At 62.3% G+C, this 57243-nt stretch carries 51 protein-coding genes and 1 pseudogene (1 of these 52 only partly in view); 27 read left to right on the top strand and 25 right to left on the bottom strand.

Annotation, left to right across the window (positions count from 1 at the left end):
- Window positions 1–1758: the 3' portion of an aminomethyl-transferring glycine dehydrogenase gene (gcvP, locus tag FGM15_01075; protein MBU3664458.1), read on the top strand. The gene continues 1086 nt to the left of window position 1, outside the view; 1758 of the gene's 2844 nt are visible here — the last part of the coding sequence; its start codon lies off the left edge, out of view; it ends in the stop codon at window positions 1756–1758.
- Window positions 1759–1806: 48 nt separating this feature from the next.
- Here gcvP and FGM15_01070 read toward each other — a convergent pair whose 3' ends face one another.
- Together FGM15_01070 and FGM15_01065 are read right to left on the bottom strand one after the other, a co-directional pair.
- The gene (locus FGM15_01070) at window positions 1807–2649 is read right to left on the bottom strand and encodes a TIGR03943 family protein (GenBank protein MBU3664457.1); all 843 of its coding nucleotides are present in this window, start codon (window positions 2647–2649) and stop codon (window positions 1807–1809) included.
- On the bottom strand, window positions 2646–3623 hold the full coding sequence (locus tag FGM15_01065; GenBank protein MBU3664456.1) for a permease: 978 nt from the start codon (window positions 3621–3623) through the stop codon (window positions 2646–2648). The genes FGM15_01070 and FGM15_01065 overlap by 4 nt, the downstream gene beginning before the upstream one ends.
- A gap of 74 nt (window positions 3624–3697) precedes the next feature.
- Between FGM15_01065 and FGM15_01060 the strand changes: the two genes are divergently transcribed.
- Complete coding sequence (locus FGM15_01060; GenBank protein ID MBU3664455.1) at window positions 3698–5977, top strand: glycosyltransferase; 2280 nt, start codon at window positions 3698–3700, stop codon at window positions 5975–5977.
- Window positions 5974–7449 (top strand): glycosidase, encoded by a 1476-nt coding sequence (locus FGM15_01055; protein MBU3664454.1) that lies wholly within the window; start codon window positions 5974–5976, stop codon window positions 7447–7449. Before FGM15_01060 ends, FGM15_01055 begins: the two co-directional genes overlap by 4 nt.
- A 281-nt stretch (window positions 7450–7730) precedes the next feature.
- Here the strand turns inward: FGM15_01055 and FGM15_01050 are convergent, their stop codons facing one another.
- Window positions 7731–8573, bottom strand: a complete 843-nt coding sequence (locus FGM15_01050) for a ribonuclease Z (GenBank protein MBU3664453.1) — start codon at window positions 8571–8573, stop codon at window positions 7731–7733.
- 23 nt (window positions 8574–8596) lie between these two features.
- Between FGM15_01050 and FGM15_01045 the strand changes: the two genes are divergently transcribed.
- On the top strand, window positions 8597–9343 hold the full coding sequence (locus FGM15_01045; GenBank protein MBU3664452.1) for a M23 family metallopeptidase: 747 nt from the start codon (window positions 8597–8599) through the stop codon (window positions 9341–9343).
- Here the strand turns inward: FGM15_01045 and FGM15_01040 are convergent.
- Complete coding sequence (locus FGM15_01040; protein MBU3664451.1) at window positions 9340–10923, bottom strand: citramalate synthase; 1584 nt, start codon at window positions 10921–10923, stop codon at window positions 9340–9342. The two genes, FGM15_01045 and FGM15_01040, sit on opposite strands and share 4 nt — an antisense overlap.
- Before the next feature lie 21 nt (window positions 10924–10944).
- Complete coding sequence (locus FGM15_01035; GenBank protein ID MBU3664450.1) at window positions 10945–11964, bottom strand: TIGR00730 family Rossman fold protein; 1020 nt, start codon at window positions 11962–11964, stop codon at window positions 10945–10947.
- An 84-nt stretch (window positions 11965–12048) separates the two neighbouring features.
- On the opposite strand from FGM15_01035, the gene aroF reads away from it, so the two are divergent.
- A complete protein-coding gene (gene aroF / locus FGM15_01030; GenBank protein MBU3664449.1) occupies window positions 12049–13065 on the top strand; it encodes a 3-deoxy-7-phosphoheptulonate synthase in 1017 nt (338 codons plus the stop codon).
- 4 nt (window positions 13066–13069) lie between these two features.
- On the opposite strand, the gene FGM15_01025 is transcribed toward aroF, so the two are convergent.
- On the bottom strand, window positions 13070–14203 hold the full coding sequence (locus tag FGM15_01025) for a YjgP/YjgQ family permease (protein ID MBU3664448.1): 1134 nt from the start codon (window positions 14201–14203) through the stop codon (window positions 13070–13072).
- 106 nt (window positions 14204–14309) lie between these two features.
- Between FGM15_01025 and zwf the strand changes: the two genes are divergently transcribed.
- Window positions 14310–15839 (top strand): glucose-6-phosphate dehydrogenase, encoded by a 1530-nt coding sequence (gene zwf, locus FGM15_01020; GenBank protein ID MBU3664447.1) that lies wholly within the window; start codon window positions 14310–14312, stop codon window positions 15837–15839.
- Between the two features lie 34 nt (window positions 15840–15873).
- Here zwf and FGM15_01015 read toward each other — a convergent pair whose 3' ends face one another.
- The 3 genes from FGM15_01015 to smc are packed head-to-tail and all read right to left on the bottom strand — an operon-like array spanning window position 15874 to window position 21749.
- Window positions 15874–16692, bottom strand: a complete 819-nt coding sequence (locus FGM15_01015) for a class D beta-lactamase (GenBank protein ID MBU3664446.1) — start codon at window positions 16690–16692, stop codon at window positions 15874–15876.
- Between the two features lie 58 nt (window positions 16693–16750).
- The gene (locus tag FGM15_01010; GenBank protein MBU3664445.1) at window positions 16751–17953 is read right to left on the bottom strand and encodes a hypothetical protein; all 1203 of its coding nucleotides are present in this window, start codon (window positions 17951–17953) and stop codon (window positions 16751–16753) included.
- 10 nt (window positions 17954–17963) lie between these two features.
- On the bottom strand, window positions 17964–21749 hold the full coding sequence (smc, locus tag FGM15_01005; GenBank protein MBU3664444.1) for a chromosome segregation protein SMC: 3786 nt from the start codon (window positions 21747–21749) through the stop codon (window positions 17964–17966).
- Between the two features lie 113 nt (window positions 21750–21862).
- Here smc and FGM15_01000 point away from each other — a divergent pair, with 113 nt between their 5' ends.
- Window positions 21863–23233, top strand: coding sequence for a dipeptidase (locus FGM15_01000; protein MBU3664443.1), 1371 nt, complete (start codon window positions 21863–21865; stop codon window positions 23231–23233).
- A 33-nt stretch (window positions 23234–23266) separates the two neighbouring features.
- Window positions 23267–24019: a sulfite exporter TauE/SafE family protein gene (locus FGM15_00995; GenBank protein MBU3664442.1), complete on the top strand. Its 753-nt coding sequence runs from the start codon at window positions 23267–23269 to the stop codon at window positions 24017–24019.
- Between the two features lie 48 nt (window positions 24020–24067).
- Here FGM15_00995 and FGM15_00990 read toward each other — a convergent pair whose 3' ends face one another.
- Window positions 24068–24496: a DUF302 domain-containing protein gene (locus tag FGM15_00990; protein ID MBU3664441.1), complete on the bottom strand. Its 429-nt coding sequence runs from the start codon at window positions 24494–24496 to the stop codon at window positions 24068–24070.
- A gap of 128 nt (window positions 24497–24624) precedes the next feature.
- Between FGM15_00990 and FGM15_00985 the strand changes: the two genes are divergently transcribed.
- Window positions 24625–25965, top strand: a complete 1341-nt coding sequence (locus FGM15_00985) for an aminotransferase class III-fold pyridoxal phosphate-dependent enzyme (GenBank protein MBU3664440.1) — start codon at window positions 24625–24627, stop codon at window positions 25963–25965.
- Between the two features lie 24 nt (window positions 25966–25989).
- Window positions 25990–26217, top strand: a complete 228-nt coding sequence (locus FGM15_00980) for a hypothetical protein (GenBank protein MBU3664439.1) — start codon at window positions 25990–25992, stop codon at window positions 26215–26217.
- Between the two features lie 6 nt (window positions 26218–26223).
- Here the strand turns inward: FGM15_00980 and FGM15_00975 are convergent, their stop codons facing one another.
- The gene (locus FGM15_00975; GenBank protein ID MBU3664438.1) at window positions 26224–26943 is read right to left on the bottom strand and encodes a rhomboid family intramembrane serine protease; all 720 of its coding nucleotides are present in this window, start codon (window positions 26941–26943) and stop codon (window positions 26224–26226) included.
- A gap of 113 nt (window positions 26944–27056) precedes the next feature.
- Here FGM15_00975 and FGM15_00970 point away from each other — a divergent pair, with 113 nt between their 5' ends.
- The 11 genes from FGM15_00970 to rsmA are packed head-to-tail and all read left to right on the top strand — an operon-like array spanning window position 27057 to window position 37295.
- A complete protein-coding gene (locus FGM15_00970; protein MBU3664437.1) occupies window positions 27057–28433 on the top strand; it encodes a hypothetical protein in 1377 nt (458 codons plus the stop codon).
- A gap of 2 nt (window positions 28434–28435) precedes the next feature.
- Window positions 28436–28987, top strand: a complete 552-nt coding sequence (gene rsmD, locus FGM15_00965; GenBank protein MBU3664436.1) for a 16S rRNA (guanine(966)-N(2))-methyltransferase RsmD — start codon at window positions 28436–28438, stop codon at window positions 28985–28987.
- Complete coding sequence (locus FGM15_00960) at window positions 28987–30276, top strand: 3-deoxy-D-manno-octulosonic acid transferase (protein ID MBU3664435.1); 1290 nt, start codon at window positions 28987–28989, stop codon at window positions 30274–30276. Before rsmD ends, FGM15_00960 begins: the two co-directional genes overlap by 1 nt.
- A 32-nt stretch (window positions 30277–30308) precedes the next feature.
- Window positions 30309–31124 carry a 3-deoxy-8-phosphooctulonate synthase gene (locus tag FGM15_00955; GenBank protein MBU3664434.1) on the top strand — a complete coding sequence of 272 codons (816 nt, stop codon included), beginning with the start codon at window positions 30309–30311 and terminating at the stop codon, window positions 31122–31124.
- Window positions 31114–31563 (top strand): hypothetical protein, encoded by a 450-nt coding sequence (locus tag FGM15_00950; protein ID MBU3664433.1) that lies wholly within the window; start codon window positions 31114–31116, stop codon window positions 31561–31563. Before FGM15_00955 ends, FGM15_00950 begins: the two co-directional genes overlap by 11 nt.
- Window positions 31560–32099: a hypothetical protein gene (locus FGM15_00945; protein ID MBU3664432.1), complete on the top strand. Its 540-nt coding sequence runs from the start codon at window positions 31560–31562 to the stop codon at window positions 32097–32099. The genes FGM15_00950 and FGM15_00945 overlap by 4 nt, the downstream gene beginning before the upstream one ends.
- Window positions 32096–32869, top strand: coding sequence for an LPS export ABC transporter ATP-binding protein (lptB, locus tag FGM15_00940; GenBank protein ID MBU3664431.1), 774 nt, complete (start codon window positions 32096–32098; stop codon window positions 32867–32869). Before FGM15_00945 ends, lptB begins: the two co-directional genes overlap by 4 nt.
- A gap of 12 nt (window positions 32870–32881) precedes the next feature.
- The gene (gene hprK, locus FGM15_00935; GenBank protein MBU3664430.1) at window positions 32882–33838 is read left to right on the top strand and encodes an HPr(Ser) kinase/phosphatase; all 957 of its coding nucleotides are present in this window, start codon (window positions 32882–32884) and stop codon (window positions 33836–33838) included.
- Window positions 33838–34143, top strand: a complete 306-nt coding sequence (locus FGM15_00930; GenBank protein ID MBU3664429.1) for an HPr family phosphocarrier protein — start codon at window positions 33838–33840, stop codon at window positions 34141–34143. Before hprK ends, FGM15_00930 begins: the two co-directional genes overlap by 1 nt.
- Before the next feature lie 40 nt (window positions 34144–34183).
- Window positions 34184–35944, top strand: a complete 1761-nt coding sequence (ptsP, locus tag FGM15_00925; protein ID MBU3664428.1) for a phosphoenolpyruvate--protein phosphotransferase — start codon at window positions 34184–34186, stop codon at window positions 35942–35944.
- Window positions 35907–37295 carry a ribosomal RNA small subunit methyltransferase A gene (gene rsmA / locus FGM15_00920; GenBank protein MBU3664427.1) on the top strand — a complete coding sequence of 463 codons (1389 nt, stop codon included), beginning with the start codon at window positions 35907–35909 and terminating at the stop codon, window positions 37293–37295. Before ptsP ends, rsmA begins: the two co-directional genes overlap by 38 nt.
- A gap of 19 nt (window positions 37296–37314) precedes the next feature.
- Here rsmA and FGM15_00915 read toward each other — a convergent pair whose 3' ends face one another.
- On the bottom strand, window positions 37315–38022 hold the full coding sequence (locus FGM15_00915) for an outer membrane lipoprotein-sorting protein (protein ID MBU3664426.1): 708 nt from the start codon (window positions 38020–38022) through the stop codon (window positions 37315–37317).
- 27 nt (window positions 38023–38049) lie between these two features.
- Between FGM15_00915 and FGM15_00910 the strand changes: the two genes are divergently transcribed.
- From FGM15_00910 to FGM15_00900, 3 genes are read left to right on the top strand one after another with little or no spacing between them, the layout of a single operon-like run.
- Window positions 38050–38724 carry a phosphatase PAP2 family protein gene (locus FGM15_00910; GenBank protein ID MBU3664425.1) on the top strand — a complete coding sequence of 225 codons (675 nt, stop codon included), beginning with the start codon at window positions 38050–38052 and terminating at the stop codon, window positions 38722–38724.
- Entirely contained in the window at window positions 38709–40211 is a 1503-nt protein-coding gene (locus FGM15_00905) for a glycosyltransferase family 39 protein (protein MBU3664424.1), read from the top strand. Before FGM15_00910 ends, FGM15_00905 begins: the two co-directional genes overlap by 16 nt.
- Before the next feature lie 42 nt (window positions 40212–40253).
- Window positions 40254–41846: a phosphoglycerate dehydrogenase gene (locus tag FGM15_00900; GenBank protein ID MBU3664423.1), complete on the top strand. Its 1593-nt coding sequence runs from the start codon at window positions 40254–40256 to the stop codon at window positions 41844–41846.
- 9 nt (window positions 41847–41855) lie between these two features.
- Here the strand turns inward: FGM15_00900 and FGM15_00895 are convergent, their stop codons facing one another.
- The 4 genes from FGM15_00895 to FGM15_00880 all read right to left on the bottom strand — a co-directional run bounded on the left by FGM15_00895 (window position 41856) and on the right by FGM15_00880 (window position 45779).
- Window positions 41856–42506, bottom strand: a complete 651-nt coding sequence (locus FGM15_00895; protein MBU3664422.1) for a hydrolase — start codon at window positions 42504–42506, stop codon at window positions 41856–41858.
- Window positions 42503–43171 (bottom strand): phosphoribosyltransferase, encoded by a 669-nt coding sequence (locus FGM15_00890; GenBank protein MBU3664421.1) that lies wholly within the window; start codon window positions 43169–43171, stop codon window positions 42503–42505. The genes FGM15_00895 and FGM15_00890 overlap by 4 nt, the downstream gene beginning before the upstream one ends.
- Before the next feature lie 200 nt (window positions 43172–43371).
- On the bottom strand, window positions 43372–43869 hold the full coding sequence (locus FGM15_00885) for a DUF1318 domain-containing protein (GenBank protein ID MBU3664420.1): 498 nt from the start codon (window positions 43867–43869) through the stop codon (window positions 43372–43374).
- On the bottom strand, window positions 43866–45779 hold the full coding sequence (locus tag FGM15_00880; protein ID MBU3664419.1) for a hypothetical protein: 1914 nt from the start codon (window positions 45777–45779) through the stop codon (window positions 43866–43868). The genes FGM15_00885 and FGM15_00880 overlap by 4 nt, the downstream gene beginning before the upstream one ends.
- A 226-nt stretch (window positions 45780–46005) precedes the next feature.
- Between FGM15_00880 and ileS the strand changes: the two genes are divergently transcribed.
- From ileS to FGM15_00865, 3 genes are all read left to right on the top strand, one after another.
- A complete protein-coding gene (gene ileS, locus FGM15_00875; GenBank protein ID MBU3664418.1) occupies window positions 46006–48714 on the top strand; it encodes an isoleucine--tRNA ligase in 2709 nt (902 codons plus the stop codon).
- Window positions 48715–48747: 33 nt separating this feature from the next.
- Window positions 48748–49209, top strand: a complete 462-nt coding sequence (gene lspA, locus FGM15_00870) for a signal peptidase II (protein MBU3664417.1) — start codon at window positions 48748–48750, stop codon at window positions 49207–49209.
- A gap of 81 nt (window positions 49210–49290) precedes the next feature.
- Window positions 49291–49899: a DUF4339 domain-containing protein gene (locus FGM15_00865; GenBank protein MBU3664416.1), complete on the top strand. Its 609-nt coding sequence runs from the start codon at window positions 49291–49293 to the stop codon at window positions 49897–49899.
- On the opposite strand, the gene FGM15_00860 is transcribed toward FGM15_00865, so the two are convergent.
- The 9 genes and pseudogenes from FGM15_00860 to FGM15_00820 all read right to left on the bottom strand — a co-directional run bounded on the left by FGM15_00860 (window position 49896) and on the right by FGM15_00820 (window position 56897).
- Window positions 49896–50789 carry a YihY/virulence factor BrkB family protein gene (locus FGM15_00860; protein ID MBU3664415.1) on the bottom strand — a complete coding sequence of 298 codons (894 nt, stop codon included), beginning with the start codon at window positions 50787–50789 and terminating at the stop codon, window positions 49896–49898. The genes FGM15_00865 and FGM15_00860 overlap by 4 nt on opposite strands.
- A 44-nt stretch (window positions 50790–50833) precedes the next feature.
- Complete coding sequence (locus tag FGM15_00855; protein ID MBU3664414.1) at window positions 50834–51832, bottom strand: quinone-dependent dihydroorotate dehydrogenase; 999 nt, start codon at window positions 51830–51832, stop codon at window positions 50834–50836.
- Window positions 51829–53157, bottom strand: coding sequence for a tRNA uridine-5-carboxymethylaminomethyl(34) synthesis GTPase MnmE (gene mnmE / locus FGM15_00850; GenBank protein MBU3664413.1), 1329 nt, complete (start codon window positions 53155–53157; stop codon window positions 51829–51831). The genes FGM15_00855 and mnmE overlap by 4 nt, the downstream gene beginning before the upstream one ends.
- Entirely contained in the window at window positions 53157–54281 is a 1125-nt protein-coding gene (locus tag FGM15_00845; GenBank protein MBU3664412.1) for a histidinol-phosphate transaminase, read from the bottom strand. Before FGM15_00845 ends, mnmE begins: the two co-directional genes overlap by 1 nt.
- A 49-nt stretch (window positions 54282–54330) precedes the next feature.
- Window positions 54331–55554 (bottom strand): DEAD/DEAH box helicase, encoded by a 1224-nt coding sequence (locus FGM15_00840; protein ID MBU3664411.1) that lies wholly within the window; start codon window positions 55552–55554, stop codon window positions 54331–54333.
- A gap of 106 nt (window positions 55555–55660) precedes the next feature.
- Window positions 55661–56137, bottom strand: a complete 477-nt coding sequence (locus FGM15_00835; protein ID MBU3664410.1) for a type II toxin-antitoxin system VapC family toxin — start codon at window positions 56135–56137, stop codon at window positions 55661–55663.
- The gene (locus FGM15_00830; protein ID MBU3664409.1) at window positions 56065–56328 is read right to left on the bottom strand and encodes a hypothetical protein; all 264 of its coding nucleotides are present in this window, start codon (window positions 56326–56328) and stop codon (window positions 56065–56067) included. Before FGM15_00830 ends, FGM15_00835 begins: the two co-directional genes overlap by 73 nt.
- Before the next feature lie 74 nt (window positions 56329–56402).
- Window positions 56403–56666, bottom strand: a complete 264-nt coding sequence (locus FGM15_00825; GenBank protein ID MBU3664408.1) for a hypothetical protein — start codon at window positions 56664–56666, stop codon at window positions 56403–56405.
- Window positions 56626–56897, bottom strand: a pseudogene (locus FGM15_00820) (BrnT family toxin). Before FGM15_00820 ends, FGM15_00825 begins: the two are co-directional and overlap by 41 nt.
- Window positions 56898–57243: the final 346 nt, after the last annotated feature.

Here is a 57243-nt window from a genome sequence, read left to right as displayed (position 1 = left end):
AACGCGGCCACGTTGGCCGCGCGTCTCCGCGAGTCCGGGCACCGCATCCACCACGATCTGTTTTTCGACACACTGCGCGTCACGCCACGGGGCATGGCAGTCGGCGATGCTTTGCACCGCGCCGCCGAGAAGGGCATTTTGTTCCGCGACTTCGGCGACGGTTCGCTCGGCATCGCCCTCGACGAAACAGTCGGCACTCGGGATCTGGACCACATACTCGGCATCTTCGGAGCCGGGCCTGCCGGCGTTCTCGTCGATGACGATTTTCCGGCGGGGGTTGCGAGAACCTCAACTTTCCTTGCCCATCCTGTTTTCAACTCGCACCGCACGGAGACCGAGATGATGCGCTACCTGCGGCGCTTGGAGGGAAGGGATCTGGCACTCAACCACAGCATGATCCCTCTCGGCTCGTGCACCATGAAACTCAATGCAGCGGCCGAAATGATTCCGGTCACCTGGCCGGGGTTCGGGAACCTTCACCCGTTCGCCCCGCTGCAACGTGCCCAGGGATATGCCCGCCTGTTTTCACAACTGGAAACATGGCTTGCGGAGATCACGGGCTTCGCCGCCGTCTCGCTGCAGCCCAACGCCGGGTCGCAAGGCGAGTATGCCGGTCTTCTTGTCATCCGGGCATTCCACCAATCCCGCGGCGATCACCACCGCAACGTCTGCCTCATCCCGACATCCGCTCACGGCACGAATCCGGCGAGCGCCGTGATGGCCGGGATGCACGTTGTGCCCGTTGCATGCGATGCCCAAGGCAACGTGGATCTCGAAGACCTGCGCGCCAAGATCGGCAAGCACGGCCATGAACTCGCCGCGCTCATGGTCACCTACCCCTCGACCCACGGCGTCTTCGAGGAAAATATCCGCGAGATTTGCGATCTCGTCCACGCAGCCGGCGGACAGGTTTACATGGACGGCGCGAACCTCAATGCCCAAGTCGGCCTGTGCAGTCCCGGAGACATCGGCGCCGATGTTTGCCACCTGAACCTTCACAAAACGTTTTGCATCCCGCACGGCGGCGGCGGCCCCGGCATGGGGCCCATCGGCGTGGCGAAACACCTCGCGCCTTTCCTTCCCGGCCATTGCCTGATCAAAACCGGCGGCACGCAGGCCATCGGCGAAGTTTCCCAAGCCCCGTGGGGCAGCGCGAGCATCCTCCCGATCTCGTGGATGTATATCCGGATGATGGGTGCGGACGGCCTGGCCCATGCCACCAAGGTCGCCATCCTCAATGCGAACTACATTGCGGCGCGGCTCGCCCCGTATTTCCCGGTTCTCTACAAGGGCTCCAACGGTTTCGTCGCCCACGAGTGCATTCTCGATCTGCGCGAATGGAAACAGCGGGCCGGAATCGAGGTCGAGGACGTGGCCAAGCGCCTCATGGATTACGGATTCCATGCGCCGACCATGAGCTGGCCGGTGCCCGGCACCCTTATGGTCGAGCCGACGGAAAGCGAGTCGCTCGAGGAACTCGACCGTTTCTGCGAGGCCATGATTTCCGTCCACGGGGAGCTTGTGGCCATCGAGGAAGGGCGCCTCGACAAATCGGACAATCCGCTGAAAAACGCCCCGCACACCGCCGAGTGCGTGACGGCCGACAACTGGAAGCATCCTTACTCGCGCGAGATGGCGGCGTTTCCGCTGACTTGGCTCAAGACCGGCAAATTCTGGCCGTCTGTCCGCCGCGTGGACAACGTTTACGGCGACCGTCATCTCTTCTGCACCTGCGCGCCGTTGACCGAAAACGCCTGACGAACGCCGGGGCTACGGCAATTTCTCCGCGCTCAGTGTAGAACGCGCTCAGTGTAGAAGCTTGTTGTCGGGTGCTTCGACCGGCTCGATTTTCTCCAGTTCGAGGCTAGTTTCGACGGCTCCCTCTTGTCCCGCGAAACGCGCGACGCCGGTGACACGAACCCAACCCATGCTTTCCAGCCCGTCTTGGGTAATTCCCGAGACTTTCACGCCGAGCGGACGCGCATCCGCCGCGCAGCAAACGACAAACATGCGCACCAGATCGAAGGCCCCGGCGTCCTTTCCCGGGCGCGGCGCGTATTGACCGACAACCGCGACCTTTTCGTTTTCGAAGGTTTCGCGCAAAGCCGGTTCCTCCGCGGCAAAAAGAAGATCGATGATCTCGAGCTGAATCGCGCCGTCGTCGCCTCGCGTGAAATACTCGACTCCTTCCTCTCCTCCGAAATCCGCAACATCGGGCAACTCTTCGCCGGCTCCGATCTCCGGAGCGGACTCCAGCGAATCCCCAAGAGCAGGCGCGGTCGGCAGCAGCGAGACATCACTGACGATCCCCCGGTTTCTCACGGCGGCTTCACCGAACTGTCCGGGCGAGACAAATGCCGATGCCGCAACGGGAACGATGAGAAGCGCGAACATCGCCAGCGACCAGAACCCCTCGCCGCGCTGCGCAGGTTCCTCGTGATCATGGTGGCAACCGCAAGCGTGGCCGTTGCTCTCCCCCGACGCCCACCACCAGAGCGGGACCAAAGCCATCAGGACAAACGCAGCTACGGCGACCGGAGTATGGAACTGCGGATGCAGGTAGTCGGCCAGCCGGCCAGCGAGCCAGAGCCACATCAAAGTTGCCGACCACACGGCGAGGGCAACAGTTGCAAGCACGCGTTTCATCATCCGCGAAAATTGGGGATCGGCAGCAAGCTGCAAGCCATCCAGACGAGCACGGCTATGGCGAGGACCATCACAAACACAAATCGACGCCGGAAAACAAAGCCGTAGATGAAAACCAGCTTGAGATCGACCACCGGTCCGAAGACGAGGAAGGCCAGCTTGGCCGCGGATGGAAAACCCGTGAACGTGGCTGCAACAAACGCGTCCGACGTGCTGCAGAGCGAAAGCAAAGCGGCCAGCACCATCATTCCACCCACGGCGAGGTTGCGGTCATCAGCGAGCGGGAGCACCACTTGCTGGTTGATGCTGGTGTTGAACAAAGTCGCCAAAGCGGCCCCGACGATGAAATAGATCGTGACATCGAAAAAGTCGCCCACGCTCGCACGTATGGCCGCAGCCGTTTTGCCGAGAAACGTGAGTCCTCCGTGGTCATGCTCGTGGCCCGGCGAAGAAATCATGTCGGGCCGCAGAACAAGCGTCCGGGGCAGCCAGTGCACAATCGTTGCAATCACGACGGCAACGCCGAACGCCAGAGCCATCCGGCACAGCACCATCTCGAGCGCTCCCTGCCCCCGGAAGGCGGCATAAGTGCTGAAGGCCACAACCGGGTTCACGACCGGTGCCGCGAGCATGTAGGCCATGGCTGTGGAAAGCGGCAACCCCTTCTTCAACAAACGACGGATCACCACGACGATCCCGCATTCACACATCGGCAGAAAGGCGCCCATCAATCCCCCGATCACAATTCCGGCGGCGGCATTGCCCGGGAGAGCGAGCGCAAGCACACGCGGCGGAAGAAAGGCATCGATCAGGCCGCTTAGGATGACTCCGGCAAGAATGAACGGCACACCCTCAAGCACGATGCTCAGGAACGCGTAGGCAAAATCCGGAAGACTGAACCAGAACCAGTGATCCATCCTGCAAGGGCCATTATGACGGACACGCGCCGGAAAAGCCAACTGCATGAATGAGGACATGAGGACATGCACCCATACCCGATTCCGGATTTTGCGGTTGGCGCGGGAGGCGCCCGGGGCGAAGATAACCGGGCATGGTGGCTTCACCGACCGTGAGCAAAGTCGCCTTTCTGGGCGACTACCCGCCGCGACAATGCGGGATCGCGACTTTCACGCGCGACCTGCGTGATGCGGTCGCGCAAGCAAAGCCGGACTGGAATTGCCCGGTCATCGCCGTGTCGGACAACGACAGTTACGATTACCCGCCGGACGTCCGCTTCGAAATCCCCCAGCCCGACGTGGCATCCTACCTGCGCGCGGCACACTTCCTGAATATTTCGCACACCGACGCGCTTTGTGTTCAGCACGAATTCGGAATTTTCGGCGGTCCGGCGGGCAGCCATCTCCTCGGATTGCTTCGGCGCGTGCGACTGCCGGTCATCACCACACTGCACACCGTGCTCGAACGGCCCGACGCCGACCAGCGCCGTGTCTTCGACGAACTGGTCTCCCTTTCGACACGCGTGGTCGTGATGGCCGAACGTGCCCGCGGCATGCTCAAAAGCATTTACGATGTGCCATCCGACAAGATCGCGCTGATACCGCACGGGATTCCGGACATTCCGTTCACTGATCCCAGTTTTTACAAAGACCAGTTCGACATTGCGGGCAGGCCCGTGATGCTGACCTTCGGGCTGCTTTCGCCGAACAAGGGTATCGAATACGTGATCCAAGCGCTTCCCGACATCGTGCGCAAGCACCCGAGCATCGTTTACATCGTGCTCGGGGCGACGCACCCGAATCTCCTGAGGGAGACCGGCGAGAGCTACCGGCTCCAGCTGGAGCGTCTCTCACGCAGCCTCGGGGTGGAGAAGAACGTCATGTTCGTCAACCGCTACGTGTCCAACGCCGAGCTTTGCGAATACATCGGGGCAGCGGACATCTACATCACCCCCTACCTGAACGAAGCGCAGATCACTTCCGGGACGCTTTCATATTGTTATGGCGCGGGGAAAGCGGTTGTTTCGACACCGTATTGGCATGCGTCGGAATTGCTTGCCGAAGGCCGCGGCATGGTTGTGCCATTCCGCGATGCGGCCGCCGTCGCGACGGAAGTCAATGCACTGCTCGGAGACGAAAAGCGGCTCAACTCCCTGCGCAAGCAAGCCTATCTCTCCGCCCGCCACATGGTCTGGCCCCAAGTCGCACGGAATTACTGTGAACTTTTCGAGGATGCGTGCATCCACTTCCAGAACACCCGCGTTGTATCCAACACCCACTTCGGAGAGCACGCGCATCTTCCGCCATGGCGATTCGACCATGTGCTGCGCATGTCGGACAGCACCGGAATTTTCCAACATGCACGCTTCGCCGTGCCTTGCTTCGAGCACGGCTACTGCACGGATGACAATGCGCGCGCCCTGCTGTTCACCGTGCTGGTGGATGAACTCGGCGAGTGCCCGATCCCGCTGCGGCAGCAGCGGTCGGCCTACGCTGCCTTTTTGCAACACGCCTTCTCGCCCTCCACGCAGCGCTTCCGCAACTTCATGAGCTTCGAGCGCAAGTGGCTGGAGGAACACGGATCGGAGGACAGCCACGGCCGCGCCCTTTGGGCCTTGGGTGCGGTGGTCGGGCGCACCAAGAGCGAAAATTTGCGCGCTTGGGCCACGCCGCTGTTCGAGTCCGCCTTGCCCGTGGTCGAGACCTTCACCTCGCCCCGCGCGTGGGCCTTCACGATCATCGGACTCCATGAATACCTGCGGGCATTCGACGGCGACCTGCTGGCGGCGCGCATGCGCGAAAGCCTGGCCGCCCGGCTGTTTTCGCTTTGGAAGTCCGTGGCGACCCCGGATTGGCCGTGGTATGAGGAAGTGGTCGGCTACGACAACGCGCGCATCAGCCAGGCGATGATCCTCACCGGAAGATGGACCGAAAACAAAGAGATGCGCGACGCAGGTTTGACGTCTTTGCGCTGGCTGATGGACGCACAGACCGGGGAGCGAGGATGTTTCCGTCCGGTCGGCTCGAACGGTTTCTGGCACAAGGGCAGCCCTCCCGCGGAGTTCGACCAGCAACCGATCGAGGCTTGTGCCGCGGTCAGCGCGTGCATCGAGGCGTTCAACTGCACGGGCGACGCCCACTGGCGCCGGGAAGCCCAGCGGGCTTTCGACTGGTATCTCGGAGCCAACGATTCCAACGAGATTCTCTACGACCCCGCGACGGGAGGATGCCGCGACGGACTTCACGCCAACCGCGCCAACCAGAACGAAGGCGCCGAATCGACCCTCTCTTTCGCGCTGGCATTGGCCGAGATGAAAGCGCTGGTCAACGCAACAGCCGCGTTCCAGCGGCATGATTCACAGGCAGACAAATGAACATCAGACGCCAATCTCTCGAACTGCGCCCCGACCCGCGGCGCGTTCTCCTGCGGCCCTTCATGGCCTCGGTCGTGGTCAAGCCAACCGGCCACGCCGAACCCAGCCGCCGGTTGCTCGATGTGCTGGCGAGGGTTCTCATGCTCGACGACGCGGCGGTGCAGGCGACCTTGGACGGCGTGCTGGCGGAATTCCACGATCGGCACGAGGATATCCGCGCCATTTTCCTCGACCGTTTCGCAAAGATGGCGCCGCTGCTGCCGATCGACCGCACACTCGACGAATCGCGCCGTCTGCTCATCGGATCCTATTTCACGAACGAATACTCGCTGGAATCGAGCGCCCTCTTCAACCCGAGCATCGTGCCGGCGCCCGACCAATCAGGCCTCGACCCCGGTGAACTGCGGTTCGTCCTCAGCCTGCGCGCCACGGGTGAAGGGCACATTTCGTCGGTGACCTTCCGCTCGGGGGTGGCCGGCACCGACGGCCAGCTCCGCCTCGACCCCGTCTCCAAGTTCGTCCATGCCCCGCGCCCGGAACCGGCCGCGCGATACGACCTGAAGCTCTTCCGCCGCAAGCTTTACGAGATGGGAATCGACCGGCGTATGGCGCAGCAAGCCACATCGGAGCTGCCGGACTCGTTTTGCATGAGCGAACTGGTCATGCGCATCACGCGATTGCGGCGCGAAGGACTCGAACCCGAAGTGCTGCGTGCCGGCGAGCAGGCTTTGTTGCTGGCGGAAGCAAATTACACCGTCAGGTTCAAAGACGGCTTGGACATGTCCGAAAAGGTGATCTTTCCTTTTTCGCCTTTGGAGAGCAACGGCATCGAGGACGCGAGATTCGTGCGCTTCACCGAAGACGACGGCAGCTGCATGTATTACGCGACCTACACGGCCTACAACGGCAGCGTGGTCTTCCCCCAGATATTGCAGACCCGCGATTTTTCGGAATTCCGCACCAGCACACTCAACGGACCCGCGGTGCGCGACAAAGGGCTGGCGCTCTTCCCGCGGAAGATCAACGGCCTCTACGCCATGCTCGGACGCCAAGACGGCGAAAACATACACCTCATGTATTCGGACCACCCGCACTTCTGGTATGAATCCCGGGTCATTGTCCGGCCATCGCAACCTTGGGAGTTCACCCAACTGGGCAACTGCGGCTCGCCCATCGAGACCGAAGCCGGGTGGCTTGTGCTGACCCACGGCGTGGGCCCCATGCGGAAATATTGCATCGGTGCTGTCCTGCTCGACCGCGACGATCCGTCCGTGGTCATCGGCCGCCTGCACGAGCCTCTGCTCGGCCCGGCACCGGACGAGCGCGAGGGATACGTCCCCAACGTCGTTTACAGCTGCGGATCACTCGTGCATGACGGGGTCTTGATCCTTCCCTACGCGGTTTCCGACACCGCCACCCGTTTTGCATCGATTCCGCTCGACGAGCTGATCGGCGCGCTCCACGCGGAATAAAAAAGAGGCGGCCCGAAGGCCGCCTCTGTGAATCGTATAAAGCAGGGCTCTTAGCTCTGCGTGCTCTCTTGGGTTTTGTCTTTTGCCTTCTCGTCATCCGGGCAATCGCCGCACTTGCCGCCGGCGAAGGTGGACGTAGCGAAGGCAACCGTGAGAGCCAAGGTAAGGATGTATTTCATAACGCGGCATAAAAAAGCCTCAAAAGCGCCCCTGCGCAACTGTTTTTTTTGCCCCGCAAAAATTACCCTGGAGATCACGGGCAAGGCACCCGCGGACCGCAGTCAAAAAGCCATCGAATCCCCGTCCCGCGCGACAACAATCTCCGTCTCCGGGAGCGCCTTGCGCGCCAGTCGCGCCAAGTCTTCCTCCCGTCCGGCCAGATCGGGAGCAAGATGGTTGAAAACCAGCCTGCCGATGCTCTGTCCGCGGAGAACACCGAACAAGTCATCCGGCGCGAAGTGCGACAACTCGCAGACAAGCACATCGATCGGACGCCTCAAAACATCCTTCAAGTCTTCCGGCGTCCCGAGGTCGGAGGAAAACACCACACGGAGCCCTGCACAATCCGCGTCCAGACCGAAGACCTTGAACCGGCCCGCAGCGTCCGGCTCGATGATGCGCCGGAGCCCTTCCAAATGCGTCGTGGGAAAAGGCCGCGCGAACACGTCCACGGCAACTTCGCTTTTCACCCCGCACTCCCATGGCACGAATTCGAGCGGAAATCCCAAAAGGCGCGGCGGGAGATACACCGCGTCGAGCCATGACGACAAAGGGGCGATCAATTCCCGCGGCAGGAATATTTTCAGAGGCTTGCTCCGGGGAGCCAGCCACGCCGATTGCAGCAGCATGGGAAGACCACCGATGTGATCCGAGTGACCGTGGGTGATGAGCACCGCGTCGAGATCCGCCACCGGCACCTCGTGCTCGAGCAGGCGCTGACTGCACGGCTCACCGGCATCGATCAAGACGGATGCCGCGCCGGTGCGCAAAACGATGGACGAGCAGAAGCGTCCTTTCACCGGCTGACCGGGGCCGGTGCCGAGAAAAAGAAGGGACCGCACGAATGTCCTTGTATTCTCACGCTTTGAGCCCGGCAAGCCGCCTGATCTTGCCCCACCCAGCATGCACGTCTAACTTTAAGGTTCGCATGCGCCCCATTCTTCGCGTCCTGTCCACGCTTGTTGCCGTCGCATCCTTCGCCGCCGCGCAGGACGGCCCCGGCCTGCCCGCAGGCATCCGCTTTTCCCCGACGCGCAGTGCGGACGGATTCGACATGCCCGTGGGCAAGCCGGATGCCGAGGGATACTACCGCTCGCGCGGGCTCATCATCGGGCGCCACATGGGCGACGACTGGAACGGCAATGGAATGGGCAACACCGACCTCGGTGCTCCGGTTTACAGCACCGCCCACGGCCTTGTGGTCTATGCCCGCGACGCCCGCATGGGCTGGGGCAAGACGGTGATTGTCAGGCACGTTTACTGGGAGGGCGGTCGCTGGAATTACGTCGATTCTTTTTACACGCACATGCACCAGATTTTCGTGCGCGAGGGCCAGCAAGTCCGCCGGGGACAGTTGGTCGGGAGCATCGGAACCAATCGCGGGATGTATGTGGCGCACTTGCACTTCGAGATCCGCAAGAACCTGCGCATCGGCATCAACCAGGGTTCCTACCGCAAAGATCTCAGCAATTATTACCGCCCCTACGAATTCATCCTCGGGCGGCGGACACTGCAGGGCGGCAACCGCCGCGTGTCCGTTCCCCTCAACACCTTCCGCCTGCAGGCCCGCGTGGTCGATGAAATGGGCGGCGCGCGATCGGGCTCGAGCGAGAGCACCGCGCCTTCACGTCCGGGCGGATTCAAAGTGAACCGCTACGGCGAACCGCTGCGTTAGGTTTCCCGGCCGGATTGAAGGACGGCGTAATCGAAGCTGTCCACGAGGGCCTGCCAGCTTGCCTCGATGATGTTGTCCGACACGCCGACGGTTCCCCACCCGCTGTTGCCGTCGGTCGAAGAAATAAAAACGCGCGTCCGTGCCGCCGTGCCACGGCGCCCGTTGATGATGCGCACCTTGTAATCGTCCAGGCGCACCGAGCGGATCACCGGGTAAAACGGTTCGAGGGCCGAGCGCAAGGCCGCGTCCAGCGCATTGACCGGACCGTCTCCAGCCCCCTGTTTGTGCACGTGTTCGCCGTTAATGCGGAGTTTGACCGAGGCAACGCACTTGTTCCAATCGCTGCCCGGGCGTCCGGAGCGGATGAAGTCGCACTGGTATTCGTCCAGCTCGAACAAAGGCCGGTGATGGCCGAGCAGCCGTCGCATGAGCAATTCGAACGAGGCTTCCGCCGCCTCGAATTCGTAGCCTTCGTGCTCGAGCCGCTTCACCTCCTCGAGCACGCGGGCAACCTCGGGCGAACCTTTGGCGAGACTGAGCCCCATCGACTCGGCTTTCATCAGCACGTTTGTCCGGCCGGAAAGGTCGGAGATCGTGACGACGCGCTCGTTCCCGACGAGGGCAGGATCGATATGCTCGTAGGAGCGCGCGAGTTTTTGCACGGCATGAACGTGCAAGCCTCCCTTGTGGGTGAACGCCGCACCGCCCACGAACGGCGCGCGGATATCGGGAGGCACGTTGGCCACCTCATCGACGAAGCGGGACAATTCCGTGAGCCGTTCGAGATCGTGCACCAGCGAGAGGCCGCATTTGAGCTGAAGCAGCGGAACAACCGTGGTCAGGTTGCAATTCCCCACGCGTTCACCGTAGCCGTTGATCGTGCCCTGCACCTGCACGGCACCGGCATCCACCGCGGCAAGCGCGTTGGCAACTCCGAGCCCCGAGTCGTTGTGGGTATGGATTCCCACGCTGCACTTCACCGAAGCCAAGGCCTGCTTTGTTGTCCCGGCGACAAAGCTGGGAAGACTGCCGCCGTTCGTGTCGCACAGAACAACAATCTCCGCCCCCGCTTCGGCCGCCGCGCAGATGGTCGCCCGGGAATATTCCGGATCCTCCTTCCAACTGTCGAAAAAATGCTCCGCGTCATAGAAAACACGCCGTCCGCGGTCGCGCAGATACGCCACGGTATCGCGGATCATCGCGAGATTTTCCTCCAGCGTGACCCCGAACACCTCGCTGACGTGGAGCGGCCACGTCTTGCCCACCACGGTCACCACGGGCGTCCCGGCCTCGAGCAACTGCCGCACCTGCGCATCGTCCGCGACATTGACCCCGCCGCGGCGCGTCATCCCGAAAGCTGCGATCTTGGCGTGATTCCACCGACGCTTGGCCGCCTCGGCGAAAAACTCCGCGTCTTTGGGGTTGGACCCCGGCCATCCACCTTCGATGAAGTCGATGCCGAACGCATCCAACCGCTCCGCCACGCGCAGTTTGTCCTGCACGCTGAACGAAATACCCGTGCCCTGCGTGCCATCACGCAGTGTGGTGTCGTAAATGCTGACTCGCGGTGCCTTGCTCATGTTTCGCCAAACCCGGGCCGGTCAGGCCTCCGTCTCCGAATTGTTGATCGAGTCGATGAGGAGGCGCAACATTCCGAAATCGGTCTTTTCCGGGGTCAGGACGAGCCGCGGAAGATCGGCGATGTCGGCGGCCTCCGCTTCCTCGGGCAAAGCGACGGTTTGCTCGATCCGCCCGGAAACCAGAATATTTTTGAATTGGTCGTTCAGCACCTCGACGCTGCGCGGCGTGATGCGACGTTTGAGACGGATCACCATCTTTTCCCTCACCCAGCGGTAGGACACGAACACCTTGTAGAACTGCGTGATGTGGTCGATGGCTTCCTCGCAGTCGTGGAAAATTTTGAAAAGATGGAAGTCGCTCGGCGAGATGAGCTTCATCCGCAGCAGGTCGTTCTTGATGAAAAACTCCCATGTCTCCCAGTAGCGGCCGTCGGGCGTGTCGAGGAAAACAAGCGGCGTGATTTTCGCCTTGCCTGTCTGCATGAGCGTCAGGCATTCGAAACCTTCGTCCTGCGTCCCGAAGCCGCCGGGAAAAAGCACGAAGGCGTCGGTTTCTTTGACGAAGTTCACCTTGCGGGTGAAAAAATAATTGAAGGTGATGAGCTTGCGGTCGCCGTGGATCGTTTCGTTGGCGCGCTGCTCGAACGGCAGGCGGATGTTCAGGCCGAAACTGTGGTCGCGCCCCGCGCCTTTCTGCGCCGCGCCCATGATGCCGTCGCCCCCGCCGGTGATGACCATGAAACCGCGCTCCACGAGCCGCCGCCCCATTTCCTCGGCCATCTGGTATTCCACGGTCTCGGGTTTCAACCGCGCGGAACCGAAAACGGCAACCTTGCGCCGTCCGTTGTAAGGCTGGAACACCTTGGCGGCGTAGCGCAATTCCTTGAGCGCGCGGGAAAAAAGCTTCAGGTCGGCGACGGACGCTTTGTCGCGGCCCAGGCGCAGAGCCGTGAGCACCATTTCTTCGATCAGTTGCGGCGAATGCACGCACCCGCTCGCGGCCACGAGGCCCCTGACCGCAGCCTCTTCATTTTCACTCATAAAGCGTTTCAATATGCGCACTTCGCGCCGGAAAGCACACAATTAAATCGGCGGAGGCACCGCAGGCTGTTAAGGTGTAATGACATGATCGTCGTCATCCGTCCGCATTCCACCCCCGAGCAGATCGACCAAGTCATCGCGGAAATCTCGAGTCTCGGCTACACGCCCAACCCCATCCGGGGCGAATACCAGACCGTGGTCGCCGCCATCGGCGACGAAACGACACACGCCAGCCTGGAGTCGCTCACGGCGCTTCCACAAGTGGAGCAGGTCCTGCGGGTGCAAAAACGCTACAAGCTGGCCAGTCTCGATGCCCGGCCGGCCAGAACCGTTGTGGACGCCGGCGGAATCAAGATCGGCGGGGACAATTTCGTCGTGATGGCGGGGCCGTGTTCGGTGGAAAGCGAGGAGCAACTTCTCTCCACCGCGCGCGCGGTGAAAGCCGCGGGTGCAACCATTCTCCGCGGCGGCGCCTACAAACCTCGCACCTCCCCCTACGAGTTCCAAGGACTCGGACCGGAAGGCCTGCGCCTGCTGGAGCTGGCGCGCAAAGAAACCGGACTCCGCATCATCACCGAGGTGCTCGGCGAACACGATGTGGACCTTGTCGCCGGGACGGCAGACATCCTGCAAATCGGCGCGCGCAATGCCCAGAACTTCCAGCTTCTCATCGCCTGCGCGCGCAGCGGCAAACCGGTGCTGCTCAAACGCGGGATGAGCATGCGCATCGAGGAATGGCTGCTCGCCGCCGAATACCTCCTCGCTCACGGGAACCCGAACGTCATCCTCTGCGAACGGGGCATCCGGACCTTCGAGACCCACACGCGCAACACGCTCGATCTCGCCGCCGTCGCCATTGCGAAGCAGGAGACCCACCTTCCCGTGATCGTCGATCCCAGCCAGGGCTGCGGACGCGCCGATCTTGTCAAAGTCCTCTGCCGCGGCGCGGCGGCCGTCGGCGCCGACGGCGTGATCGTGGAAGTTCACCCCAACCCTGCCGAGGCTTTGAGCGACGGGCAGCAGCAACTGGATCCCGCCGGTTTTGCCGACCTGGTTTCGGGCCTCGCGCCTTTTGTCGCCGCCGCAGGCCGCAAGTTCTGACGGCTCAGCGATAGTCCAGGCGCAGGAGAAGCCACGTCCCTAGGCCGATGAACAGCAGGTTCGGTGCCCAGAGAACGAGCCACGGATAGGCCGCGGCGTTGTCGCGGAACGTCTCGGCGAGCACGACGAAAAAGAAATAGCTGAAGGCGAGGGCAAGGCTGATGGCGAAGCCCACCGACGTTTCCTTGCGCTGCGCCGTGACGCCGAGCGGCATGGCGACCATGGCGAAGGCGATGCAAGCGAAGGACAAAGAAATCCGTTTGCTCAGCTCCACCATCACGCGGCTGGCGAGATTCTTGTCCGGGTCCGCCTTGGCTGCGGGGATGTAATTCCACAACTCAGTCAGCGTGTAGGCGCGCAGCGGACGCGAAAGCCAGTAGTCCGAGACCAGATCCTCGAGCTGGATCGCCAAAGTCGCCTCGCCGATCGAAACGCCGTGCCGGATCTTCATGTAGTCGTCCTCGGCCTTGTCGTCGCGCTGCTCGAAGCGCGCGCCGCGCAGGGTGAGAAGAAGTTCGCCGCTGTCCTCGTCCACATCGATCTCCCCGTTGTCCGCCGAAATGATCCGCCCCGGCCTCGCCCCGGGCGTCTGCTCGATGAGCGTGATGCCGGTGAGCTGGTTGCCCTCCTTGCCCCGGATGAAAATCTTTCTTCCCTCGAATTCGTCGATGACCTCATCGGCGACGAAAAGCGCTTCCGGATTGCTGCGGGCGATGGTGACGATCGATGTCCGCATCGCGTCGAGGGCCCGCGGAGCGACCTCGGTATTGATCCAAAAGGTGAAAGCGCTGAGAAGAACGGCCACGCCGAGCACCGGCATGCACACGCGCAGCAGGCTGGTGCCGCAAGCGCGCAAGGCGATCATTTCGTTGTCCGCCGACATGCGTCCGAAAACGAGCAGCACCGCAGTGAGAAAGCCCCAGGGAACCGTGAAGGTGAACGAAAAAGGCAAAACGTAGAGCATGAAGAGGAACAGGTATTTCGCCGGGACCTCGCGATTGATCATGAGGTCGAGCAGTTCCTTGAAGATGTTGCCCAGCACCAGCACCAGACTGAGCACGAACAGCCCGTAGAGCGTGGTGACCACCACGCCGCGACCGACGTAACGGTCGATAATCTTCATAGCGAAACGCGGCACGGCCGGATCATGCTCAGGAGGCTAACGCCCGCGCCGTCCTTTGCAAAGCACCGCGGGGGTTTTCTGGTTGAGCGCCATTCGCCGCGCAGACAGACTGCCGCGCGTCATGACAACGTCCGATACGCCGCAGACCGACCGACCGCAACCCGGCCCGCCGGGAATCTTCGTCATCTTCGGCGCTTCGGGGGACCTGACCAAAAGAAAACTCATTCCCGCCCTTTTCAATCTGCGCTGCCTCGGGCTCCTGCCGCGGCAGTTCGCCGTCATCGGCGTTGCGATCACGCCGGGCGACGATGCCAGTTTCCGGAACCAGATGTCGTCCGACATCCGTGAGTTCGGCACCCGCCCGTTCGATGCCGCGGAATGGGACACTTTTGTCTCGGCGTGCTACTACCTCTCGGGTGACTTCAACGACGGCGCCGTATTCGGTCGGCTCAAGGAAAAGATCGCTGCCGTGCAAGCGGAGCAAAAAATTCCCGGCGGCAATGTGGTGTTCAACCTTGCGGTGACACCGACACTCTTCGGCACCGTGGTGACGCAGCTCGGCGCGGCGGGCCTGCTGCACGAGGCCGCCGACGCCTATCGCCGGGTCATCATCGAGAAACCCTTCGGCCGCGACCTGGATTCCGCCCGTGCGCTCGACGACGTGCTGCACAAGTGCCTGGCCGAATCCCAGATTTTCCGCATCGACCACTATCTCGGCAAAGAAACGGTGCAGAACATCATGGTTTTCCGGTTCGCCAACATGATTTTCGAGCCAAACTGGAACCGTCGGTATGTCGACAGCGTGCAGATCACCGTGGCCGAGTCGCTCGGCGTGGAGAACCGCGGAGGCTATCTCGATCACTACGGCGTGCTGCGCGACATGCTGCAAAACCACATGCTCAGCGTGCTCTCGCTTATCGCCATGGAACCGCCCGGAACCATACGCGGCGACGCCGTGCGCAACGAAAAAGTCAAAGTCCTCGACGCCATCCGTCCGATGACCCCCGAAGACGTGCTCGAGAACGCCGTGCGCGGACAATACGGACCCGGAACGGTCAACGGCCAACCCGTGTGCGGCTATCGTGAGGAGCCCAGCGTTGATCCGCATTCCTACACCGAGACCTACGCGGCACTGCGGCTGTTCGTGGAAAACTGGCGCTGGGCCGACGTGCCCTTCTATCTGCGGACCGGCAAACGCCTCGCCAAGCACCTCACGCAGGTGGTCATCCGTTTCAAACGCACGCCGCTCATGCTTTTCGGCGAGAAAGTGAACAGCGAGGCCGGCCCCAATGCCCTTGTCCTCAACATCCAGCCCGAGGAGAACATCACGATCATGATCCGCGCCAAAAGGCCGGGACCCGCGGTCGCGGTGGAAACCATTCCGCTGCATTTCGATTACTCCGAGTTCGGAGAACAATCCCCCGCCACCGGATACGAGACGCTTTTGCACGACTGCATGGTCGGCGACATGACACTCTTTCACCGCGAGGACAGCGTCGATGCATCGTGGCGCATCGTGAATCCCATCCTCGATGTTTGGGGCGCCTTGCCACCGCGCGATTTCCCGGACTACGCAGCCGGAACGTGGGGCCCGGCAGCGGCCGACAAGCTTCTCGAACGCGACGGGCGCGCTTGGGAAAACCCCGCGTGATCTCCCGCCGCTCCGGCAGGAGAAGCACAGGCATCTACAGCAGCCCGGAGGCCTTGAAGACCGACTCCGTGAGCAGGCGTGCATCTTTTCCGCCCAAGCCGGGCCCCAGGACGAGACACGCGTAGGCGTATTTTTTTCCGCCGCTCTCCACAAACCCGACGAGCCAGCCCATATCGAAGTCGGCATCGGCTTCGGGACCGTTCCCCGACGAGCGCAATCCGCTACCGGTCTTTCCGTAGAGCGTTCCGCGATCCGTGACCTGGAGTTTCATCACGTCGGTGAGCGCAGCGATCGATCCCGCTTTCACCGGCAATTTCCCGTTCAGCAGACGGCAGATCATGGCTGCCTGCTCGCGCGGCGTGATCATGACCGTCTTTTCGCCCGCGCGCGGCAGCCAGAACGCGGCCGGACGGCCCGCCATGTCGCGGTTTCCGTAGCCGAGCTTGTCGAGCCATGACTGCATCCGCCCGGCACCGATTTTCCGCGCCAAGTTCTGGAATGCCGGCACGCAGGAAACGGCAAACGCCGAGCGCCACGTCTGGTCCTTGTTCCAACCGGGAAAGCCTCTCTCTTCGCCGTCCCACTTCCAAAACGGATCGTCCGGACCCGTGATTATCCCCACTTCCAGCCCGATCAGCGAATTCCAGATCTTGAATGTCGAACAAGGACCGAATGCCGTGTCGGCTGTTTCCTGTCTGAAAACAGTCTCTTCTCCGCTCTCACAGTTGCGGAGCACAAATGCCCCTTCCACCTCGCCGAATGCCGCATGGATGGCATCTTCCATGCCTTGAGCCTTGGCAGCGCAAACACTCGCGGCCACAACAAGCAGAAAGGACAGCAACTTCATGGCCATCTTTCTAGCGGCAATCAATAAGTGCGGGAGCCTTAAGGTTCTGCCGCGCGCGAAGTCTTCAACACTTTCCGAGCCCCGCCTTGCGGGCGAGTTGCGGCCAGATGGTGCGCACGGTGAAGTGCTTCATGGGCGGCCGTGATCCCGACCAAGGTGCCGGGACAGCGAACAAAACACCGGCCAAAAAGCAAGCGGGCGGCGCGTATTGCGCACGGAGACGGGCAAAGGTGCGCCAGGCCGTCTCGCGATCAGCCTTGAGCGGAACACCGCTTTCGGCGAGGAACTTCATCGCCTCGTCCCACTCCCCGCGTGTGACGCAAGGATCGCCGGACACCGGTGCATCGGTGGATAGAATCTCGCTCTCGAAGCGCCACGCCGTGACACCTTCCGTATCGTCCCCGGACCCGCGCCGGGCGCTCTCGCCGCGCCGCAACATATGCATGGTGTCGGCGCCTTCCGCGAGGAAACGCACAAACGAGGGGTCCGAAGGAAGATCGATGGCGGCCAACCGGATCGACACCGCATCAAGAATGGCGAGGAGCGAGGTGACCCAGTGACGCTCCGGCAGCGGCGACCGGAAGTGGTTCAGCAACGGATAGACGTATTGGTTCACGCGCATGGCGCACATCCACGAGATCCACTTGCCGATGGAGACGCTGTCGGGACGGTCGCTGATGCGCTGGGTGCGGACCACCATTTCCGGTCCCCATGCCGGTTCGCCGGTGAGCAGCGACAACTCGCTCACCCCGGCCTCTCTCGCCGTGTAGGCAGTATAGAGAGTGAGGAGGAAACCGATGAAAACCGCGATGATGGTGCTGCCCATGAATGCCGCAAGGAACATGAAGAAGACTGCCAGCGGCTTCTTGGCCGGCTCGAATCCGAGCGTCGTCATGCCGGAACCGGCGCGCGCGAAGGCCTCGAGCCAATCCGAGCCCCCGATGCCGTAAAACACCAGCGCGAAGGCGAGAACGAAAATCGCGAGAAAGAGCGCAAGAAGGAAAAGCACCGTGGCCGGACCCTGGGCGGCAAGCAACCGGTCGAGGGCGAAGTAATTGCGGCTCCGGCGCGCAAAAGAACGGAAGACGCGCTTGGCCACCAGTTCCACCACCAGCGAGAGTCTGGTGTAGGTCGGGCGCGGCACGAGCATCATGCCGACCGAGGCGCGGATTGCGGCCCAGAGCAGCCAGACACCGAGGGCGAGCGTGCCGAGACGCCATGCAACATGCTCCCAGCCGCCGGCCGCCGCGAGCATGGGCAGGATCACGGCAAGCAGATCAGGCTTCCGCCGCTTCCAACTCCCCGGCGGATTCCTCGGCGCGCGCCGGCGCCTTGGCGGTCGAGAACTTGCCGGTGGAGTCCGTGAACTTGACGCCGACCAGCTTGCTCACGCCCTGCTCTTCCATGGTCACGCCATAAAGCACGTCGGCCCGCGCGATGGTGCGCTTGTTGTGGGTGATGACAAGAAACTGGCTCTGCTTCACGAAGCGGTCGAGCATGGCGAGGAATCGGTTGATGTTCGATTCGTCGAGCGGCGCGTCCATTTCGTCGAGGATGCAGAACGGGCTCGGCTTGACCATGTAGATGGCGAAGAGAAGAGCAACCGCGGTCATGGTGCGTTCGCCGCCGGACAGGAGGGAAACGGACTGGAGCTGCTTGCCCGGGGGCTTGGCGGTGATTTCGATGCCGCTCTCGAGCGGATCTTCCTCGTTCATCAACGCGAGGTCGGATTTCCCCCCGCCGAACAGCTCGCGGAAGGTTTCGCGGAAATTATCGCGGATTTTACCGAATGTCTCGGCGAAGAGCGTGGTCGTGGTGGCGTTGATCTTTTTGATCACCTCGAGCAACTCTTCCTTCGAGTTGGTGAGATCGGTGAACTGCTCGTCGAGGAACTTTTGACGGTCGAGCAGGTCGTCGAACTCCTGAATGGCATCGATATTGACCGGGCCCATCGAGTCGAGCTTGTCGCGCAACTCGGCCACGAACATCTCGATCTCGTTCCAGTCCAACTCGGCTTCGATTCCCTCGGGGGAGGTTTCCTTGGATTCCTCGACAACCGGCGCATCCACCGCGACAGCGGGCGCTTCCTCGCCTTCCACCTCGCTGTTGGCGTCCGCTTCCGCGGATGACGGCCGGGCCTTACGGCGCTTGCGGTGCTCACGAACGGCGCAGTGCAGCGCGTAGCTGTCCATGGGCACCTCACCCAGCTCGACATGGTAGCGGCGCCGGATGTCATCCGCGAGGTTCTCGACCTTCAGACGCAATTCGGCGGCCTGAACCTCGAGCTTTCCTTTCTGGTCCTGCATCTCGGCGTGCTCGCGGCGCTTTTGGCGCAAGGTCTCGTCCGCCACTTGCACTTCGGCCTGCAACCCCGATCGCTCTTTCTGCAAGGCATCAAGATCGCCCTGCTTGGTGTCGATCTCCGCCTGCAAATTCGCCGCTTCGCGCCCCAGCGCCTCGGTTTGTTCCTGCACGGATTGGACCCGCGCTTCGGCGAACGACTTTTCCAGCTCCCGCTGACGCACGGTTTCTTCCAACTCCTCGATGCGGCTGAGCATCGGCGCGCGCTGGGCTTGCAGACTCTCCTCGAGTTGACGGGCTGCGGCCAGCTGCACGCGCAGCTCGTTGAACTGCTCGGCCGCCGCCTCAACCTCACCCGCTTCGCGGCGGGCCTGCTCCATAACCTCGGCCGACTTCGCGTTTGCTTCCTCGACCTGCCGACGGCATTCGGCGATGCGGCCGGACAGCTCCTGTGCCTTCTGCTTCGCCCCTTCGAGATCCTGCGTGGCACGCTCCCGCTCGCGCTGCAAAGCGGAGGACCGGCTGCCCGCCTCCTGCAATTCCTTTTCCAAAAGGCCGTGGTTGGCGCGCAGCCCGGCAAGCTCGTTTTGCTTGGTGCGGATATCGGCCCGCGCGGCTTCGAGCACTTCCTTTTGTCGATCGCGTCCCGAAAGCGCGGCCACACGGGCGGCCTCGTGGTTGACCAATTCTGCTTGGACCACCGCCAGCCTCTGCCCGAGCGAGGCGATTTCATCTCGGCGCTGCAGGGCGGATGTCGCCCCCTCGCCCGCGCGTCCGCCGGTCACAATGCCCGCGGCATCGATCAGCTCCCCGTGCTGCGTGGCAAAAGCAACAGCCGGATACCGTCCGCGCAATTCCGTTGCATGGTCGAGATTCGTCGCCAGGGCGACACCATTCAACACGCCGCGCACCAAACGTTGCACATCCTCGCTGTCGCAACGGACGCGGTCAGCCGCCCAGCCGAGCGATCCGTCCGGTGCGGGGCCTTGTGCGGCGAAATGGTTCCCGTTGGGACTCACCACGCTGGCGCGGCCGAGTTTGTGCTCGTAGAGGGACTCGAGGATTTCGCGGGCCGATGCCTTGTCGGTCAACACGATGGTATCCCCGCGCGTTCCGAGAGCGGCCTCGATGGCCGGCAAAAAGCCCGGCTCAACGCTGAGAAGGCTGCCGAGCATTCCGCGCACGGACGGCTTGAAGTGGTCCGGACGATCCAACCCGCGCAACACGGCCTGCGCCCCGGGCGCCGCCCCCTCGCCTTCGAGGTTGAGTTGCTCGAGCACTTCGAGACGCGACTGGATCTGGGCGAGCGTCCGTTGGGCCGCGGCGGTTTCCTGCTCGACGCGCTGGCGCTCGAGTTCGCCGCGCTCGACCTCGGCTTCCGCGCGGTCCAGCGCGGCCTCGGCGGCGTGGAGCGCTTCCGTTGCGGACGCGACTTGGGCTGCGGTGTCTTCCAGACGCTTTCTCGCGACCGACTGCGCGTCGAACAATTGGCGCCCTTCGTTCTCGAGAGATTCAATGCGGGCCTGGGTGGCTTCGCGCCGCGCCTCGAGTCCGGCCAACTCGCCCTGCAAACGGAGCGATTCGTTCTCCGCCTTGCTGATCTCGGCACGCAGTGCCTCCAAGGATTGCTGCGACGACTCGCGGCGACCCGCGCTTTCGCGCAGGCGGGCCTGGAGGGCGTCGAGGGCGGCGGAGCGCTCGGCCAACTCGGCCGAGACCTTAGTCACCTGCTCGTCCGTCCGCCCCATCTCCTCGCGCTGCATACGCTGGCGTTCGCGGGCGGCGGCCATCTCCTCGCCGCAACGGGCGATCGTCTGGCGAAGTTGCTCGCACGTCTCTTCATTGTGCGAGGCACGGCTTCTTGCCTGCACCATGCGATCGCGGATGGACTGCATCGACTGGCGCGAGGATTCAACTTGCTGCTCGAGTTCGGTGAGACGCGCCCGATGTCCGGCAACCGCAGCCTCTCCTTCTTCCAAAGAAGTCGCCGTTTCATGCCAGCGGACTTCGAGGGAGCGCAGCGTGTCGTGCAAACCGCGTTGCGAGGCCGCGATCTCGTCGTGCTGGCGTCGGACAAAATTAAGCTCGAGGACCTTGAGATCGTTGGAAATGGCCTGATAGCGGCGCGCTTTGCCGGCCTGACGCTGGAGCGAGCCGATCTGGCGTTTGACCTCGCGCATGATGTCGTTCACGCGGACGAGATTGGCCTCGGTGTATTCGAGTTTGCGGAGCGCTTCCTTTTTTTGCGCTTTGAACTTGGTGATGCCCGCGGCTTCCTCGAACACCGCGCGGCGGTCTTCCGGGCGGCTGCTCAGGATCAGGTCGATCTTGCCCTGCTCCATGATCGAGTAGCTGCTGCGCCCGATGCCGGTGTCCATGAACAGTTCGTGGATGTCGCGCAGACGGCACGGGGTTTTGTTGAGCAGGTATTCCCCCTTGCCGTCGCGGAAAATGCGCCGCGTCACGCAAACCTCCTCCCACTCGGTGCCAAGGTGCTCCGCGCAACCGCCGAACGTGAGCGAGACTTCCGCCATTCCGACCGGTGAGCGCGAGTCGGTCCCGCTGAAAATCACGTCGGCCATTTCCCCGCCGCGCAGGGCTTTGGCCGATTGCTCGCCGAGGCACCAGCGGATGGAATCGAGGATGTTGGATTTGCCGCAGCCGTTGGGGCCGACCACCGAAGTGATGCCCTCGTGAAATTCCAGGTGCGTCTTGTTGACGAAGGATTTAAAACCTACCAGTTCGAGTGATTTGAGAAACATGGGGAAAAAGCACGCAAAAGCACTATGTAAGCGCGCGCCGGAGCCTTGGCAACCTTCATTACAACAAATAGTGGCCCGCGGCGCGGCAACCCACTATATGTAGGGCCCGCCCCATGCAGCCGACCGGGCCACACCCCTCTTTCGAAGGAAAGTCCGACTTGGACTTGCTCTTCGATTTCCTGCGTTTCCGCAGCGTTTCCACCAAGCCTGACCATGCCCCGCAGATGCGGGCCTGCGCGGAGTGGCTCTGCGGGCTTTTGCGGCATGGAGGATTCCGCGCGGAAGTCGCAGAAACGGGTGGACACCCGGCGGTGCTGGCGCGCGGACCCGAGGCCCCGGGCAAGCCCACAGTGCTGATTTACGGCCACTACGACGTGCAACCCGAGGAACCCTTGGAAATGTGGACCTCGCCGCCCTTCGAGCCCGCCATCCGCAACAAACGCGTCTTTGCCCGAGGTGCCACCGACAACAAGGGCCAGATTCTCGCGCATGTTCTCGGCGCCATCCATCTTCTGCGCGAAGAAGGCAGCCTGCCCGTCAACCTCATCTTTCTCATCGAAGGCGAAGAGGAAGTTGGCAGCACGAATCTCGACGATTTCATCCGCGCGCGCCGCAATGACCTGCGCTGCGACGTCATTGCCATCTCCGACACCGGGATGGTCGCGGAGGGGCATCCCACGCTGACCCAAAGCCTGCGCGGCATCGCGGCCATGGAAATCATCGTGCGCGGACCTATCACAGACCTTCATTCCGGAATTTTCGGCGGTGCGGTCATGAACCCGGCCACGGCCCTGGTGAGGATGCTTGCGGGACTGCACGACGAGAAAGGGCGCGTGGCGGTGCGCGGATTTTATGACGACGTGGCAAAACCGGATCCGGCCGAGCGCGAGGCGCTCGCCGCGCTGCCGATCAGCGAATCCGATTACCAGCGCGAGACGGGAGTGCTTCTGCTCTCCGGCGAGGAAGGTTTCAGCAGCGTCGAGCGCATCGGGATACGTCCGACCGCGGAAATCAACGGACTGACCAGCGGCTACCAAGGCGCCGGCACCAAGACCGTGCTTCCCTCCAGCGCGTCGGCAAAACTCACGTTCCGTCTTGTCCCGAACCAGAAACCGGAACGCGTGCTCAACCTCGTGGAAATTCATTTCCAAAACCTCCTGCCGCCGGGTGTCGAGATGGAGATCGTCCGCGGCCACGGAGGGCTCCCTTATCTCCTCGACCTCAAAACACCGTGGTGCGCGGCCGCCTTGCGCGCGTTGGAGCAGACATTCGGACGCAAGCCTGCCCTGATGCGCGAGGGAGGCAGCATTCCCATCGTGCAGACATTCCGAGAACTGCTCGGGTCCGACACGCTGCTGCTGGGCCTGGCGGCGCCGGACTGCAAAGCCCACGCACCAGACGAGAATTTTCCTTTGGACAACTTCGAGGCCGGCCTGCGTCTTCACCAGAACCTGCTGCGGGAAATCGCCGCGACAGCAGGCTGACCGCCAGCCGGCCCCGCCTTATTCCGCCGCAGCGTGCCCGACCTCCATTCACTCTCCACTTGGGCCATCGCCATCGGGGCTGCGTTCTGCGTCGGCATGTCCAAGACGGGCTTCGGAGGACTCGGCATCGTTTCCGTCGCGCTCTTCGCCCTGCTTTTTCCGGCCAAGCAATCGACGGGCGCCCTCCTGCCGTTGATGATTTTTGCCGACTTGCTTGCGGTGCGTTTCTACCGGCGCCACGCGAACTGGAACGACCTCATCCGGCTTCTCCCCGCAACGCTCGCAGGAATTGTCATCGGTTGGTGGCTGATGCCGCGGATCCCGGACGGCGCGTTCACGCGGTTGCTCGGATGGCTGATCCTCGGGTTGATGGCGCTGACCATCGTGCAGCGGCGCTGCCCCGGCATGATGCGCCGCGCGACGGAGCACCCGCTTTTGGGACTGTTCGCGGGGCTGGCGACGGGTGTGACCACCATGCTCGCGAACGCGGCCGGTGCGGTCACCGCATTCTACTTCCTCGCGCGTCGCATGGACAAAATGACATTTGTCGGGACGGCGGCATGGTTCTTCATGATCGTGAACATTTCAAAGGCGCCATTCAGCGCGCAACTCGGGCTCATCACACTGCCGTCGCTGTTGTTCGACCTCGCACTGCTGCCGGTCGTTCTTGTCGGCGGCATCGCCGGGAGGATGCTGCTGCATCGCGTGCCGCAACGCCTGTTCGAATGGATCACGATCTGCTTTGCCATCGGTGCCGCAATCAGACTCATCGCGTCCGCAGGCTGAGCCTTCGTCCGGATTTGCGCGCGGCGGATCGCCGCAACTTCGGAGAGATCACGATCCGCCCGCCGTATCCTCGATGATTTTCACCATCGTGGACTCCACCTCCCGCGCGACGGCCTGCAGTTCCGCCTTCGGCGCAAAAAGGCCGATCAGCGAGGCAGGGCGCGCCATCGCAATGACCGTCTTTCCATCGTCTTCATACACCGAAATACGGCAGGGAAGCATGATGTTCATGCCGTAATCGGCCGCCAGAACTTTGCTCGCCTGCGCGGGATTGCAAACTTCAAGCACGTGACAGGCTTTCGTCTGCGGAAAACCTTTGGAGGTTAGGATCTGCTTGAGATCGTAGCTGTGGAGCGTGCCGAAACCGTTCTCCTTTGCAACTTCCATCAAACGCGCGGCCGTAGCATCCGCCGGAGTGGACGTCGTGCGACTGAAAACCGGGGAATCCGGGTTGGGTGAGGTTTGCTGGTTGTTCATGGGTGGAGTTTAACCGGGCCGGCACCGCGACTGCAATCCGCCGCGAAAATGCCGGAAGGCGGGATTTGCTGCGCAAGCTTCGCCTTTTCGCCGCCTTCGTGTAGCGTGCATGCAAATCCGCTTTCCCGATGAAATGCCCCGAGTTGCCGCCATGCGGTCATGCCCCACGCCATTATGAAGGCCTGCCGCCGGAGGAGGTGCTGCGATTGCGCAGGGAGTTCCTGAACCCCGGCATTTTTCTCTACTACAAAAAGCCCCTCATGATCGTGGAGGGGCGGATGCAATACGTGTGGGACGAGGCGGGCACGCGCTACCTCGATGCCATCGGCGGCATCGTCACCGTGAGCGTGGGCCACTGCCATCCGCACGTCGTCGCCGCGGCCGGGAGGCAATCGGAGATGTTGCAACACACGACGACGATTTATCTCCATCCCAACGTGGCGGAATACGCGGAGAAATTGGCGTCCAAGCTGCCCGGCGATCTCAAAGTCTGCTACTTCGTGAATTCGGGATCGGAGGCCAACGACCTTGCGCTGCTCATGGCGCGGGTTCACACGGGAAATTACGATGTTATTTCACTCCGCAACGCCTACCACGGCGGCAACTTCTCGGGGATGGGAGTCACCGGCCAAAGCACTTGGAAATACAATGTGCCGCATAGCTTTGGGGTGCACCAAGCCGTCGCTCCCTACCCTTACCGGGGGCCGTGGGGCTCGGACGATCCGGAAGCCGGCGCCAAGTATGCCGGCGACGTGGGAGACTTGATCGACTCGGCAACTCCCGGAAAAGTCGCCGCGTTCATTGCGGAATCCATGCAGGGTGTCGGCGGCTTCGTGGAGTTTCCCAGCGGGTATCTCAAGCATGCTTACGCACATGTGAAGGCGGCGGGCGGTCTCTGTATTGCGGACGAAGTCCAAACCGGCTTCGGACGCCTCGGTTCCCACTACTGGGGCTTCGAGACCCAAGGCGTGGTTCCGGACATCGTCACCATGGCGAAAGGCATCGGAAACGGCTTCCCTCTGGCCGCCGTGGTCACCACGCCGCAGATCGCCGCGTCGCTTGTCGGCAAAGTGCATTTCAACACGTTCGGCGGCAACCCGGTCGCCAGCGCCATCGGCAAAGCCGTTCTTGAAGTGATTGAAGCGGAAAACCTGCAAGACAACGCGCACAAGGTTGGCCGACGCATTTCCGCGGGCCTCGCGAAACTCAAGGCCAAACACAAGGCCATCGGCGACGTCCGCGGGCGCGGACTGATGCAAGGCATCGAGCTTGTCAAAGACCGCTCGACGAAAGAACCGGGGACCGCCGAGTGCGCACAGGTTCTCGAAACAGCGCGCGATCTAGGATTGCTCCTCGGCAAGGGCGGCCTCCGCGGACAAACCCTCCGCATCGCCCCGCCCATGTGCGTGAACGAAGCCGATGCGGATTTTCTTTTGGATGTGCTCGATGAATGCTTCGGCCGGTTGTGAACCGCTCTTGACGCGACCTTTTCCATGAACTCTCTCGACCCTCGGGCCAAACGGCTGCGCGCCGCGGATCGCTGCATCCAACAGGCCCACAACGCTATCACGGGCGCACGTCTTGCCCTCGGGGATTTGCCGCGGGCCAAGGCATCACCGCTGACCGCGGCTTTGGGTTCGCTCGACGAAGCCTGTGCAGCACTGGATTCCGCAAGCGCGGCCCTCGATGAAGTCCGCATGGATCAAGCGGACGCCGGTTGATTTCTCTCAGCGATCTCCTCGGCGCCGATCCAGCTTCTCCAGAATCCGCCGCTCGGCGGGGGAAAGGCCCTCGATCCCCTCTTCCATCACCCGTCGAAGCACATCGTCCAATGCGGAACGATCACCGGACCGCGACCTTGGCGGCACGATTGCGGGCACCCACCATTTGGTCAGCGCGGCACCGGCCAGCGCGCCGCCGAGATGCGCGAGATGCCCGATGCGCGGAAAAATCCGCAGCACGGCACAAAGAAAAGAGACGACTATGACACCGCGGCCGAGCGTTTTCGCCTTCATCCTCACGGGGAGGACAAAGAACAGCAGCGCTTGCAGGGGGGCATCCGGATAAGCCGTGGTGAAGGACAAAAGAATGCCGCAAACCGCGCCGGACGCACCGATCAATTCGGAGTCGGACGCGGCGAATGCCGTCTGGAGAAGCCCGCCGGATATTCCCGACACGAGATAAAGCACGAGATATTTCGCGCGTCCGAGAAGGAATTCGACCTCCGGTCCGACAAACCAGAGCCCGAGCACATTGACGATCAGGTGAAGCAGGCTACCATGGATGAACATGTGCGTGACAAGTGTCCACCAGTCGCCCCGGGCCAAGGCGTCGCCGCTCAGCGAAAAGCGCCCGAGCACCAGCCCGCGGCTGCCTCCGGCCAGAAGCACTTCGAGAACGAAGCAAGCAACAAGACTCGCCGCCAAAATCACCGTCGCCGGCGCCATGCGGAATTTTTCTCTCAACGCATCCACCGGACGAGTCTATCAGCCGGCCGTCAGTGCGACAACGCACGGTTGGCTCTTTGCATCTCTTGCCGTTGCGTTAGTCTTTCCGACCAATGCCGCCCTTCCTCCGGCCGTGTCTGTATGCGCTGTCGGCGATCATTCTGTTGATCGCCGTGGCGGTCGTTGCCGTCAACGTGCAGCTGCAATCGGCCGCGATGCAGAGCGAGTTGCGCAAGGCGGCCATGGACACCATCGGCCTTCCCCTTACCGTGCGCAGCACTTTTTACACGCCATGGGACGGTATCCGCCTTCGAGGGATCGTCATACCGGACATGGTCAACGCCGGTGTGAACTTCGTCGAGGCTTCAGAGTTCCAGATCCGCTTCCGCCTGGCACCGCTCCTGAGGAGGCAATTTGTGGTCAGCAGCGTCTGTCTCAAAGAAGCGGTGGTTACATGGCGCCAGAATTCCGGGGGGCAATGGCGGATCCCGCGTCGCGCTTTGGACGCGAAGCCGATGCCGGCCGGCTCGCCCGCCGCCGCGACCACTCCCGCTGCGGAGCCCGCTCAGGAAACCGCGGCGCCGTTCGAGGTGCGGGTCGAACAGTTGCAAGTGTTGCGTTCGCGCATGGTCTTCGAGAACCGCGACGGCTGGCCATTGCTCGACGCGGACGGCATCACTGCGTCGGCTTCGCTCGATGCGAACGGTGACGCCAAGGGAACCGCGGGAATTCCCGAAGCAGTGCTCGCGGGGCTGCTTGTCGCGACGGGACTCGAGTCGGGCTTCGCCCTCGATGGCGGCAATCTTTCTTTTCCGGATATCCGCGGGGATGTGTCCGGCGGGGCGCTCTCCGGCAGCGGACGCATCGCCACGAAGCAGGAAGGCTCGCCTTACCGATGGTCGCTGCGCCTGGACGGGCTGGACATGGCGCGTCTCACTCTGCCCTCGTCGTTCGGCGGAACGCGGATCGAGGGTCGCCTTTCCACGGACGTCGAACTCGAGGGCCGCAATGCTCCGGGCCGCACGGTCGCGGGTCATGGCCGGGTAAAAATCGACGAGGGGCGGCTTGTTCCGTCGCCTTATCTGCAGGGGCTCGGCGAGATCTTGGGGATCCGCGAGGCGCGCGGGGTCAACTTGAAGGAAGCCACGGCCGATCTTCGTCTCGACGACGACCTTCTGCACATCGAACCGATCTGGCTGCGCGCGGAGGAATTCGCCGTCGAGCTGTCGGGCACCGTGACGCGCACGGGCACGCTCGATCTGCGCGGCCACCTGCTGCTCAGTCCGCCCGTTGCAGCACGACTGACATCGTTGACGCGGCGGGAAATTCCGGAGAGCAACCGCGAGAGTTTTTCCGGGTATCACGAGGTCCGCTTCCGCGTGACGGGAACACTCGAGAAACCGAGCAGCAATCTGGCCTCGAGCCTTTTCGGGGGCGGCGCAGGCGGGCGCGTCGGCGAGCTTTTCCTCAACCTTATCGGCGCGCCCTGACCATGCGGATCATTGCCGGCACGGCGGGAGGATTGCGCCTGGAATGCCCCGCAGGCGTGGCACGACCGATGATGGACCGCGTGCGCGGTGCCGTCTTCTCGAGTCTCGGCGAGGCGGTCGTCGGCGCGCGGGTTGCCGACTTGTTCGCGGGAAGCGGCGCCATCGGTCTGGAGGCCCTGAGCCGGGGTGCGGCGTCCTGCATGTTCGTGGACAGCAACCGCAAATCCGTCGCCGCCATCCGGGAGAATCTCCGGCGCGCCAAGCTCGACGGAAACGTGCGCCAGCAGGACGTGGCATCATTCATCGCCACGGCCTCGCCGCAATCACTCGACCTGATCTTCGCCGATCCGCCGTTTGCCCTCGATCCTGCGGATGCAGCGCATCCCGTGTCACTGCTCGCCGACGCGAAATTCGCCGCGTGCGCGGCCTTGCACGCGATCTTTGTCGTCGAGTTGCCGATCGAACCGCCGCCGGAGACCGGCGCTTGGGAGTTGCTCCGCAACAAGCGTTACGGGCAGGCTTGGGTCGCGTTTTACCGCAAACGCCACGCCTGATGATCCGGTTCCTCTACAATTTCCTTCTGCCGCTCGGGCTCATCGTCGCCCTCCCGCGCTACTTGGTCCGCATGTTCCGGCGCGGAGGATTCAAGCAGGATTTCGGACAACGGTTCGCGCGGTATTCGCCGGAAATCAGGGTGAGGTTCGGAAATGGCGATTGGATTTGGGTCCATGCAGTCAGCGTCGGCGAATTGCTCGTGGCCTTGAAAGTCATCGACGAATTGCACCGCAGGCACCCGGACTGGCATTTCGTGATCTCCAACACGACATCCACGGCCCACGCCATCGCGCTCTCCAAGCAGAAGGATTGGCTGGTTGCGATCTACGGACCGCTCGACGTCGCGGCTTTCGTGCGCCGTGCATTCGACACCGTTCGGCCGCGCGCGGTGGTTCTGACCGAGAGCGAGATGTGGCCCAATTTCATATGGGACGCTTCGCGCCGCCAGATACCGATCCTCTTGATCAACGCCCGCGTCTCTCCCCGCTCCGAACGCCGCCTGCTGCGCTTTGCGCCGATCGTGAAGGCCGCCACCCGCCATCTCTCGGCGATCGGACTGCAGGAACCCGGACACACGGAACTCTGGCGCCGGCTCGGTGTTCCGGCTTCGCGCCTGCACGTGACCGGAAGCGTGAAATTTGATCCGGCGGACAGCAACAGCGCGCCGCGCGACTTCCGGCCGATCTTGACGGCATGGGGCTTCGGCGCCTCGGACCCTGTAATCCTCGCCGGCAGCACGCACCGCGGCGAAGAAGCCCTGATGACCGCAGTGTTGCGGCGGCTCAAGACCGCGTTTCCCCGCGTGAAGCTGATCTTGGTTCCCCGCCATGCGGAGCGCGCAAGCGAGATCGTCGCCGAGCTTTCTGCCGGCGACCTGCGCGTGGCCTTGCGCAGTGCGGCACCTGATGGCTCCGGACCCGACGTCTTGCTGGTGGATACCACCGGCGAACTGCGCGATTGGTATGCCTGCGCGGACTGCGTGTTCATCGGAAAAAGTATCACGGGGCGCGGCGGGCAGAACCCGGTGGAAGCGATCATGGCCGGACGGCCCGTCAATTTCGGGCCGCACATGGAAAATTTCGCCGACCTTCGCGACAACCTCCTGAAGTTGGGCGGGGCGGTCGAAGTTTCCGGCGAAGATTCGTTGCTGGAAGCCTTCCGGAGCCAACTTGCCGATGGCGACCTGAGAAAAAAAACTACCGAAGCAGCCCTGCTCGCGCTCAAACCGCACCGCGGCGCGGTCGCCCGGACTGCCGATCTCATCGAGGCGGCAGTTCAACGGGAGTGACTCCGCCGCCCGCTGCGTGTAAGTTCGCGCGGATGAAAGGCAAACCTTTCAAAGTCGGCCATGTCACGTTCGGCGGCAAGGAACTCGCCTTGATTCTCGGCCCGTGCGTGATCGAGAGCGAGAAGGCAGCGCGCCGGACGGCCGCCCGTCTGGTCACAATCACTGCGCGTCTCGGCCTTCCGTTCGTTTTCAAGGCCTCCTACGACAAAGCCAACCGCACATCCGGACGCTCGTTCCGGGGGCCCGGGCCGGAGGAAGGCTGCCGTATCCTCGCCGCCATACGCGAAGAATTCGGCATTCCGGTGACCACGGACGTGCACTCGCCGCAGGAGGTCGAGATCGCCGCGGACCATGTCGATCTGCTGCAGATCCCGGCGTTTTTGTGCAGGCAAACGGACCTCATCAGCGCCGCGGCCCGCAGCGGCAGGGCGGTGAACGTCAAAAAGGGACAGTTCCTCTCGCCCTGGGAGGTGAAGCCCATCGCGGACAAACTGCTCGCGGAGGGATGCCGGAAGTTCTGCTTCACGGAGCGCGGCACGACTTTCGGCTACAACAACTTGGTTGCCGACATGCGATCGATCCCGTGGGTGCAGGAGCAGGGCTATCACGTGATCTTCGACGCGACACACTCCGTGCAAAGGCCCGGGGGTGGCGGCGACAGGACGACCGGTGACGGCCGTCTGGCGCCGGTTCTGGCGTGCGCGGCCGTGGCGGCCGGAGCTTCGGGTGTTTTTCTGGAGACCCACGAAAATCCGGCGAAGGCGCCCTCCGACGGCCCCAACCAGATTCCTCTCGCGCAGTTGCCCGGCCTTCTGCGCAAACTGGCAGCGATCCGCCATGCACTTTAAGAGCGCGCTCATCACCGGCTTTTTGTTCCTCGCCGCGGCACGCGCGCAGGACGCCTCGGGCCCCGTGGACATCCCGGTCAACATCGGGCAAAGCGTAAAGGACATCCGTGTCCCCCACTTCAACGCCCAGGGAAAACTGAGCCTTCGCATGAACGCCTCCCAGGCCGAACGGGCCAGCCACGACCAGTTCAACTTCGACGACATGACGATCGAGATTTTCGAGGACGATCCGCAAAAACCCACGCTCGAAGTCGTCCTCGGCAAGGCGGTTTTCGACCGCACGAAAAATCTGCTCACCGGCAGCAGCTCTTCCACCATCAAGGGCGAGAACGTGCAGATCACCGGACGCCAGCTACAATTCGACGTCAACACGCGGTCAAGCCACCTGCAGGGTCCCGTGACCATGGTCGTCACCGGCACGGAGAAGTTCCAGCCATGAAGACCTTTTTCGCCGTTCTGTTTTCCTTCTCCGCCGCAATGCTGCATGCGCAGACAGCGCCGGACCCGCTCGGCCTAGGGCCCCTCGCCCAGGATCGCCCGATGGGCAGCAAGACCGAAATCACCGCGCAAAAAGAGGCCACTTTCAACGAGGCCGAAAACACCGCTGTTTTTGTCGGCAGCGTGCGCGTGAACGACCCGAGCTTCCTGCTCAGCTCGGATAAACTCACGGTGAAACTCACTGCCGACCGCTCGGGTATCGAACGCGCAATTGCCGAGGGGCGCGTGGTGATCGTGCAGCAAACGAAGGAGGGCGAAACCGACAAAGCCGCCACCGGCCGCGCTCAGCGTGCGGAATACATCCCGGCGAAGGGCAGCATCACGCTGACCGGCAGTCCGGAAATCCAGCAAGGCATCAACCGCCATATCGCCACGTCACCGGGAACACGAATGACCCTCAATCGCGACGGGAAGGCCACCACAGACGGACCAAGCCGGACCGTCATAACCGATACCGCCGCCCCCAAAATTCCATGAGCGCAGTGCAGCCAGAAACCGCCGCCCATTCCGCCACCGATACCGGGCACCCCCTGCTCCGCACCGAGCAGCTGGTCAAAATTTACGGCGGCCGGGCCGTCGTCAACGGCGTCGATATCAATGTCCGCCGCGGGGAAGTCGTGGGTCTTCTCGGGCCGAACGGCGCGGGCAAGACGACCACTTTTTACATGATCGTGGGGCTCGTCCGTCCGAACGGGGGCAAGGTGTTTTTCGCCGGCGACGATGTCACACGGCTCCCGATGTTCAAGCGCGCCCGGTCCGGCATGGGCTACCTTCCGCAGGAGGAATCCATCTTCCGAAAGCTCACGGTGGAGCAGAACATCATGGCGATCCTCGAGACGACAAAACTCACGAGGACGGAACGGAAGGCGCGATGCGAGGAACTTTTGCACCAGTTCGGCATCGAGCACATCGCGAAAAACGAGGCCCTGACCTTGAGCGGCGGCGAGAAACGCCGTCTGACCATCGCGCGCTCGCTGGTCACCAACCCCAGCCTGCTCATGCTCGACGAACCGTTCAGCGGCGTCGATCCGATCGCCGTTTTCGACGTGCAGCAAATCATCACCAATTTGCGCGATGCCGGCCTGGCCATCCTGATCACCGACCACAATGTGCGGGAGACGCTTTCGATTGTTGATCGCGCCTATCTGATCTACGAAGGGCGCGTGGAAAGCGAAGGCAGCAAGGACTTCCTCTTGAACGACCCGGTAAGCCGCAGGCTCTATCTCGGCGAGAGTTTCACCATGTAAGCCCGCACGGCCATGCCCGCAGCCGCAAAAGTCAAACCCATCAGCGTCGGGGACTTCCACCGCCACCACGCGGAAACCCTCGGCCTGGAACTCGTCGCCGGCGAGCGCGGCCTCGACCGCCTTATTCGCGAGCCTACGGTCAACCGTCCGGGCCTGGCTCTCACGGGTTTTTACAGCTACTTCGCCCCGAAAAGGGTCCAGGTCTTCGGCGGAGCGGAACTCAGCTATCTGCAGAGCATGCCGGCCCGCATGAGGGCCGACCGGCTCAAACGCTTCTTCCAAACCGCCATGCCGTGCGTGGTGATCGCGCGCAACGCGGGCGTGCCCGCCCCGGTGCCGAAGCTCGCCGAAACCTTCGGCGTCCCGGTGTTCCGCACGCCGATGATCACGATGAAGTTCATCAACGCGGCCACCATCGCGCTCGACTGGGATTTCGCCCCGCGGAGCAGCGAGCACGGCAGCATGGTGGATATCCACGGCATCGGCACCCTCATACGCGGGGCCAGCGGGATCGGCAAAAGCGAGTGCGTGCTCAGCCTCCTGGAGCGCGGCTACAGCCTGGTCAGCGACGACATCACGCGCTTCCGTTCGATCGAGGGACGAGAACTGGTAGGACGCTCGGCCGAGTTGACCCGCTTCCACATGGAGGTGCGCGGCATCGGCATCATCAACGTGGCCTCGGTATTCGGCGTGCGCAGCATCCGCCCGGAAAAAATTCTCGACCTGGTCGTGACCCTGAAAGACTACCGCGAGATGGAGGAAGTGGACCGCCACGGCCTGCACCGCCACACTTACAAGATTCTCGGCATCTCCGTGCCGCACGTCATCATCCCGGTGCGAAGCGGCAGGGACCTAGGACGTCTGGTGGAAGTCGCCGCCCTCGACCAGAAGCTGAAGGGGCTTGGCATCAACAGCGCGCTGGAATTCAATGACAAGTTGATTAAAGTGATGCAGCCCAAGTCAGAATAATGGGAATTCTAGCCAAAAAATCGGATTCAGCCGGCAAGCGCCTCACGCGCGAGTTGATCATCCTCAACCGCTACGGGCTGCATGCCCGGCCCGCAGCCCTATTCGTCAAAACCTCGAACCGCTTCAAGGCCGATGTCTGGGTGGAAAAAGACGGCGAGGAAGTGAACGGCAAAAGCATCATGGGCCTGATGATGCTGGCCGCGGGCCACGGCTCGAAACTCAAGATTTCGGCCGAGGGTTCCGACGCCGAGAAGTTCCTCCGCGAGATCGAGGAACTCGTGGCCAAGCGCTTCCACGAAGATTGACTTTTTGACCTGAGCGCGGATTTCGGTTAAATCGCCCGTAATGGGCGAGGATCGAGAGGGCGTTCTCCAAGGCTTGGGCGTTTCGCCGGGCATCGCGGAAGCGGAGGCCGTTGTGCAATGGCGCAACGAGGAAGAGATTCCCCTGCGCGATATCACCGAGGATGAAATCCCCGACGAGATAGCTCGCTTCGAGGCGGCCCTTATCGCGACGCGCCAGGAACTTCTCGATATCCAAGCCCGCATCGCTTCCGCGATCGGCGCTGCCGATGCCAGCATTTTCGACGCCCACCTTCTTGTCGTCGAGGACCGCACCCTCATCGATGAAGCCGTCCGCGGGTTGGAGCGCGACCGCCACAACATCGAGTTCGTCTTCCACCAAGTGGCCGAAAAATACTGCCGTTCGCTTGCCGCGATCGACGACCCCTATCTCCAGGAGCGCGTCGTGGACGTGGAAGACGTGACGCGACGCATCATCCGCCATCTTCTCGGCAAAAATCGCGACGAACTGCACAAGCTGGAACGCCCCCACATCATCGTGGCGGTCAATTTGACTCCGTCTGATACGGCGCAAATCAACCGCGAGTTCGTCCGCGGCTTCGTGACGGAGCAGGGCAGTCGGACCTCGCACAGCGCCATCATGGCCCGCTCTTTGGGCATTCCCGCCGTCGTGGCGTTGCCCGAGGCCTGCGGAAAAATAGCCACCGGCAACCCGGTCCTGCTCGATGGTTACACCGGCAAGGTTTTTCTGCGACCTTCGGCGAAAACCCGCTCGGACTACGGACGCATCGAAAAGCAAATGGTCGAGGTGGACCAGCGGCTGGAAGCCATCCGCGACACGGCTTCCACGACGCGCGACGGGCGGCACATCGTCCTTTCGGCCAACATTGAACTTCCGGGAGAAATCGACTCGGTTGCCGCTTCGGGCGCCGAAGGCGTCGGCCTGTTCCGGACCGAGTTCCTTTTCCTCAACAAGCCCGCGCTCCCCGGCGAGGACGAGCAATACGAGGCATACCGGCTGGTCGCGGAAAAATGCGCTCCGCACGGCGTGATCATCCGCACGCTCGACATCGGCGGCGACAAACTCATGCAACTGCCGCAGTTGGCGTCCGAACACAACCCGTTCCTAGGCTGCCGCGCCATCCGCCTTTGCCTCGACCAGCCCGAACTTTTCAGGACCCAGCTCCGCGCCATCCTGCGCGCTTCGGCCCACGGCAACGTGCGCGTCATGTATCCCATGGTTTCCTCGATCGACGAGGTCCGTCGCGCCAACGCGCTGCTCGCGCGGTGCAAGGATGAGCTGCGCAACGAAGGCAAGCCCTTCAACCCGGATATCGAGACCGGCACGATGATCGAGGTTCCGGCCGCGGCGCTCGTGGCACGCCACCTTGCCCGCGAGGTGAAATTTTTCAGCATCGGGACGAACGATCTCGTGCAATACACCATCGCCGTCGATCGCGGCAACGAGCGGATCACCAAACTTTACCAGCCGACGCACCCTGCGGTGCTCCAACTCATGGCCCTCGCTGCGGACGGCGCGCACGAGCAGGGCATCTGGGTCGGCGTCTGCGGCGAGATGGCGTCGGAATTCCATCTTACTCCCCTGCTCCTCGGCCTCGGCATCGACGAATTGAGTGTCGGCGCAGCGTCGGTGCCTCGCATCAAAAAGGCCGTGCAATCCCTCGACCTCTCGGAATGCCGGGAACTCGCCGGTCAGGCGCGCGGAATGTCGGACCCGGATGCGATCGAGGACCTGAGCCGCGCACTTGCCCGCAAGTGCTACCCGGAGCTTTTCGAACGCTGATCCCCGCGTGCGTTACCACGACATCCGCGATGCGTTGCAAGAACTGCAACTGCGTCCGTCAAAAGGCCTCGGCCAGAACTTCCTGAGGGACGCCAACATCGCGCGCCTCATAGCCACGACAGCCGTCCCGCAAGGTTCGCCGTTCGCACTCGAAATCGGCCCCGGTCTCGGTGCGATCACCGCGCATCTGCTCGGAATTTGCCGGCAAGTGCTCGCGCTGGAAAAGGACGCACGCTTGGCCGACTGGCTGCGCCGCAAGCTCCCGGAGGGCCGGGGACTGACCGTGGAGACGGCGGACGCGGTCACCTATGACTGGCGCCCGTTGATGATACACGGACCGTTTCCTCTCATTGGCAACCTTCCCTACTACGTCACGTCCCCGGTCCTACGAAATTTTCTCGGACCCGTTTCGCCCGCCGCTCGGGCCGTGTTCGGCGTGCAGGACGAGTTTGCCGTCAGGATGTCCGCGAAGCCCGGGACCGCGGATTACAGCGCGCTGACCGTCCGCTTGCAGAGACTGTGGAGCATCAGCCGCGAGCGGAGCCTCGGGCCCGGTGTGTTTTTTCCCGAACCCGCAGTTTCCTCCGCCATCGTGGTTCTCGAGCCTTTGCCACCCCGGACCTATCCTCCGGTGCGCGCAGCTTTCTTCGACGACATCGTGCAGCGCGGATTCAGCCAGCGCCGCAAACAACTGCGGAACCTTATCGAAATTGAACCGGAGAAATGGGGCGAATGGTGCAACCGGCACGCGGTGCCTCCGACATGCCGGGCGGAAAATCTTTCGGTGGCCCAATGGGTCGATCTCGCGGCGGCAATGGACCCTGCGGCCGCCACAGTCGCCCAGCACGACCACGAACTTTTCGACGTGGTCGATGAGCACAACCGCGTTTTGCGAACCGCTCCGCGCTGCGAGGTTCACGGGCAAAATCTGCGCCACCGTTCGGTCCATGTTTTGATTTTCAACGCGGCTGGCGAATTGCTCCTGCAAAAAAGATCGGCGTGGAAAGACCGCGAACCGCTCAAATGGGACTCGAGTGCGGCAGGTCACCTCGACTCGGGCGAAGACTATGCCCGCGCCGCTGCGCGCGAAACGGAGGAAGAACTCGGCGTCCAAAGCAACCTCGAAAGTGTCGGACGAATATCAGCTTCCGCGGAGACCGGTCATGAATTCGTCGAGGTTTTCACCGGGATTCACGAGGGACCATTTGTTTTGCCTCCGGCCGAGGTTGAAGCCGCGGAGTTTTTCGAGCCCGCCACAATCGACCAATGGATGCGGTCGCGCCCGGGCGACTTCGCCCCGGGTTTCCGCGAAACATGGCGGCTTTACTCGGAAACAGCGCGTCGCCGGTAGCCAGGCGGCCCGCGCGGGATCAGGAACTTTCTTTGCCGAGGATCTCCAGGTAAGAGCGGGACACGGCCCGCGCGGAATTTCCCGGCTCAAACTTCTCGATGCGCATTTGCTTGAGCATCCACTTGCCGTCGATGCGCTGTCCGGAAACAACCTCGAAGCGCCGTGACAGGTGCCCTTGCCAATCGAAACCCTCGATGCGCAGGAGCGCGCCGCTCTCCTCGTCCAGCCAGACACGCACGATGGCAAACTCCGAGCCGCGCTTGCCGGGCCGCAACTCGATGTTCCATGAAGGACGCGTCTTCACTGTCTCGCGACCGAGCAACCTCGCATCGGGCCAGTAAAGGAAACCCAGGGACAAATCCTCGACCGTGACACCGCTGCCCTCTGCCACGCTTTCCATCATTCCCTTCTGAACCTCACGTCCGCGCGCATCGTAAACCCCCGACGATTCGTCGCCCAAGCGCACTTCCAGCACGCGGTCGGGATTCGCAAAAGTGAAACGGAGTTTGCCGGAACCGACACGGAGACTGAAAGGCGTGACCGCCTCCCCTGCGCGCAAACGCCCCTGCACCTCGGCGTCATTGCTGGTCGATGCCGCCCGCGCGACACGCAAAAGTTCCTCCGGGTCCGGATCCGGCGCGGCAACCAATCCGGACGCGCACAGGGCAGCGGCCACCACCACAGCCCCCGCGCGCATCGCCACACGTATCATCATTTCTTGTCTCATGCCCGGGCAGCGCCAACACTACCACAGGTGCCATCCGCTCTCGACCAGCAACTTTTTCTGTGGCTCAACGCCGACCGCGGATGCGCGGCGCTCGACATGTTCTGGGCGGCCGTCTCGAGTTTGGACTTTTGGTTCCCCTTCTTCGTTGTCGCGGGGCTGCTGGTTGCCTGGCGCGGCGGATTTCGTGCCCGTGCCATGCTCGTCTGCATCGCCCTGTCGATCGGAATCATGGAGGCGGGGGTGATCAACCCCTTGAAAAAAGCATTCGGTCGCCCCCGGCCTCACCAAACTTTGATCGAAGCCAGATTCGTCGATCTTGCGCCGGCAAGACCGCGTTTGCTTGCTCTTGGCGCACCTCCCAATGTTCGAAAGGCCGAAATCGCGCCCTCTCCGGCCAAAGGGAAATCATTTCCGTCGGCACACACGTGGAACATGTTCGCCTTCGCCACCATTGTGACCGCCTTTTACAAGTTCCGAGGGGCATGGCTTTACGCCGTGGCCGCGCTCGTCGCCTTGTCGCGGGTTGCCACCGGCTCGCATTGGCCATCCGACGTCCTTTTCAGCGCCGTTCTTTCGGTCGTCTTCACGCTGGGACTTCTCGCCGCCTACGGGTGGATCTGGCGGCGTGTCGGGCCGCGCATTCTGCCCGGCTTGGCGGCCCGGCATCCGCGGCTTTTTTGCACATCATGCGCGGGCGCCTGATTCTGCTCTTTTTTTTGGCGTTGGTCACAGCCTTGCGCTGGGCGGTTCTTGCTCCGCAGGAACTTTCGGCAAGCGACTCATACCTCGCGCTGTGCGGCGAGGCACCGGACGTGGCCACCTTCGACGGTCCGGCAGGCGTTCCCTTGCTTGTTCATGCGGGCATCAAATTGGCCGGCGCCAGCGCCCTCGGAGCCCGGCTTGCATGGCCGCTGCTCGCCTTTTGGGCGACGGTCGCGGTTTATCTGCTCATTGCCCGCATCGCGGACAAGCGCGCGGCGCTTGCCGGGGCCGCGGCTCTCAATCTCTTTCCCGCGTTCAACACCGCCGCGCTCGAGGCGACACCTGCTCTGCCGGTTGCTTTGTTCGCGTTGTCCTTTGCCGCGTGCGCGTGGCGCGCATTGGAAAACGACTCTGCGGTCTGGTGGCTGGCCTCCGGTCTTTCCGCCGCTGCCGCACTTTTCTTTTCTTACTCTGCATGGCTGCTTGTGCCCGCCCTCGCCGTGGTTTTGTGCGCCTCGCACCGTTGGCGGAAGCAACTCTTGCTGCCGGGCTTTTGGATGTCGGCCCTTGCTCCGGCCATTGTGCTTGCTTTGCTCCTCCACTGGAATTCCACCCACGGCTGGGTGCATTTCATCGGGCAAACTTTGCGGTCATCACTATCCCTGCACTGGGCGCAATCCTTTCGCATTTTGACGGATATTGCCCGCGACTTTACGCCGTTCTTCGCGCCCTGCCTGATCGCAGCCATTTGCCTCGCCCTTGTGCAGTCAAGTGCGAGCAGGCGTGCGAAGTTTCTCTTGGTGCCGGCCTTGGCCGCCTCGATACAGGCGGCTTATGTGGCGCTGAGGGGAGGCACAGCACACACGGAGATGCTTCTCGCGGGGACGCTGACCGTTCCACTCCTTTCGTGGATTCCCGGATACATCGGCAAGTGGCGCGTGCAAGGGCTTGTTGTCGCCGCCTATCCGGCAGCGGCTGTCTGGACGGCGCTCGCACTCGCAGTTGGACAACCTCCACCCGCGAAAATCTCCGGCGAGAGCGTGGAAGCAATCGAAAAACTGCGTCTTGAGCAGAGCGCCACCACGGGCACACCCGTTTTTCTCATCGCCGAGAACGCGCTCCTTGCATCATCCATCGCCCTGCGATTGAAGGACTCGACCTTCGCCGTGCCCGGTCATCCCTCGGTCTATGTCCTCGAGTCGCCTTACGCCGACAGCCAATTCGCCCTGTGGCCGCGATACGATCAGTTCGTGGACGCACCGCGGCAGGCCGCGCTTGAGGGCGCCGACCCCTTTACCGAACAAAGCGGCACCAATCTGTTTATCGGCCGGTCGGCCCTTTTCGTCGGAACCGCCGCGCCCGGCAATCTTCCCCAGGCTGTCACCGCCGCTTTCGGCGCCGTGAGGCTTGTTGCCGAAATCGAAACGGCACCGGGCCAAATCCTCCGTATTTATCTGTGCTCCGATTACTCGACTCTCCCATTGTGAACGTGACGGACAGCCGGGGTTTCGTTTAATTTCCCCTGCTCCATGAGCAAACCGAAAGTTCTCGTTTCCGATCCGATCTCGCAGCTCGGGGTTGATGCCCTCGCCGAGGGCGGACAACTCGACGTCACGTTCCGCCCCGGCCTCCCGCACGACGAATTGCTGGCGATCATCCCGGAGTATTCCGCCTTGGTCGTGCGCAGCCAGACAAAGGTCGGTGCCGACGTGATCGCCGCCGCCTCGAAGCTCAAAGCGGTCGGTCGCGCCGGTGTCGGCGTTGACAACGTTGATGTGGATGCAGCCACGCGGCGCGGGATCGTGGTGATGAACACCCCCGGCGGCAACACGGTTTCCACGGCCGAGCACGCCTTCTCCCTTCTCGTTTCCGTGGCGCGCAAAATTCCCCAGGCCGACGCGAGCGTGAAATCCGGCAAATGGGACCGCAAAAGTTTCCAAGGCGTCGAACTGAACGGCAAAACGCTCGCCGTGCTCGGGATGGGTCGCATCGGCACGGAAGTCGCCAAACGCGCCCGCGCCTTCGGCATGCACGTGCTTGCCTACGACCCCTATCTTTCCGAAGCGCGGGCCCAAAGCCTGCAGGTCGAGTTGGTCGAGGATCTCGACGAAGCACTGCCCCGGGCCGACTTCGTGACCATGCATATGCCGCTCACCGACGAGACGCGGCACATGCTCGACGCGAGGAGACTTGCCCTGCTCAAAAAAGGCGCCCGCGTGGTCAACTGCGCGCGCGGCGGCCTGATCGACGAAAAGGCGCTGGCCGAGAGCCTCGCGTCGGGTCATCTCGCCGGCGCGGCGGTTGACGTTTTCGAGGAAGAACCTCCCGGTCCTGAAAACCCTCTGCGCACCGCACCCAACGTGGTCTTCACCCCGCACCTCGGCGCTTCGACCGCGGAAGCCCAGGAGAGTGTCGGCATCGAGATAGCCCATACCATCCGCGCCGCGATCCTCGACGGCACAATCAACAACGCGGTCAACGCCCCGAGCGTCGATGCCAAGACGCTCGCCGTGCTCGGACCCTACCTGCGCCTCGGAGAAAGCCTCGGCCGTTTCGTGGCACAGATCGCCCCGAAGCGCTGCGGCACACTGCGCATCGTTTACAGCGGCAAAGCCCGCGACCTCGACACCGCCCCCGTCACCCGCTCGATCCTCAAAGGTTTCCTCGCTCACATCAGCGGCGACGAGGTCAACGAGATCAACGCACCCGGCCTCGCGGCCAACCTCGGACTTCAGGTCGTGGAATCCCGCGTCAGCGACAGCAGCGAATTCACCGACCTCATCAGCGTGATCGCGGAAGATTCCGGGGCCGGCGCATCGGTCGGCGGAACATTCTTCGGGCAAAAACCCCGCGTTGTCGTCATCAACGGCAAGCACGTCGAAGCGCAACCGGAAGGCGTTCTCCTTTTGCTGGAAAACCGCGACCGTCCCGGAATCGTCGGTCACATCGGGACCTTGCTGGCCAAGCACAACATCAACATTGCGGGTATGTCGCTCGGACGCGACCAAGCCGGAGGAACCGCCCTCACCGTTCTCAACCTCGACTCGGCACCCGCCGACAATGTCATGGCCGAACTGCGCGGCGATCCGGACATCTACGGCGCGCGCGTTCTGCGTCTTTGATCCGCCTTCCTACTGCGCCGGAAGATACCGGCAAAACCACGCCGCCGCGAGATCCGCGGCCTTCTCGAGGGTGCCCGGTTCCTCGAAAAGGTGCGTCGCGCCGGGCACGATGGCCAGATCGACCGTGCAGGCCATCTGCCCTTTGGCCTGTTCGTTGAGCCCGATAACGATGTCGTCTTCGCCGCCGACAATCAGGAGCACGGGGCATCTGACCAGCGGAAGTGCGTTCCCTGCGAGATCGGGACGCCCTCCACGAGAAACGACCGCACGCACAGCATCTTGAGGAAGTTCCGCCGCGGCAACCAGCGCCGCAGCGGCTCCCGTGCTCGCCCCGAAGAGGCCGATTCCAAGCTTCGCCGTATCCTTTCTCCCGCCGACCCATTCGATGGTTTGCGCGACGCGCCGGCCCAGCAACCCGATGTCGAAGCGCATCTCCCTCGTCTGATCGTCGATCTCCCCCTCTTCCGCGGTCAGAAGATCCATGAGCAAAGTGCCGAGACCCGTTTGCTGCAGCCACCGGGCCACGAACCGGTTCCGCGGGCTGTGACGACTGCTCCCGCTTCCGTGGGCGAAGACGACAAGTCCCTCGGCGCCTGCGGGCACTTCCAGATCACCCTCCAGGACTGCGTCGGGCAATTCGATGCGGACGCTCCGGCTCATACACCGATCTCCTTGCGGATCGCCGCAAGCAACGCGCGCACCTCGTCATCCGAAGTCTGCCCGAAATCCTCATACCATTGCCCGACAGCACTGAACCACTCCGGCGTTTCGAGCACCACAACCTCGTCGGCGTCCTGATCGAGAGCGGCAACGGCATCGACCGAACCCACCGGCGCAGCGGCAATGATCCGGGCAGCACCGGCCGCCCGCAGCGCTTGAAGACCGGCACGCATCGTGGCGCCCGTCGCAACTCCGTCATCGACCACGACAACCGTTTTGTCTTCGACCGGAAGAGCATCATGGCGTCCGCGGTAAGCCGAAACCCTGCGTTCCAACTCGCGCTCCTCGCACGACGCAATGCGGTCGATATCAGCCTCGCCCAGCCCCAGAGTGCGCACCAGTCCCGCATTCAACACGCGGATACCCCCCTCGCCGATGGCACCTATCGCCAACTCTTCCTGGCCGGGCGCCCCCAATTTGCGGACAACCAGAACGTCCAGGGGCGCCCTCAAAGCCCGCGCGACCTCCGCCGCAACGGGAACGCCGCCGCGGGGCAATCCCAAGACAACCACATCGTTCCTGCCCGCATAACGCTGCAGCCTCGAGGCGAGGAGTTTTCCTGCCTGTTCGCGGTCGGCGAAAACCTGAACGCCTGCTTCGTTCATCGCATTCAGATTAATCGGCCCTATCGTCCGCCAAAATGCGAAACCGCCTTATGCCGCGTGGGGTATTCACCCCAAACAACACTGAATCTACAAACTATCCCAAAACCTTGCGCGCGTGGCAGTGCGGATAATTTTCGTTTGTGGCATGCCACCCTATCCGGCATGTCTCTGCGCCACCCCGCGAGGTGTTGTGATAGGCTCTATTGCTTCTGGGCCCAGCGCCACGAGTTGTTGTCCTGCAAAACCTCGACCCACTCGCCGCTGAACGACCTGTTGCGCCACAACTCCCCCTGTTGCGCCTGAACCTCGGGCAACGACATTTTGCGCTCGGCGGCAAGCTCCCGCATGACCACCAGACGGTCGGCATTTTCTTCCGCCACCGTCTTCTCGACATACGCGCCGTAGCTGCCCTCGGGCCGGCTGAGCACGGACAGCAGGCCGTCGCGCCCCTCCCCGACCAGACGCGAATTCTTGAACGTCTGGATGTCACCCGTCCGCGAACGCCGCCTTGCATCGGCCGCCGGCATGTCCGCCGCGGGCGAGGGCTTGGCCGACGACGAACCGCCGCCGCGTTCGTAAATGTCCACGCGCATGTTGATATCCACGACGATCGGCTCGGGGGTGGACAGGCTCACGTTCGGCCCCTTGCAAGCTGCGGCCAGCAAGAGCACGGGAATGGCTGCGGCGGACCACTTCATCTCCGCCCCCCTTGCTGCCAACGGGCCGTCTTTGCCGTGTCGCGCCCGTGGAAAACCATCTCCAAATTCCGCGAACCAGCAGGGCCTTTCATGTTGACGTTTATAATGCCCTGCTTGCCCACAAACCAGAAATCCGATGACGCTTTCGTGTAGTCGAAGTCGCGCAAGGTCTCAAGGCTGACCCGCGTCAGTTCACTTTTCAGAGCCGACCATTCCGCCGGGATCGCCGCGAGCATATCGTTGAGCTTGTTCACGACCAGACGGCCCTTCCCCTTCGCGGCGGCGCTGCCGGACACGCGTTCCACCACGGCAGCACGGCCATTGGCCTCGAGTTTGAAGTTGCTCCGGCCGTCCATAACGACGTGCTGCGGAACTCCGTCTGCAGTGAGCGGATCGAGATCGACGCTTGTTCCCGCCACCCATCCGGTCCACGGGGAATCAGGCTGGAGAAAAAAGCTGAAACCTCCGTTGACATAACCGCGATACGCGCGGCCGCCGAAGAGCCCGTTGATGCCTTTTTCATCGTAGGTCACCGACAACCAGAGTTCGCTCGCGTGGAAGTTTCTCCAACGCGCACGGTCGAACTTGATCACGTTGACGAGGTTGTTCCGGTTCCACGCCGGCGGGTAATTGAAGCGCAGGTCGCCGCGGACATTCGACAGCGACAGATCGTAAGCGGGAAAATCGTAGTCTTCGGTGGGGACGGTCAGGACCAGCTCCACATTCAGACCGGCAAGTGATGACAGCGAAAGATTGGTGACCGACGTGTGGAAAGCCAAAGGCAAACCGACCTGCGAGCGCCCGCCGACGGCGATGACCACGCGGCCGAAGTTGATCTGCAACTTGTCCACGTTCCATTCTTGGTCCGGCTGCGGAGGCCCTGCCGCCTTGTCCGCGCCCTGCATGTATTCGAATAGCGGCTCGCCGACATAAACGGTCGGACCGAGAACGATCAATTCCTCCAGATCGCGCCGTGCCAGGCCCTCGAGCGTGAATTTGACGAAAAGCGAGCGGATGGTGACGGCGCGCCGCAGAGGATCCGTGGGTGAGAGCAATTCCACATCGCTGAATTCGATCTGGTGGACGGTCTGCGCCAATTCCTTTGTCACCGCGCCGAGCGGCACGTTGCGCAGCGCGGTATTCACCCGCAGGCGCAGCTCGGGCAAGCCGCCGGGCAAGCCGTCGGGCTGGAGCTGCATCTTCACGATGTCCAGAGACTCCAGAACAAACCCGCCCTCGCCTCCGTTCCCACCGTCATGTCCGGAGTCCGCCATGAGTTTGCGGAGTCCCTCACCCGCGACCATCCATCCGCCTTCGATCCTCGCACCGGCGAGGCGTCCCGCCAGCAATCCGTCCAACGTGAACCGCACACCAGCACGGTCGGCCCCCAAAACCGGAAGCGTGGAGTCACCGTCACGCGCAGCCACATACACATTCGAGAACGCAAGCTCCCGCGTCTCGCCGCTGCTTCCGGGACCGATCGAGCTCATCTCTCCCTGGAAGTCCGCAGAAACCTCCAGCCCCTGCTCTCCCGCGTTCTCCAGCCAAATGTGTCCGCGCTCGATCGAGACTTTCCCGATCGTTATCGGGAGTTGGCCCGAAGATCCGCGTGAAAAATGCGCGAGAGAAACCTTGTCCAAATGAACAATGGGCTCCACGAGCCGCAGCGCTCCGATTTTCCCGCGCATCCACCCCGATCCCAAACCGGCGCGGATTTCTTTGCTCCGGAAAACCGGGTCACGCCGTCCGCGCAACTCCAAAGCCACGCCACGAAGAACCCACTCGCCGTCGTGGTAGATGCTTTTGTCGATTCTCAGCCTCAAAGCCGGATCCCACGTCCTCACCGCCCAGCGTAATGCCGCCGAGGGTCCCTTCCACGCGACAAAACCCGCGCATGCACACAACGCCATAAGCACAATCAAGGCCGTCCTCAGCGGCCAACGCTTGCGAGGCTTCGGACTCTCCCCTTTCGGCGAATCCGCGCTCATGGCTGCACGCCAGCACGTGCCGCCTTTGCCGCCCCGCCGCCCTGTTTCTCCCTTGCCGTCACGGCACCCAATCTGTCCGGCGTAAAGGCCGCGTCAATTTCTACTTTTGCCCTCGGCCCTTCCACGGCCTATTATGAACCTTTTTGACATGAGCGAAGACTACAAAAAGACGCTGAATCTTCCGCGCACCGAGTTTCCAATGAAAGCCGGGCTTGCCGCCCGCGAACCGCAGCAGCTGGCGACGTGGGAAAAAGAAAGTCTCTACCAACGGATCCAGCAAGCGCGCCAGGATGCGCCGCTTTTTGTCCTGCACGACGGTCCCCCCTTCGCCAACGGCGATGTCCATATGGGCACCGCGCTCAACAAAATCCTCAAGGACATCATCGTGAAGTCCAAGACCATGGCCGGCTTCCGCGCGCCCTTCGTGCCCGGCTGGGATTGCCACGGTCTCCCGATCGAATTCAAGGTGGTCAAAGAAAAGGCCGGGCTTTCGCCGGTCGAAGTCCGCAAGCGCTCCGAAGCCTACGCGCGCAAATACATCGATTTGCAGCGGGAGCAATTCCGCCGCCTCGGCGTCTTCGGCGACTGGGAGCACCCCTATCTCACCCTCGATCCGTCCTACGAAGCGGACATTCTGCGCGCCTTTTCTGTCTTCGTCGAAAAAGGCCTCGTCTATCGCAGCAAACGGCCGGTGCTCTGGAGCTACGGAGCACAAACGGCGCTCGCCGAGGCCGAGGTGGAATACAAAGACAAGGAGTCACCAGCCGTCCATGTGGCATTCCCCGTGGTGCGTGGAAAAAACATCCCCCAAGACGCGGCCATCGTCATTTGGACCACCACACCATGGACGTTGCCGGCGAACTTGGCTATCGCGGTGAGCCCGAAGCACGAATACGCCCTCCAGACTTTTTCCAAGGATGGCACAGCCCGCTTGCTTGTCATGGCCGCGGACCGCGTCCAGGCCTTCGTCGCGGAAACCGGATGGCAACCGCAGGGAGATGCGCGAAGACTTTCCGGCGCGGACCTCGAGGGAACCGTTGCCCGCCATCCGTTCCTCGACCGCGAGTCGCCGGTGTTCGGGGCCGATTTCGTCACCATGGACACCGGCACAGGCTGTGTTCACATTGCGCCCGGACACGGCGCCGACGACTTCCATTTGGGCAAAGCGAAGGGACTCGAAATTCTTTGCCCGGTCGATGACCTGGGGTGCTTCACCGCGGAGTGCGGCGTGGGTGCGTGGGTCGGAAAACAAGTCTTCGAGACCAATCCCCTCGTGGTCGATCACCTGCGCTCGACGGGCGCTTTGCTCGGCGCCTCGCCTTACCGACACTCGTATCCGCATTGTTGGCGATCGAAGACGCCGATCATCTTCCGCACAGTCGAGCAGTTCTTCATCCGAATCGACGACCTCCGCCCCGAAGCGATCAAAGCCATCAACAACACGCGATGGATTCCGGACTGGGGACTCAAGCGCATCACCGGAACCGTGGAGTCGCGCCCCGACTGGTGCATCAGCCGGCAGCGCAGCTGGGGCGTTCCGCTTCCCGTGTTCTACTCCGCACAGGGCGAACCCATCCTCGACGCCGGACTGATCCTGCGGGTTGCCGACCTTGTGGAAAAACGCGGAACCAACGCGTGGTTCGAAATGCAGGACGCCGAACTCGCGGCGATGCTCGGACTGCCGGCTGGAACGACCAAGGGCCACGACACGCTCGATGTGTGGATCGATTCCGGCGTCAGCCATCAAGCCGTGCTGCGGCGCCGCCCGGAGCTGCATTACCCCGCCGACCTTTATCTGGAGGCCACGGACCAACACCGTGGTTGGTTCCAGTCGTCACTCATGACCGCGGTCGCGATCGAGGGCGGTTCGCCCTACCGCACCTGCCTCACCCACGGTTTTGTCGTCGATGTCGATACGCGGGAAAAAATCTCGAAGTCCGCCCAAGGCGGATACCAAAAGCCGACCGAGGCGATGCACTTCGTCGAAAAATCCGGCGCGGATCTGGTCCGGCTTTGGGTCAGCAGCGTGAACTTCACCGACGACGTTCCCTTTTCGGAGGAGATGTTCAACCGTCTCGGAGACACCTACCGCCGGATACGCAATACGCTTCGCATCCTGCTCGGCAATCTTCACGATCACAGCGCGTCCTCGGACGCCGCACCGACAACTGTCGATCGCTGGATTCTCGCGCGCTTGGCGGAAGTCGAGAAGACGTGCGTGGAGGCTTACGCGGCTTATGAGTTCCACCGTGTTTACCATGCGCTCAACCAGTTCTGCGCCGTGGACCTCAGCAGCTTGTATGTCGATATCACCAAGGACCGCATGTATTGCGATGCGCCCGGGAGCAAGAGGCGGCGGGCGACGCAAGACGCGATGCACGAGGTGCTTTCCTCGCTCACGCGTCTGCTCGCCCCCATTCTCGCCTTCACCGCCGAGGAGGCGTGGGGCTACTTCCACCCCGGCGATTCGGTCCACCTGCAGTCGTTTCCCGCGCCGCGCAATGCGGATCCCGCAGCTCTGGCCGAAGGCTCCCGCCTGCTCGAACTGCGCGCCATCGTTTCGCAAGCTCTGGAAAAGGCGCGGGCGGACAAAGTCATCACCAACAACCTTGAGGCCCGGGTCACATTGCAAGTTGCCGATCCCGCGTGGATCGAGGCGTGGAAGCCGCTCGCGGCCGAACTCGAGGAGTTTTTCATCTTGAGCGAGCTGGTGCTCGAATCCGGGCCGTCCGATTCGGCACAAATCGTGAAAACCGCATCTGCCAAATGCGCGCGGTGCTGGCGTCACCGCCCGAGCGTCGGCAAGCATCCGGCTCACCCCGCGCTCTGCGACCGATGCGCCGATGCAGTCGGCTAGGTCGCACCCACCGCAAAGAGCGACGCAAAGCACATGACTCCCGTGCGACTCCTTCTGCTTGTCACCCTGCCCCTGTTTGCACTGGATCAGGTGACCAAATGGGCAACGTTGACGTTCATTCCCCTGCACCGGGAAATCCCCGTGGTGCCGGGATTTTTCAACCTCGTGCACGTCCTCAATACCGGCTCGGCCTTCGGAATGATGAAAGGCTGGTTCAACTTCCACATCGTGTTCGGAACGGCGATGGCCGGCGTCATGTTCTGGCTGCTCTTTCGCAAGAGCACCGACAGACCCAGCCGTCTCGCCGCCGCCCTGATTCTCGCGGGAATTTTCGGGAACATCACCGACCGCCTCCGGTTCGGCCACGTTGTCGATTTCCTCGACTTTTACATAGGCCAATATCACTGGCCGGCATTCAATATCGCGGATTCCGCCATTGTCATCGCCGTCGGCATCTTCTTCTGGGTCTCGTTCAAAACGCCGGAAAACAACTGATTTTCCCCGCGCCAAGATTCACCGGTGACGCTTGTAGATCTTGCCGGCCTCTGAAATTGTTCCCCTGAACCCCGCACGCCCATGCCCTTCTTCATCACGAAAAACGGACAGACCTACGGCCCGCACGAAGCCGACGAAATCGCTGTCTTCCTCGCGGCCGGCGACTTTTTGCCCGAAGACTTCTGCTGGCAGGAGGGTTGGCCCGAGTGGCGGCCGATTTCATCGATCCTTCCGGACAAACCCGTCCGCTCCGCGCCCAATGCCATCGCCGCAGCCCCGCCTGTTGCCACACCTCCGCCACCGTTGCAAAACGGCCATATCCCCAACGACATCGAGATTATCGGCACCTTGAAACTCCCCGACGAGCGCACGGTCACTTGCCGCGTGGAGGGCGAAATCCAAAGTCCATCGACCGTCATCATTGCCAAAGACACCCAGGTCAAGGCACACATCCGCGCCGAGTCGGTGATCATCTTCGGCCGCGTCGAAGGCGAGGTTCACGCAACTGATCGCGCGGTGCTCAAGAGCACATGCACGCTTCTCGGCGACATCCACGCCGCCCGCGTTCTGGTGGAGGACGGTGCGACCTTCAACGGCAAATCGCACGTCAACTCGAAATCTGCGCCCAAGGCAAAAAGCCCCGCAACCACCGCGTCACGCAAGGCGACGCGCCCCGGCCCCGCAACTTAGATCCGCCCCTCTTCGGCTTTCGCGGCCATGCGCGCGCGACTGAATCCCTCCGTGAAGTAGCCGCCCATGATCAGCACCTGCGCGGAGTAATACATCCAGAAAAGCAGGATCATGAATGACGACATCGCGCCGTAGAACGACTCCGCACTCAGCCATCCCAGATAGAGCCCCATGCCGAGTTTTCCGATCGAGAAGAGCAGGGCCGTCCCGAAGGCGCCGAGCCACACGTAGCGCCACTGGACACGCGCCTCGGGCAGGAACTTGAAGACCATGGCGCAGACGAGAGTGACCATGATCACAGTCACCAAGAACTCCATGGAAAGGAGGAATGTCCCCGAGTAAGGAAGGCCCTCCGGCACGTATTTTTTCATCGCGGCCAGCACCGTGGTTCCGATGAGCGAGAGAATGAGCAAAAGCCCGGCAACCAACACCCCGGCGAGCGAGATCAGGTAATGCTCGACCCAAGTGAGCCAGGTTGACTCCCGCATGTGCGAGACGCGCCAAATGTAATTCATGGCATCCCGGAGCATGCGCATCACGCTGGAGGAAGTATAAAGTAGAACGATCGCACCGATGGCGGCCGCCCAACCCGACGCCGTGCGCGCCCGCACGCTGGCGAGCAAGCCCTCGATGGTCCACGCCGTGTCGGGACCGAACATCTCGATCAGTTTGTCGCGCAGCTCGCCCCGCGCCGCTTCCTCGCCGAAAAACCAACCCGCAATCGCCGTTGCAATCAGCAGCAGTGGCCCGATGGAAAATACCGCGTAATAAGTCAGCGCCGCCCCATAGGTCATGCCACCTTCCATCACATAACGGTTCAGGGCCTCAACGAGGATGCGCCAATGACTGCGGGATGGCGCCTCCTTCCTTGTTTGGACCTCTGGTTCCATCGCTCAGATATTACCTCTGCGTAGACTCCTGAAAAGCTGGCGATTCAGGCCTGTAAGCAACGTGCCAATCTTCGGGGCAACATTGGTCCCTCGTAAACCAGAGCCGAATAAATCTGCAGAAGCTTGGCGCCGGCCTCGACCTTTTCGCGCGCACTTTCGACGTCGCTGATGCCCCCCACCCCGATGACCGGCCGCGAAGCCGCGGCAGCAACTTTCCGGATCACGTCCGTCGATCTCTGACGCAGCGGCTCTCCGCTCAAACCGCCCTCCTGATCCTCGCCGGCCGGCACCGCGTGATGGTCGATGGTCGTGTTCGTCGCGATCCATCCGGCTGCGCCTTCCTCTTCGCCCGCGGCCACGACAGATGCGATATCGTCGTCTGCCAGATCCGGCGCGATCTTCACCAAGACCGGCTTGCCCGCGGTGTTTTCCTTGCGAATCGCTCGAAGGATCTCGCGCAAATGATCCGCTGCTTGAAGCTGGCGCAGCCCCGGAGTGTTGGGGGAACTGACATTCACCGCGAAATAATCGCCGTAAGACTGCAGACACCGGAAACTTTCCGCATAATCCGAGGGCGCGTCTTCGAGGGCCGTAATGCGCGACTTGCCGAGATTGATCCCGACCGGAACCCGCGGCCAGCGTCCGCTGGTCTTCCAGCGATCGAGACGCGCGGCGACACGCTCCGCGCCCTCGTTGTTGAAGCCCATGCGGTTTATGAGCGCTTTTTGCTTTGGCAACCTGAACAGCCGAGGCTTCGGGTTGCCGGGCTGCGCGTGCGCGGTGATCGTGCCGATTTCCACAAAACCGAATCCGAGCAGAGGCCAGGCGGGCAGCGCTATTGCGTTCTTGTCCATGCCCGCGGCGAGGCCGATCGCATTAGGAAAATCCATGCCGAGGCAGTGCACGCGCTTGCCGCCAGGTGCAGGAACGCAGCGGCCGAACACGGCGCCCGCCATCGACAGCATATGCATGGTCACCTCGTGCGCTGTTTCGGGCGGAAGACGAAACAGCAGCGGACGCGCAATTGCGGAATAAAAGCTCATTTGCCGATGCAGAAAGTGCCGAAGATTTTGCCCAGGATTTCCTCCGTGTCGATTGCTCCGGTGATCTCGCCCACCGCGGCGAGCGCCGAGCGCAGCTCAACTGCTGTCAACTCGGGCGCGTCCGCACGTTCCAAAGAGCGCTTTGCCTCCGACAGACAGGCGGCTGCCCGGTCGAGACAATTCCTGTGGCGCGCGTTGATCGCCACCGTCTCCTCAAGCCGGCCGAACATCCGAAGATCGACAGTCCGCATCACCGCTTCGACCAACTGCTCCAAGCCACGCCCGTCGAGACAGCACAGGGGAATGGCACCGGACGGAAGATCGCCCCCGCGCCAAAGATCGATTTTGTTAAGAACACGAATTTCCCGGGGCGGCACCTCTCCCGGATCGATCCATGCCGAGGCATCGAGCACACGCAGAAAAACATCCGCTTGTTCGAGATGAGCCTTCGTGCGCCGCATGCCCTCGAGTTCGAGGGGATCGGAGGACTCGCGCAGTCCGGCCGTATCGATCATCCGGAACGGCACACCACGCAGTGTCAGATTCTCTTCGATTGTGTCGCGGGTCGTCCCGGGAATATCGCTGACCATTGCCCGGTCATAGCCCAGCAAAAGATTGAGCAAACTCGACTTGCCCGCATTGGGCGCGCCGTAGATGACCAGCCTGACGCCTTCACGTAGCATCCGCCCCTCGTCCGCTGTGGCCAGAAGGCGCTGCACGCCATCGGCAATCTTCTCCACCCTTGCGAGCAAAGCCCGCCCGCTCTCCGCATCAATCCCCTCTTCGGGAAAATCAATGAACGCTTCAAGGTGAGCCACCGCGGTGAGAAGCTCCTCGCGTAATTCTCCGACCGCGCGTCCCAGCCGGCCTGCGAGTTGTCCGGCCGCGGCACGGGCCGAAGCTTCGCCCCGCGCAGAAATCAAATCCATCACCGCTTCGGCTTGGGTGAGATCGAGTTTGCCGTTGAGAAAAGCCCTTTGCGTGAATTCGCCTGGATCGGCAGCACGCGCGCCCGCGTCGAGCAATGCACGCAGGATGCTTTGCGCGACAACGATGCCGCCATGACCGCTTATCTCGACCATGTCCTCGCCCGTGTAGCTACGCGGAGCGCGGAATACCGTGCAAAGAACCTCGTCAATAACCGCACCATGCGCCTCGATCTTGCCGAGGCGGACGCGACCCGAAGCAGCCTTGGAAAGCGGCACACGCCCGCGAAAAACCTTGTCGGCCATCTCGACAGCCTGCGGTCCGCTCAGCCGCGTCATGGCCACCGCGCCTGTCCCGAACGGGGTAGCAAGGGCGGCAATGGTGTCCGCGCCTCGCATCAAGGCACCTTGGCCAAAACACCGCGCTCCACAATTCCCTCGGCGTCCAGCTGGCGCAACGCCGCAACGAATGCCTCGTTTTGCGGCATCGTGCCCACCGAAACCCGGATCCAGCCCGGCAACCCGTAGCTACCCATCGCACGGACGATAATCCCGCGGCGCAAGAGAGCTTCGAAAACCTTCTTGCCGTCGCCCACGCGCACCAGCACGAAGTTTGCCACGCTCGGCACGAACTCGAGACCCATGTCGAGAAACTCAGCCTGCAAAAAATTCCGGCCGTCGTGGGTCACACGCCGCGTCCGCTCCATGTGCTCGGCGTCCTGCAATCCGGCCAATGCTCCCGCTTGCGCGATGCCATTGACGTTGAACGGCTGACGCGTCTTTTGCAGCACCTCGATGATCTCCGGTGCGGCCAGTCCGTAGCCGATGCGCAGGTTGGCAAGCCCCTGGATCTTCGAGAAGGTCCGCAACACCACCACGTTTCTCCCGGCCCGCACGTATTTCAAAACATCCGGTGGATTGTCCAAAAATTCGTAGTAAGCCTCGTCGAACACGACCATCACCCGGTCCGGCACGCGGTCCATGAACCGGTCGATCTCTTCCTGCGACACCATGGTTCCGGTGGGATTGTTCGGGTTGGCGATGAAAACCTCTTTCGTTTCCGGCGTGATGGCCGCCAGCATCGCCACGAGATCGTGGGTGAAGTTCGGGTCCGGAACATCGATCACCTTCGCCCCGAACAACTGCGCCATGAGACGGTAAACGGCGAAGGAGTGCTCGGCTACGACAACCTCGTCACCGGGTTGCAGGTAAGCATGACCGATAAACTCGATGATCTCGTTGGATCCGCATCCAAGGATCACATTGGCCATAGACAGCCCGTGCTTCTCGGCAATCGCCTCGCGCAGGTAGTAGCCCCCGCCGTCAGGGTAAAAATGCGCCCGCTCGAGCGTGTCGATCATTGCCTGCTTCGCCTTGGGCGAAGGACCCAGGGGATTTTCATTCGAAGCCAGCTTGATGATTTGGTGCGCCGCGATCCCAAGCTCGCGGGCCAAATCCTCGACCGGCTTCCCCGGCTCGTAGGAAACCAAGTCGCGAAGTTGCGGGTTGGCGTGCTTCCACATATGACTGAGCTTATGGTGCGACTGGGCTTTTTTCCAGCGCTGCGAAGGCTCAGCGCCGGCGCTTGATGCCGAAAGAATAGCCGCTGCGGTGACGCCCGCCGCCGGCCGCCCGCGCTTTCACATGGGTTGCCGACGGATCCAGAAGCGTCGTGTATTTGTAGTCGAAGCCGTCGAGCTTGAGACGCGGGATTTTCATGCCAATAAACCGCTCGATCGATTCGATCATGGCCAAGTCTTCGGCCGTGACCAACGTGAATGCATCGCCCACCGCCTGGGCGCGTCCCGTGCGTCCGATGCGGTGCACATAGTCCTCGGGATGGGAAGGTATGTCGTAGTTGATGACGTGAGAAACACCCGCGATGTCGAGTCCACGAGCAGCGATGTCCGTGGCCACCAGCACCTCGTAACGACCGCTCTTGAATCCCTCGAGCGCCTCTTCGCGCTCGCGCTGGGTGCGGTTCGAGTGCAAGGCCACCACCGAGTGGTTCTCTTTCTTGAGTTGGCGCGCGATGCGGTCAGCCCCGTCCTTGGTTCGGCAGAACACCAGCACGCAGTCGAAGTTGGTTTTTGCCATCAGTGCGGACAGCAAATCGTATTTTTGGTCCATCGCGACCGGATAAAACGCGTGAGACACCGTCTCGGCGGGCGAACGCCGCAGCCCGATCTCGATCTTCTCGGGATTGTTGACGGCAAACTTCGCCAGCGACTCGATCTCGGACGGCATCGTCGCCGAGAAAAACAGCGTCTGACGCTTCTTCGGAAGCTTCTGGATGATACGCCGAACCTGCGGGAGAAAGCCCATGTCGAGCATGCGATCCACCTCATCGAGCACGAGAAACTCCAGGCCGCCGAGCGGCACTTCGTTCTGCTCCATGAAATCCAGCAATCGCCCCGGCGTGGCCACGATGATGTCACACCCGCGCTTGAGATCCTCACGCTGTTTCCCGTAGCCCACGCCGCCGTAAAGCAGCGCCACGGTCAGATCGGTGAAACGCCCGTAGTCGCGGAACGCCGTCTCAACCTGCATGGCAAGCTCGCGGGTCGGTTCAAGCACGAGGCATCGCGGCACAGAGGTGTGCGATCCAAGCTTGCTCAAGATTGGCAGGCCGAATGCCGCCGTCTTGCCGGTGCCCGTCTGTGCGGATCCCATGAGATCTCGACCGTTAAGCACCGCGGGGATCGCGCGCAATTGGATCGGCGTCGGATCCACAAAACCCATCGATTGGACGCCATGCACCACGGCGTCGGACAAACCTAACTCGTTGAAACCCATGAATTCTTCTTTCTAACTCTCCCCGGACATCGCCCGCAGCGCTCCCTTATCGGCCATACGCCCCCCCCCGGAAAGAACATTCTGCGGACGTGGCCAGCCGTTTGACTCACGGCACCATCCTGAATCCTGCCTGCTCAAAGTGCCGGTCGGTCGTCAATGCATCGCGGATTTTCTCCGCCTTCATCACGGCAAAGCTCGTGCAGTCAGTGAACGAGAATTCCTTGTCGGCGTATCGGAAAAACCACTGCAAGGCCTGTTCTCGAATTTCCCCATCGCTGCTCATGACAATCAGTCTCGGGCTTCCCGAGATCCGCTCCCACCACTCCCTCGCTGCACGAAGCCCCAATCTCAAGCGCAGCAAAGTCAATGTCTCGTCCACGACGTAATCCGTCGTCAGCAACAATCGTCCCACCCGGAGTTCCGCATCGCGCACCGCAGTGCATTTTCTATGCGCGACATCGTTGCGGTCGGCACACGCCATCCAACCCGCGGTATCGACAAACAAACGCCTCATGCCCCGTAAAGGACCCGATCGTGATCGGCCGCTTTGAGACCGTCGTTCGATTCCCCGACGCCCTGCCATTGGTAAATGGGGTCGTCTTCGAGAGGCGGCAAAGGCTGCGCGACCGCGCCGGGTGGGCCCAGCTCGAACGCCGGCCGGCTGCGATGCAACACCAGGAACCGCTTGCCCCGGCGCACACTCGCTACAACCAGCGGCATTTCCTCCCGCAGTTGTCGAGTGTTGATGATTTCTGCCGCCGTGCGCATGATCATCTTAAGATAAACATTTGCACTTTTCTGTCAACAAGCACGCCCGCTGGATTGTTCGCCGGCACCCTTCCGGCCGCTCACCGCAGAACAGCGCAAGCGGCCTCGACCGTGGCGGAGAAACTTTGCTTCTTGCGCGCGGCGATGCGCCGAATCTTTTCGGCAACGGCTTCGGTGAGCATCACCTGCTTCCGCACCTTGCCGAGCTTTTTGCGCCCTGCACCGCGGCGAGACCCGCCCCAGACGACGGGCCGAGAAAAGTCGAAATAGTCCGATACGTCGTCTCCCGCATCGAAACGACCCTCAAGATTGTCCGCAGTGGTTTTGGTAGATTTTGATTTCATTCTGTCTGCTCCTTCTGGCGCTGATGATGCGCAAAACATGGCCGCGCAACGTTGCAATGACCGTCCAGAATTTGCCGTCAATCACTCCGATCGCCAGCATGCGATCCTTGCTCACCGATCTGGCTGGTCCGCCAACCACGATGCCATCCCACATTTTTGCACCGTTTCGAAATCGATACCGTGCTTTGACGCGTTGGAGCGACTTTTCGGCGGATCATATTCAAACAGCACACTTGGAAGTTTACACACACTTTCAAGTTTTGCAAGACCAGCAAGTCTTCCCTCCGCACCACTCAACTCGGGCGACAGTCCCGCACCGTTTTGACAGTGTTTCTCCCCACTGATTGTTGAGGCCTCAATCCATCCCGATTGCTCTCAACCCTTCCTTGCGCGCGGCGCGCGCAAGCGCATCGTCAAGGGTCACGAATCCGAGTGCTGCAACATCCGCCCCAGCCAGCACGATCGCCGCCGCGAGTTGCAATGCGTCTGCGGCTCGCAGCCCATGCGTGAAAAGTAATCGCCGGGAAGCAGCCCGAACGGCCGCGCTCGGAAGAACCTCGTGCGCCCGATCCATGAC

Source organism: Chthoniobacterales bacterium (assembly GCA_018883245.1).
In the GTDB taxonomy this organism is placed as follows: domain Bacteria; phylum Verrucomicrobiota; class Verrucomicrobiia; order Chthoniobacterales; family JACTMZ01; genus JACTMZ01.
The sequence above is the reverse complement of the archived record's forward strand: the minus strand, read 5'-3'. Positions and strand labels throughout refer to the sequence as shown.

Bases quoted from the DNA above. Each gene is read 5' to 3' on its own strand.
- FGM15_01070 (MBU3664457.1), bottom strand. From the start codon at position 2,649: ATGATGAAACGCGTGCTTGCAACTGTTGCCCTCGCCGTGTGGTCGGCA.
- FGM15_01065 (MBU3664456.1), bottom strand. From the start codon at position 3,623: ATGTCCTCATTCATGCAGTTGGCTTTTCCGGCGCGTGTCCGTCATAAT.
- FGM15_01060 (MBU3664455.1), top strand. From the start codon at position 3,698: ATGGTGGCTTCACCGACCGTGAGCAAAGTCGCCTTTCTGGGCGACTAC.
- FGM15_01055 (MBU3664454.1), top strand. From the start codon at position 5,974: ATGAACATCAGACGCCAATCTCTCGAACTGCGCCCCGACCCGCGGCGC.
- FGM15_01050 (MBU3664453.1), bottom strand. From the start codon at position 8,573: ATGCTGGGTGGGGCAAGATCAGGCGGCTTGCCGGGCTCAAAGCGTGAG.
- FGM15_01045 (MBU3664452.1), top strand. From the start codon at position 8,597: ATGCGCCCCATTCTTCGCGTCCTGTCCACGCTTGTTGCCGTCGCATCC.
- FGM15_01040 (MBU3664451.1), bottom strand. From the start codon at position 10,923: ATGAGCAAGGCACCGCGAGTCAGCATTTACGACACCACACTGCGTGAT.
- FGM15_01035 (MBU3664450.1), bottom strand. From the start codon at position 11,964: ATGAGTGAAAATGAAGAGGCTGCGGTCAGGGGCCTCGTGGCCGCGAGC.
- aroF (MBU3664449.1), top strand. From the start codon at position 12,049: ATGATCGTCGTCATCCGTCCGCATTCCACCCCCGAGCAGATCGACCAA.
- zwf (MBU3664447.1), top strand. From the start codon at position 14,310: ATGACAACGTCCGATACGCCGCAGACCGACCGACCGCAACCCGGCCCG.
- FGM15_01015 (MBU3664446.1), bottom strand. From the start codon at position 16,692: ATGGCCATGAAGTTGCTGTCCTTTCTGCTTGTTGTGGCCGCGAGTGTT.
- smc (MBU3664444.1), bottom strand. From the start codon at position 21,749: ATGTTTCTCAAATCACTCGAACTGGTAGGTTTTAAATCCTTCGTCAAC.
- FGM15_01000 (MBU3664443.1), top strand. From the start codon at position 21,863: ATGCAGCCGACCGGGCCACACCCCTCTTTCGAAGGAAAGTCCGACTTG.
- FGM15_00990 (MBU3664441.1), bottom strand. From the start codon at position 24,496: ATGAACAACCAGCAAACCTCACCCAACCCGGATTCCCCGGTTTTCAGT.
- FGM15_00985 (MBU3664440.1), top strand. From the start codon at position 24,625: ATGAAATGCCCCGAGTTGCCGCCATGCGGTCATGCCCCACGCCATTAT.
- FGM15_00980 (MBU3664439.1), top strand. From the start codon at position 25,990: ATGAACTCTCTCGACCCTCGGGCCAAACGGCTGCGCGCCGCGGATCGC.
- FGM15_00975 (MBU3664438.1), bottom strand. From the start codon at position 26,943: ATGGCGCCGGCGACGGTGATTTTGGCGGCGAGTCTTGTTGCTTGCTTC.
- FGM15_00970 (MBU3664437.1), top strand. From the start codon at position 27,057: ATGCCGCCCTTCCTCCGGCCGTGTCTGTATGCGCTGTCGGCGATCATT.
- rsmD (MBU3664436.1), top strand. From the start codon at position 28,436: ATGCGGATCATTGCCGGCACGGCGGGAGGATTGCGCCTGGAATGCCCC.
- FGM15_00960 (MBU3664435.1), top strand. From the start codon at position 28,987: ATGATCCGGTTCCTCTACAATTTCCTTCTGCCGCTCGGGCTCATCGTC.
- FGM15_00955 (MBU3664434.1), top strand. From the start codon at position 30,309: ATGAAAGGCAAACCTTTCAAAGTCGGCCATGTCACGTTCGGCGGCAAG.
- FGM15_00950 (MBU3664433.1), top strand. From the start codon at position 31,114: ATGCACTTTAAGAGCGCGCTCATCACCGGCTTTTTGTTCCTCGCCGCG.
- FGM15_00945 (MBU3664432.1), top strand. From the start codon at position 31,560: ATGAAGACCTTTTTCGCCGTTCTGTTTTCCTTCTCCGCCGCAATGCTG.
- lptB (MBU3664431.1), top strand. From the start codon at position 32,096: ATGAGCGCAGTGCAGCCAGAAACCGCCGCCCATTCCGCCACCGATACC.
- hprK (MBU3664430.1), top strand. From the start codon at position 32,882: ATGCCCGCAGCCGCAAAAGTCAAACCCATCAGCGTCGGGGACTTCCAC.
- FGM15_00930 (MBU3664429.1), top strand. From the start codon at position 33,838: ATGGGAATTCTAGCCAAAAAATCGGATTCAGCCGGCAAGCGCCTCACG.
- ptsP (MBU3664428.1), top strand. From the start codon at position 34,184: ATGGGCGAGGATCGAGAGGGCGTTCTCCAAGGCTTGGGCGTTTCGCCG.
- FGM15_00915 (MBU3664426.1), bottom strand. From the start codon at position 38,022: ATGAGACAAGAAATGATGATACGTGTGGCGATGCGCGCGGGGGCTGTG.
- FGM15_00905 (MBU3664424.1), top strand. From the start codon at position 38,709: ATGCGCGGGCGCCTGATTCTGCTCTTTTTTTTGGCGTTGGTCACAGCC.
- FGM15_00900 (MBU3664423.1), top strand. From the start codon at position 40,254: ATGAGCAAACCGAAAGTTCTCGTTTCCGATCCGATCTCGCAGCTCGGG.
- FGM15_00895 (MBU3664422.1), bottom strand. From the start codon at position 42,506: ATGAGCCGGAGCGTCCGCATCGAATTGCCCGACGCAGTCCTGGAGGGT.
- FGM15_00890 (MBU3664421.1), bottom strand. From the start codon at position 43,171: ATGAACGAAGCAGGCGTTCAGGTTTTCGCCGACCGCGAACAGGCAGGA.
- FGM15_00885 (MBU3664420.1), bottom strand. From the start codon at position 43,869: ATGAAGTGGTCCGCCGCAGCCATTCCCGTGCTCTTGCTGGCCGCAGCT.
- FGM15_00880 (MBU3664419.1), bottom strand. From the start codon at position 45,779: ATGGCGTTGTGTGCATGCGCGGGTTTTGTCGCGTGGAAGGGACCCTCG.
- ileS (MBU3664418.1), top strand. From the start codon at position 46,006: ATGAGCGAAGACTACAAAAAGACGCTGAATCTTCCGCGCACCGAGTTT.
- lspA (MBU3664417.1), top strand. From the start codon at position 48,748: ATGACTCCCGTGCGACTCCTTCTGCTTGTCACCCTGCCCCTGTTTGCA.
- FGM15_00865 (MBU3664416.1), top strand. From the start codon at position 49,291: ATGCCCTTCTTCATCACGAAAAACGGACAGACCTACGGCCCGCACGAA.
- FGM15_00860 (MBU3664415.1), bottom strand. From the start codon at position 50,789: ATGGAACCAGAGGTCCAAACAAGGAAGGAGGCGCCATCCCGCAGTCAT.
- FGM15_00855 (MBU3664414.1), bottom strand. From the start codon at position 51,832: ATGAGCTTTTATTCCGCAATTGCGCGTCCGCTGCTGTTTCGTCTTCCG.
- mnmE (MBU3664413.1), bottom strand. From the start codon at position 53,157: ATGCGAGGCGCGGACACCATTGCCGCCCTTGCTACCCCGTTCGGGACA.
- FGM15_00845 (MBU3664412.1), bottom strand. From the start codon at position 54,281: ATGTGGAAGCACGCCAACCCGCAACTTCGCGACTTGGTTTCCTACGAG.
- FGM15_00840 (MBU3664411.1), bottom strand. From the start codon at position 55,554: ATGGGTTTCAACGAGTTAGGTTTGTCCGACGCCGTGGTGCATGGCGTC.
- FGM15_00835 (MBU3664410.1), bottom strand. From the start codon at position 56,137: ATGGCAGGGCGTCGGGGAATCGAACGACGGTCTCAAAGCGGCCGATCA.
- FGM15_00830 (MBU3664409.1), bottom strand. From the start codon at position 56,328: ATGATCATGCGCACGGCGGCAGAAATCATCAACACTCGACAACTGCGG.
- FGM15_00825 (MBU3664408.1), bottom strand. From the start codon at position 56,666: ATGAAATCAAAATCTACCAAAACCACTGCGGACAATCTTGAGGGTCGT.